The sequence below is a fragment of the Lutispora saccharofermentans genome, from assembly GCF_024363565.1.
Classification (GTDB): domain Bacteria; phylum Bacillota; class Clostridia; order Lutisporales; family Lutisporaceae; genus Lutispora; species Lutispora saccharofermentans.
Map to the genome: position 1 here is coordinate 57,672 of NZ_JAJEKE010000007.1, position 57,671 is coordinate 115,342.

At 37.2% G+C, this 57,671-nt stretch carries 63 protein-coding genes and 2 pseudogenes (2 of these 65 cut by a window edge); 63 read left to right on the forward strand and 2 right to left on the reverse strand.

Going from position 1 to position 57,671, the window contains the following annotated elements:
- From alaS to LJD61_RS09540, 5 genes are all read left to right on the forward strand, one after another.
- On the forward strand, positions 1–695 hold the 3' portion of the coding sequence (alaS, locus tag LJD61_RS09520; protein ID WP_255227300.1) for an alanine--tRNA ligase. Its footprint begins 1,936 nt before the window's first position; the window shows 695 of its 2,631 coding nt (coding positions 1,937–2,631); its start codon lies beyond the left edge, outside the window; the stop codon is at positions 693–695.
- Positions 696–765: 70 nt separating this feature from the next.
- Entirely contained in the window at positions 766–1,023 is a 258-nt protein-coding gene (locus tag LJD61_RS09525; protein ID WP_255227301.1) for an IreB family regulatory phosphoprotein, read from the forward strand.
- Between the two features lie 99 nt (positions 1,024–1,122).
- Positions 1,123–2,070, forward strand: a complete 948-nt coding sequence (locus LJD61_RS09530; RefSeq protein WP_255227302.1) for an aldo/keto reductase — start codon at positions 1,123–1,125, stop codon at positions 2,068–2,070.
- 16 nt (positions 2,071–2,086) lie between these two features.
- Positions 2,087–2,506, forward strand: a complete 420-nt coding sequence (ruvX, locus tag LJD61_RS09535) for a Holliday junction resolvase RuvX (protein ID WP_255227303.1) — start codon at positions 2,087–2,089, stop codon at positions 2,504–2,506.
- A gap of 87 nt (positions 2,507–2,593) precedes the next feature.
- Positions 2,594–2,875 (forward strand): DUF1292 domain-containing protein, encoded by a 282-nt coding sequence (locus LJD61_RS09540; RefSeq protein WP_255227304.1) that lies wholly within the window; start codon positions 2,594–2,596, stop codon positions 2,873–2,875.
- A gap of 31 nt (positions 2,876–2,906) precedes the next feature.
- On the opposite strand, the gene LJD61_RS09545 is transcribed toward LJD61_RS09540, so the two are convergent.
- Positions 2,907–4,097, reverse strand: a complete 1,191-nt coding sequence (locus LJD61_RS09545) for a pyridoxal phosphate-dependent aminotransferase (protein WP_255227413.1) — start codon at positions 4,095–4,097, stop codon at positions 2,907–2,909.
- Between the two features lie 172 nt (positions 4,098–4,269).
- Between LJD61_RS09545 and LJD61_RS09550 the strand changes: the two genes are divergently transcribed.
- From LJD61_RS09550 to spo0A, 58 genes and pseudogenes are all read left to right on the forward strand, one after another.
- Positions 4,270–4,704: a Fur family transcriptional regulator gene (locus tag LJD61_RS09550; RefSeq protein ID WP_333783092.1), complete on the forward strand. Its 435-nt coding sequence runs from the start codon at positions 4,270–4,272 to the stop codon at positions 4,702–4,704.
- A gap of 196 nt (positions 4,705–4,900) precedes the next feature.
- Positions 4,901–6,568, forward strand: a complete 1,668-nt coding sequence (locus LJD61_RS09555) for a ribonuclease J (RefSeq protein WP_255227306.1) — start codon at positions 4,901–4,903, stop codon at positions 6,566–6,568.
- Between the two features lie 190 nt (positions 6,569–6,758).
- On the forward strand, positions 6,759–7,682 hold the full coding sequence (locus LJD61_RS09560) for a diacylglycerol/lipid kinase family protein (protein WP_255227307.1): 924 nt from the start codon (positions 6,759–6,761) through the stop codon (positions 7,680–7,682).
- Between the two features lie 97 nt (positions 7,683–7,779).
- A complete protein-coding gene (typA, locus tag LJD61_RS09565; protein WP_255227308.1) occupies positions 7,780–9,600 on the forward strand; it encodes a translational GTPase TypA in 1,821 nt (606 codons plus the stop codon).
- A gap of 223 nt (positions 9,601–9,823) precedes the next feature.
- A complete protein-coding gene (gene mltG / locus LJD61_RS09570; protein WP_255227309.1) occupies positions 9,824–10,831 on the forward strand; it encodes an endolytic transglycosylase MltG in 1,008 nt (335 codons plus the stop codon).
- A gap of 100 nt (positions 10,832–10,931) precedes the next feature.
- A complete protein-coding gene (locus tag LJD61_RS09575) occupies positions 10,932–11,627 on the forward strand; it encodes an O-methyltransferase (protein ID WP_255227310.1) in 696 nt (231 codons plus the stop codon).
- Positions 11,620–12,855, forward strand: a complete 1,236-nt coding sequence (locus LJD61_RS09580; RefSeq protein WP_255227311.1) for a peptidase U32 family protein — start codon at positions 11,620–11,622, stop codon at positions 12,853–12,855. The genes LJD61_RS09575 and LJD61_RS09580 overlap by 8 nt, the downstream gene beginning before the upstream one ends.
- Positions 12,848–13,486 carry a uridine kinase gene (gene udk, locus LJD61_RS09585; RefSeq protein ID WP_255227312.1) on the forward strand — a complete coding sequence of 213 codons (639 nt, stop codon included), beginning with the start codon at positions 12,848–12,850 and terminating at the stop codon, positions 13,484–13,486. Before LJD61_RS09580 ends, udk begins: the two co-directional genes overlap by 8 nt.
- Positions 13,487–13,695: 209 nt before the next feature.
- A complete protein-coding gene (locus LJD61_RS09590; protein WP_255227313.1) occupies positions 13,696–15,369 on the forward strand; it encodes a peptidoglycan D,D-transpeptidase FtsI family protein in 1,674 nt (557 codons plus the stop codon).
- 66 nt (positions 15,370–15,435) lie between these two features.
- Positions 15,436–15,783 (forward strand): annotated as a pseudogene (locus tag LJD61_RS09595) (sigma factor); the annotation flags it as partial.
- 68 nt (positions 15,784–15,851) lie between these two features.
- Entirely contained in the window at positions 15,852–16,058 is a 207-nt protein-coding gene (locus LJD61_RS09600; RefSeq protein WP_255227315.1) for a hypothetical protein, read from the forward strand.
- Positions 16,055–17,404, forward strand: a complete 1,350-nt coding sequence (locus LJD61_RS09605) for a recombinase family protein (protein ID WP_255227316.1) — start codon at positions 16,055–16,057, stop codon at positions 17,402–17,404. Before LJD61_RS09600 ends, LJD61_RS09605 begins: the two co-directional genes overlap by 4 nt.
- Before the next feature lie 7 nt (positions 17,405–17,411).
- Positions 17,412–17,783 (forward strand): annotated as a pseudogene (locus tag LJD61_RS09610) (sigma-70 family RNA polymerase sigma factor); the annotation flags it as partial.
- A gap of 8 nt (positions 17,784–17,791) precedes the next feature.
- Entirely contained in the window at positions 17,792–18,283 is a 492-nt protein-coding gene (locus LJD61_RS09615; protein WP_255227318.1) for a YqeG family HAD IIIA-type phosphatase, read from the forward strand.
- 270 nt (positions 18,284–18,553) lie between these two features.
- The gene (locus LJD61_RS09620) at positions 18,554–20,236 is read left to right on the forward strand and encodes a GspE/PulE family protein (RefSeq protein WP_333783093.1); all 1,683 of its coding nucleotides are present in this window, start codon (positions 18,554–18,556) and stop codon (positions 20,234–20,236) included.
- Positions 20,237–20,246: 10 nt separating this feature from the next.
- Positions 20,247–21,299, forward strand: coding sequence for a type IV pilus twitching motility protein PilT (locus LJD61_RS09625; protein ID WP_255227319.1), 1,053 nt, complete (start codon positions 20,247–20,249; stop codon positions 21,297–21,299).
- 16 nt (positions 21,300–21,315) lie between these two features.
- Positions 21,316–22,515: a type II secretion system F family protein gene (locus tag LJD61_RS09630; RefSeq protein WP_255227320.1), complete on the forward strand. Its 1,200-nt coding sequence runs from the start codon at positions 21,316–21,318 to the stop codon at positions 22,513–22,515.
- Between the two features lie 108 nt (positions 22,516–22,623).
- Positions 22,624–23,013: a type II secretion system protein gene (locus LJD61_RS20310; protein WP_303740728.1), complete on the forward strand. Its 390-nt coding sequence runs from the start codon at positions 22,624–22,626 to the stop codon at positions 23,011–23,013.
- A gap of 78 nt (positions 23,014–23,091) precedes the next feature.
- Positions 23,092–23,859 carry a prepilin peptidase gene (locus LJD61_RS09640; RefSeq protein WP_255227321.1) on the forward strand — a complete coding sequence of 256 codons (768 nt, stop codon included), beginning with the start codon at positions 23,092–23,094 and terminating at the stop codon, positions 23,857–23,859.
- 138 nt (positions 23,860–23,997) lie between these two features.
- Positions 23,998–25,422 carry a type IV pilus modification PilV family protein gene (locus LJD61_RS09645; RefSeq protein ID WP_255227322.1) on the forward strand — a complete coding sequence of 475 codons (1,425 nt, stop codon included), beginning with the start codon at positions 23,998–24,000 and terminating at the stop codon, positions 25,420–25,422.
- A 2-nt stretch (positions 25,423–25,424) separates the two neighbouring features.
- On the forward strand, positions 25,425–26,036 hold the full coding sequence (locus LJD61_RS09650) for a PulJ/GspJ family protein (protein WP_255227323.1): 612 nt from the start codon (positions 25,425–25,427) through the stop codon (positions 26,034–26,036).
- 15 nt (positions 26,037–26,051) lie between these two features.
- Positions 26,052–27,644 carry a hypothetical protein gene (locus tag LJD61_RS09655; protein WP_255227324.1) on the forward strand — a complete coding sequence of 531 codons (1,593 nt, stop codon included), beginning with the start codon at positions 26,052–26,054 and terminating at the stop codon, positions 27,642–27,644.
- 24 nt (positions 27,645–27,668) lie between these two features.
- Positions 27,669–28,730, forward strand: a complete 1,062-nt coding sequence (gene pilM, locus LJD61_RS09660; protein ID WP_255227325.1) for a pilus assembly protein PilM — start codon at positions 27,669–27,671, stop codon at positions 28,728–28,730.
- A 5-nt stretch (positions 28,731–28,735) separates the two neighbouring features.
- Complete coding sequence (locus tag LJD61_RS09665) at positions 28,736–29,311, forward strand: PilN domain-containing protein (RefSeq protein ID WP_255227326.1); 576 nt, start codon at positions 28,736–28,738, stop codon at positions 29,309–29,311.
- Positions 29,289–30,662 carry a LysM peptidoglycan-binding domain-containing protein gene (locus tag LJD61_RS09670; protein WP_255227327.1) on the forward strand — a complete coding sequence of 458 codons (1,374 nt, stop codon included), beginning with the start codon at positions 29,289–29,291 and terminating at the stop codon, positions 30,660–30,662. Before LJD61_RS09665 ends, LJD61_RS09670 begins: the two co-directional genes overlap by 23 nt.
- Before the next feature lie 18 nt (positions 30,663–30,680).
- Complete coding sequence (locus LJD61_RS20530; protein ID WP_255227328.1) at positions 30,681–32,687, forward strand: S-layer homology domain-containing protein; 2,007 nt, start codon at positions 30,681–30,683, stop codon at positions 32,685–32,687.
- A gap of 180 nt (positions 32,688–32,867) precedes the next feature.
- The gene (locus LJD61_RS09680; protein WP_255227329.1) at positions 32,868–33,224 is read left to right on the forward strand and encodes a type IV pilus modification PilV family protein; all 357 of its coding nucleotides are present in this window, start codon (positions 32,868–32,870) and stop codon (positions 33,222–33,224) included.
- 15 nt (positions 33,225–33,239) lie between these two features.
- Entirely contained in the window at positions 33,240–33,788 is a 549-nt protein-coding gene (locus LJD61_RS09685; RefSeq protein WP_255227330.1) for a hypothetical protein, read from the forward strand.
- Between the two features lie 9 nt (positions 33,789–33,797).
- Complete coding sequence (locus tag LJD61_RS09690; RefSeq protein WP_255227331.1) at positions 33,798–34,367, forward strand: PulJ/GspJ family protein; 570 nt, start codon at positions 33,798–33,800, stop codon at positions 34,365–34,367.
- 2 nt (positions 34,368–34,369) lie between these two features.
- Positions 34,370–34,825 carry a pilus assembly FimT family protein gene (locus tag LJD61_RS09695; RefSeq protein ID WP_255227332.1) on the forward strand — a complete coding sequence of 152 codons (456 nt, stop codon included), beginning with the start codon at positions 34,370–34,372 and terminating at the stop codon, positions 34,823–34,825.
- A gap of 19 nt (positions 34,826–34,844) precedes the next feature.
- The gene (locus LJD61_RS09700) at positions 34,845–35,123 is read left to right on the forward strand and encodes a late competence development ComFB family protein (RefSeq protein WP_255227333.1); all 279 of its coding nucleotides are present in this window, start codon (positions 34,845–34,847) and stop codon (positions 35,121–35,123) included.
- Between the two features lie 82 nt (positions 35,124–35,205).
- A complete protein-coding gene (locus LJD61_RS09705; RefSeq protein WP_255227334.1) occupies positions 35,206–36,273 on the forward strand; it encodes an aminopeptidase P family protein in 1,068 nt (355 codons plus the stop codon).
- Between the two features lie 59 nt (positions 36,274–36,332).
- Positions 36,333–36,890, forward strand: a complete 558-nt coding sequence (gene efp / locus LJD61_RS09710) for an elongation factor P (protein ID WP_255227335.1) — start codon at positions 36,333–36,335, stop codon at positions 36,888–36,890.
- A gap of 132 nt (positions 36,891–37,022) precedes the next feature.
- Entirely contained in the window at positions 37,023–37,433 is a 411-nt protein-coding gene (locus tag LJD61_RS09715) for a CD1247 N-terminal domain-containing protein (protein ID WP_255227336.1), read from the forward strand.
- Between the two features lie 127 nt (positions 37,434–37,560).
- A complete protein-coding gene (gene spoIIIAA, locus LJD61_RS09720) occupies positions 37,561–38,553 on the forward strand; it encodes a stage III sporulation protein AA (RefSeq protein WP_255227337.1) in 993 nt (330 codons plus the stop codon).
- The gene (gene spoIIIAB, locus LJD61_RS09725; protein ID WP_255227338.1) at positions 38,550–39,068 is read left to right on the forward strand and encodes a stage III sporulation protein SpoIIIAB; all 519 of its coding nucleotides are present in this window, start codon (positions 38,550–38,552) and stop codon (positions 39,066–39,068) included. Before spoIIIAA ends, spoIIIAB begins: the two co-directional genes overlap by 4 nt.
- Positions 39,069–39,081: 13 nt before the next feature.
- Positions 39,082–39,276, forward strand: coding sequence for a stage III sporulation protein AC (gene spoIIIAC, locus LJD61_RS09730; RefSeq protein ID WP_255227339.1), 195 nt, complete (start codon positions 39,082–39,084; stop codon positions 39,274–39,276).
- An 8-nt stretch (positions 39,277–39,284) separates the two neighbouring features.
- Positions 39,285–39,671 carry a stage III sporulation protein AD gene (gene spoIIIAD, locus LJD61_RS09735; protein WP_255227340.1) on the forward strand — a complete coding sequence of 129 codons (387 nt, stop codon included), beginning with the start codon at positions 39,285–39,287 and terminating at the stop codon, positions 39,669–39,671.
- A 12-nt stretch (positions 39,672–39,683) separates the two neighbouring features.
- Positions 39,684–40,844, forward strand: coding sequence for a stage III sporulation protein AE (spoIIIAE, locus tag LJD61_RS09740; RefSeq protein ID WP_255227341.1), 1,161 nt, complete (start codon positions 39,684–39,686; stop codon positions 40,842–40,844).
- A gap of 10 nt (positions 40,845–40,854) precedes the next feature.
- Positions 40,855–41,487 (forward strand): stage III sporulation protein AF, encoded by a 633-nt coding sequence (spoIIIAF, locus tag LJD61_RS09745; RefSeq protein ID WP_255227342.1) that lies wholly within the window; start codon positions 40,855–40,857, stop codon positions 41,485–41,487.
- Positions 41,488–41,498: 11 nt separating this feature from the next.
- A complete protein-coding gene (spoIIIAG, locus tag LJD61_RS09750; protein ID WP_255227343.1) occupies positions 41,499–42,110 on the forward strand; it encodes a stage III sporulation protein AG in 612 nt (203 codons plus the stop codon).
- 12 nt (positions 42,111–42,122) lie between these two features.
- On the forward strand, positions 42,123–42,710 hold the full coding sequence (locus LJD61_RS09755; RefSeq protein ID WP_255227344.1) for a SpoIIIAH-like family protein: 588 nt from the start codon (positions 42,123–42,125) through the stop codon (positions 42,708–42,710).
- 76 nt (positions 42,711–42,786) lie between these two features.
- Entirely contained in the window at positions 42,787–43,179 is a 393-nt protein-coding gene (locus tag LJD61_RS09760) for an Asp23/Gls24 family envelope stress response protein (RefSeq protein ID WP_255227345.1), read from the forward strand.
- Positions 43,180–43,246: 67 nt separating this feature from the next.
- The gene (gene amaP / locus LJD61_RS09765) at positions 43,247–43,783 is read left to right on the forward strand and encodes an alkaline shock response membrane anchor protein AmaP (RefSeq protein WP_255227346.1); all 537 of its coding nucleotides are present in this window, start codon (positions 43,247–43,249) and stop codon (positions 43,781–43,783) included.
- A 2-nt stretch (positions 43,784–43,785) separates the two neighbouring features.
- Complete coding sequence (locus tag LJD61_RS09770; RefSeq protein ID WP_255227347.1) at positions 43,786–44,013, forward strand: DUF2273 domain-containing protein; 228 nt, start codon at positions 43,786–43,788, stop codon at positions 44,011–44,013.
- A gap of 18 nt (positions 44,014–44,031) precedes the next feature.
- Complete coding sequence (nusB, locus tag LJD61_RS09775; RefSeq protein ID WP_255227348.1) at positions 44,032–44,490, forward strand: transcription antitermination factor NusB; 459 nt, start codon at positions 44,032–44,034, stop codon at positions 44,488–44,490.
- Positions 44,491–44,501: 11 nt separating this feature from the next.
- Positions 44,502–45,470, forward strand: coding sequence for a tRNA (adenosine(37)-N6)-threonylcarbamoyltransferase complex transferase subunit TsaD (locus LJD61_RS09780; RefSeq protein ID WP_255227415.1), 969 nt, complete (start codon positions 44,502–44,504; stop codon positions 45,468–45,470).
- Positions 45,457–46,671, forward strand: coding sequence for an exodeoxyribonuclease VII large subunit (gene xseA, locus LJD61_RS09785; RefSeq protein WP_255227349.1), 1,215 nt, complete (start codon positions 45,457–45,459; stop codon positions 46,669–46,671). The genes LJD61_RS09780 and xseA overlap by 14 nt, the downstream gene beginning before the upstream one ends.
- A 2-nt stretch (positions 46,672–46,673) precedes the next feature.
- The gene (gene xseB / locus LJD61_RS09790; protein WP_255227350.1) at positions 46,674–46,907 is read left to right on the forward strand and encodes an exodeoxyribonuclease VII small subunit; all 234 of its coding nucleotides are present in this window, start codon (positions 46,674–46,676) and stop codon (positions 46,905–46,907) included.
- A gap of 3 nt (positions 46,908–46,910) precedes the next feature.
- Positions 46,911–47,792 carry a polyprenyl synthetase family protein gene (locus tag LJD61_RS09795; protein WP_255227351.1) on the forward strand — a complete coding sequence of 294 codons (882 nt, stop codon included), beginning with the start codon at positions 46,911–46,913 and terminating at the stop codon, positions 47,790–47,792.
- Between the two features lie 16 nt (positions 47,793–47,808).
- Positions 47,809–48,252 (forward strand): divergent PAP2 family protein, encoded by a 444-nt coding sequence (locus tag LJD61_RS09800; protein WP_255227352.1) that lies wholly within the window; start codon positions 47,809–47,811, stop codon positions 48,250–48,252.
- Between the two features lie 22 nt (positions 48,253–48,274).
- Positions 48,275–50,161 (forward strand): 1-deoxy-D-xylulose-5-phosphate synthase, encoded by a 1,887-nt coding sequence (gene dxs / locus LJD61_RS09805; RefSeq protein WP_255227353.1) that lies wholly within the window; start codon positions 48,275–48,277, stop codon positions 50,159–50,161.
- Positions 50,148–50,966: a TlyA family RNA methyltransferase gene (locus LJD61_RS09810; RefSeq protein ID WP_255227354.1), complete on the forward strand. Its 819-nt coding sequence runs from the start codon at positions 50,148–50,150 to the stop codon at positions 50,964–50,966. The genes dxs and LJD61_RS09810 overlap by 14 nt, the downstream gene beginning before the upstream one ends.
- 107 nt (positions 50,967–51,073) lie before the next feature.
- A complete protein-coding gene (locus LJD61_RS09815) occupies positions 51,074–51,946 on the forward strand; it encodes an NAD(+)/NADH kinase (RefSeq protein WP_255227355.1) in 873 nt (290 codons plus the stop codon).
- Positions 51,947–51,963: 17 nt separating this feature from the next.
- Positions 51,964–52,413 carry an arginine repressor gene (locus LJD61_RS09820; RefSeq protein WP_255227356.1) on the forward strand — a complete coding sequence of 150 codons (450 nt, stop codon included), beginning with the start codon at positions 51,964–51,966 and terminating at the stop codon, positions 52,411–52,413.
- Between the two features lie 9 nt (positions 52,414–52,422).
- On the forward strand, positions 52,423–54,114 hold the full coding sequence (gene recN / locus LJD61_RS09825; protein WP_255227357.1) for a DNA repair protein RecN: 1,692 nt from the start codon (positions 52,423–52,425) through the stop codon (positions 54,112–54,114).
- 186 nt (positions 54,115–54,300) lie between these two features.
- Positions 54,301–55,506 carry a SpoIVB peptidase gene (gene spoIVB, locus LJD61_RS09830; RefSeq protein ID WP_255227358.1) on the forward strand — a complete coding sequence of 402 codons (1,206 nt, stop codon included), beginning with the start codon at positions 54,301–54,303 and terminating at the stop codon, positions 55,504–55,506.
- A 193-nt stretch (positions 55,507–55,699) separates the two neighbouring features.
- Positions 55,700–56,506 carry a sporulation transcription factor Spo0A gene (gene spo0A / locus LJD61_RS09835; protein ID WP_255227359.1) on the forward strand — a complete coding sequence of 269 codons (807 nt, stop codon included), beginning with the start codon at positions 55,700–55,702 and terminating at the stop codon, positions 56,504–56,506.
- Positions 56,507–56,597: 91 nt separating this feature from the next.
- On the opposite strand, the gene cls is transcribed toward spo0A, so the two are convergent.
- On the reverse strand, positions 56,598–57,671 hold the 3' portion of the coding sequence (gene cls, locus LJD61_RS09840) for a cardiolipin synthase (RefSeq protein ID WP_255227360.1). Its footprint extends 363 nt past the window's final position; only the last 1,074 of its 1,437 coding nucleotides appear in the window; its start codon lies off the right edge, out of view; its stop codon occupies positions 56,598–56,600.

The window sequence follows — 57,671 nt, forward strand, 5'->3', positions numbered from 1 at the left end:
GAGAGAAGTATGGCGATATTGTAAGGGTTGTGAAAATGGGGGATTACAGCATAGAGCTATGCGGAGGAACCCATATGAACAATACAAGCCAAATAGGAATGTTTAAAATAGTAAGTGAAGGCGGAATCGCGGCCGGCGTAAGAAGGATTGAAGCGATTACAGGAGAAGCCTTATATGAGTATCTTTTAGATAAAGAAAACCTTATAATCAATGCATGTTCAAAATTAAAAACAAATGAAGATGAGCTGCTGAGAAAAATAGAACATACAATTAAAGATGCGAAAAGCATGGAAAAAGAAATACAGTCATTAAAGGGCAAAATTGCAGAAGCGGTTTTAGATGAGTATTTAGCCCAAGCAAGTGAAGTTAAAAATGTAAGATATGTTGTGATTGATGCGCATTCATCCAGCCTTGAAGACATGAGGGCTCTTGGAGATAAGATTAAGGAAAAACTGGATAATGGCCTGGTAATTCTCTATTCAAAAAGCACTGATAAAACAACTGTTTTGGCTATGGCATCAAAATCTGCAGTATCAAAGGGCATACATGCAGGAAATATAATAAAGGAAATAACTAAAATAGGCAATGGCAGCGGCGGCGGAAGGCCTGATATGGCTCAAGGCGGTATAAAGGATAACGGCAAGATTGGCGAAATAAAGGACGCCCTGCCTGTAATAATTGCAAAGCAAATATAATAAAAAACATTGAAATGTGCTCGTTACTATATTATCATTAAGATAGTAAATTACGGAAGGTGGTGTCATAATGTACTCTAACATTGAAGAAACGATGAAATTTAAAGTAGACAAGGAAAAAGAATATGTGCCTTCTGAAATACTCATAAGCGTTTATAAAGCTTTGCTTGAAAAAGGGTACAATCCAATAAATCAGATTGTTGGATATATACTTTCCGGAGACCCCACATATATAACGAGTCATAATAATGCTAGAAGTCTTATAAGGAAAATGGAAAGAGATGAGCTTTTAGAAGAGCTGGTAAGGGCATACGTTAAAGACAAATAAAACGTAATCAATAGTATTCAATATGGGCTGGAGGAGCAGCATTGTGACTTCTTCCAGTCTTTTTGTTGATGGATGGATTATGAAATAGGTGAGGAAAGTATGGAATATGTAAATTTAGGCAATACGGACATTATAGTATCTAAACTATGTTTTGGAAGCTTAACAATAAGCCCTCTTCAATCAAACCTAAGCCTTGCAGACGGAGTGAGGGTTATAGAAGAAGCCTATGACCGCGGAGTCAATTTTCTGGATACAGCGGAATTATATGAAAATTATTCTTATATAAAGGAAGCAATAAAAGGCAAAAGAGATAAGTTTATTCTTTCAACCAAATCCTATGCTTACTCTTACGAGGGCGGAGAAAAAAGCCTTACGATGGCATTAACAGAATTAAACACAGATTACATAGATATTTTTTCGCTTCACGAACAGGAAAGCGAACATACATTGAGAGGTCATAGTGAGGCTATAGAATACTTGTTAAGGGCAAAAGAAAAAGGTTATATACGAGCGCTGGGCATATCAACTCATCATGTTGCAGGAGTGAGAGCTGCATTGAAATATGATGATATACAAATAATACATCCCATCTATAATAAAGCCGGCCTTGGTATTATTGACGGCAGTGTATCAGATATGAAAAATGCTATTGCAAAAGCTAATTCTATGGGCAAAGGGATATATTCGATGAAGCCTTTGGGCGGCGGCAATTTGCTTAACATGGTAGAGGAATCTATAGGTTTTGTGCTTGAAAATCCGGATATACATTCAGTAGCGGTAGGGATGCAGAGCATTGAAGAAGTGATATTTAATACTATGCTATTTGAAGGGAAGACTATCCCAAGCCATATTAGAGCGTCTATAGGCAAAAAAGAGAGAAAGCTGCTGATAGATTTCTGGTGTGAGGGATGTGGTTCCTGCGTATCTGCATGCAAACAAGGCGCATTAAGCTTAAATGGAAAACGGGCTGTAGTAAATCCGGAAAAATGCATTCTATGCGGCTATTGCAGCAGGTATTGCAAAGAATTCTGCATAAAGATAATATAGGCTTGGGGTGATAGATATGCGACTCATGGGATTGGATGTTGGCGATGCTACCATAGGCGTAGCAGTAAGCGATGAATTAGGATGGATAGCTCATGGCATTTGCACAATCCGTCGAAAATCTCTCAATGAAGATATGAAACAGCTAAAAGATATAATAGAGGAAAAAGATATCGACAAAATTATAATAGGATTGCCAAAAAACATGAATAATACTATTGGAGAAAGAGGCAGAAAGTCCATAGAGTTTGGTGAGATAATTAAAGATTTTTTCCCGGGAATTGAAATAATACTATGGGATGAGAGACTTACGACTGCAGCGGCTCAAAGAACCTTGCTTGAAGCCGATGTCAGCAGAAAAAACAGAAAAAAGGTTATAGATAAAATTGCTGCAATATTTATACTGCAAGGCTATATGGATGCTCAAAAAAACTCGTAAATGCTTGAAAGACAATATTTTGTTCCTGTTGACATAGAATAGACTGTAGTATAGAATAACAATAAGTTTATGAAAGAAGGTGACACAATGAGCGATGATATGGATTTCATTGTTCTTTATGATGAGGATGGCAACGAAACTGAGTTTGAAGTAATTGCCACATTAGAATTGGATGAAAATGAGTATGCTATTCTACTGCCTTCAGATGCAGATATTGATCCTGAATCCGATGAAGTAGACGAAGTATATGTGCTTAGAATGGAACAAGATGAAAACGGAGAGGATATTCTCGTTGGTATAGAAGATGAGGATGAATTGAACGAAGTAATAAAAGCATATGAAGAACTTATAAAAGACGAATCAAACTAAAAGAAGTCGGGATTTCCCGACTTCTTAAACTTTATCTCTTATTGTATGCTTCAATACCCTTAGCCAGAATGCCCATTGCAGCTTTTAAATCTTCTTCCTTTAAAATATATGCTAATCTGACCTCGTCTTTTCCAAGTCCTGGGGTAGCATAGAAGCCTTCAGCAGGAGCAACCATTGTAGTAGCATTGTTAACATTAAAATCAGTAAGCATCCATTTAGCAAAATCTTCTGCATTATCTATCGGAAGCTTAGCTACCACATAGAAAGCACCCATAGGTTTTTCACATACAACTCCGGGTATGTTTTTTAATGCATCGTAAACTATGTTCCTTCTCTTCTGATATTCAAGATTAACTTCTGCAAAATATTCCTTTGCTGTATCAACTAAAGCTGTTGCGCCTATCATTTCAATGGTCGGAGCACATAATCTGGCTTGGGCAAACTTCATTATGGTTTTCATGAAGGTCTTATTCTTTGAACATACGCAGCCGATTCTTGCACCGCAAGCACTATACCTTTTGGATATGCTATCGCAGATTATCACTCTGTCTTCGATCCCTGCTATATCCATTAAGCTTGTAAATTTTAGGCCATCATAAATAAATTCCCTATAGACCTCATCACCGATCAAGAAAATGCCATGCTCTAAGGCAATTTCACCAAGCATAACCAATTCTTCTTTAGTATAAACAGCTCCTGTGGGGTTGCCTGGGTTTGAGATCATGATAGCTCTCGTATTAGGTTTAATAAGGCTCTTTATATAGGCTTTGCTTGGCAGATGAAAACCTTCCTCTGCCTTAGTTGTAATGGGTTTGATCTCCATACCTGCTTCGCAGGCAAATCCATTGTAGTTTGCATAGAACGGCTCCGGAACCAATACTTCATCCCCTGGATCTCCGATGGCCATCATTGACATTATTATAGCTTCACTGCCGCCATTAGTGATTATAATTTCATCTTGTGCAAAATCAATATTCCATTTTTTATAATATTCTCTGAATGAATCAATGAGTTCAAGATTTCCCTGGGATAGAGCATATTCTAATACAGGTGCATCAAAATTTTTAATAGCTTGGAAGAATAATTCAGGGGTTTTGATATCAGGCTGCCCAATGTTGAGATGGTAAACTTTAACTCCTCTTTTTTTTGCTTCTTGAGCGAAAGGCACCAGTTTTCTTATTGGTGACGCAGGCATCATATCAGCTCTTTTTGAAAGATTCAACAATAAAATCCCTCCTAAATCATGATAGTGTACAATTAGATGATAACATAACTTTCTAAAAAATCAAACTATGATTAGAAATTATTTAGATGCCCAAGAGCCGATTAACCATTGACAATATTTTCAATTGATAATAGAATAAAACTATATGATGTGAAGGAAGATGTTGATTTTGGGCTGCGAATATGAAATACTTAAGAAAAAAATAAAAGAAAAAGGTTTTAAGTTTACCCCTCAAAGAAAATCTATTTTGGATGTCATTATAGCTAATGAAGGCAAACACCTGAGTGCTGAAGAGATATATGAGATGGTAAAAAATAATTGCCCTGACATAGGGCTTGCAACAGTATATAGAACTATGCAGATATTAGATGAAGCAGGGATGGTATATAAGCATAATTTTGATGACGGAAGAAGCAGATATGAATTATACCATGACGAAGATCATCAGCATCATCATCTGATATGCATCAATTGCGGAAAAGTTGTAGAAGTGGAAGAAGACCTGCTCGAGCAGCTTGAGCATGAGGTAGAAAGCAAGTACGACTTTTCAATAATAAATCATAACTTAAAGTTTTTCGGATACTGCCGTGAATGCAGGGATTAGAGTATTGTAAGTTATTGCAATACTTTTTTCATTGATGGTCAAAAAGGCTTTAATAAAGATTTTAGCAGCGGGCTAAGTCTTTGAAAATACATTTAAGGTTAAGTCAGACTAAGGAGATCTATGCTTTCTTATGCCTTATAAAAAAGTATAATAAGCAAATAATATTAATGCGAATAAAAGAAAGGAAGTATGTTTTTTGGCTAACACGAAAGCAAAACTAAAATTAATACCATTGGGCGGCTTGCAGGAAATTGGGAAGAATATGCTTGTTGTAGAGTACAAGGATACAATAATAGTTATAGACTGCGGCCTTATGTTTCCAGATGAGGGGATGCTCGGAATAGATTTGGTGATCCCCGACATAAGCTATTTATTAAAGAATAAAGATAAAGTGAAAGGCATAATGCTAACGCACGGACATGAAGACCACATAGGCGCACTGCCATATGTACTGCGTCAGATAAACGTTCCTTTGTACGGTACAAAGCTCACTTTAGGTCTTGTTGAGAACAAGCTTAAAGAGCACACTACTTTATCTGATGTGAGTATGAATATAATAAAGCCAAGGGATGTAGTAAAGCTCGGGGATTTGGAAGTTGAGTTTATCAAGACAAACCACAGCATAGCAGATTCGGTTGGGCTGGCAGTACACACCCCTGTAGGCACTATAGTTCATACAGGTGATTTCAAGATAGATTATCAACCCGTAGACGGAGAGTTGATAGATCTTCACCGATTTGCAGAGTTGGGCAAAAAAGGTGTATTGGTAATGCTGGCCGATAGTACTAATGTTGAGAGGGAAGGCTACTCTATGTCAGAGAGCACTGTGGGTCACAACTTTACTGAATTGTTCAGCAATGCTAAGCAAAGGATACTTGTGGCAACATTTGCATCCAATATACACCGAATACAGCAGGTGGTCAATGCATCCATTCAATCGGGCAGAAAGGTTGCAATATCGGGAAGAAGCATGGTGAATGTAATAAATGTTGCTACAGAATTAGGATACTTGGATATTCCTGAAAATGTTCTTTTAGATATAGATCATATAGATAAGTATCCGGCTAATAGAATAACCATAATCACTACGGGAAGTCAGGGTGAAGCTATGTCTGCATTGACAAGAATGGCTTCGTCGGATCATAGAAAGGTTGATATTGTTCCTGGTGATACTGTAATAATATCTGCAACGCCTATTCCCGGCAATGAGAAATTGGTTTCCAGAGTGATCAATCAATTGTTTAAAAAAGGTGCGGATGTTATTTATGAAGCCCTGGCAGATGTCCATGTGTCAGGACACGCATACCAGGAAGAATTGAAGCTGCTTCAGGCGCTTATAAAGCCTAAGTTTTTCGTACCTGTACACGGGGAATACAGGCATCTTATTCAGCATGCCCAGATAGCAGAAAAAATGGGAGTTGCTAAAGAAAACATATTTATAGCTGATAACGGCACGGTGATGGAATTTACTAAAGATACAGGCAAAATTACCGGAACAGTAATGGCTGGAAGGGTGCTGGTAGACGGTCTTGGTGTAGGGGATGTGGGGAATATAGTCCTTCGTGACAGAAAGCATCTATCCCAGGACGGCCTTATAGTGGTTGTAGTGACATTGAGCAAAGAATCCGGCTTAGTGGTTGCAGGGCCTGACATAATATCAAGAGGCTTTGTATATGTGAGAGAATCGGAGGATTTGATGGAGCAAGCCAGGTCTGTAATCAAAGAAGCGCTGGTATCATGCGAAGAAAAGAAGATAACCGAGTGGGGAACAATAAAGACCTATATTAAAGATAATCTTAAAGAATATATATATCAAAAAACCAAGAGAAACCCGATGATCCTTCCTATCATAATGGAGATATAAGGAAATTTTCCTACAATCGAAAAAATTCCTTATATCAGAGGATTATAACAGCCTTGAAGCATCAAGGCTTTTCTTAATGTATCATTAACAGAATTCTTAGTTCCTATGGATTTTGCCCGATGGCTTGGCGTCGCTATGTAAATTAGCGACGGTTTGCTATCAGATATAATAGCATTTTGGGGGTAATCTGATGAAGAAAATATTTGCTATAGTAAATCCTGTATCCGCAAACGGATCTACAGGCAGACAATGGCCAAATTTGGAAAAAATCTTAAGGATTTCCGGAATAGATCTGGATTATGTGCTCACGGAATATCCGATGCATGCCGTAGAGCTGACGCGAAACGCTCTAAAAGGGGGCTGCGAGATTATAGTATCTGTAGGCGGAGATGGAACTATGAATGAAGTCGTCAATGGCTTCTTTGAAGGCGGAAGGCTGATAAATGAAAATGCAGCCTTAGCTGTATTCTCAAGAGGGACAGGCTGTGACGCAATAAAAACCATGGGCATAAAAAATGATGTAGACTCAATAATAGCGGTTCTAAAGGATATGAAAAGCGAAGCATATGATGTAGGAAAGGTGGATTTCATAGAGTATGGCGGAAAGAAAAGTCAAAGATATTTTCTCAATGTATCAGATGTAGGCATAGGTGGAGAAACTACATTCAGGGTAAACAGAAATTCAAAAGCGCTAAAAGGCTTTTTATCCTTTATGTTGGGAGCGCTGACTACGATAATAGTATATAAGAATAAATGCTTTGAAATATCTATCGATGATATGAATATAAAAGAAAAGCTAAACAGTGTAATAATAGCAAACGGCAAATATTTTGGCGGAGGAATGAAGATTGCTCCAATGGCGGATATGACAGATGGATTTTTCGACATCATAATTCTTGGCAATCTAAACAAATTTGAGCTGTTATATAATTTCTCAAAAATATATAACGGCACACACTTGAGCCATCCCAAGGTAAGCCATTACAAAGGGAAGCATATAAAAGTAAATTCAAAGCAGAAGGCATTGATTGAGATAGACGGTGAACAGCCGGGAATAATAGAAGCAGAATTTCACATTCTGCCTAAAAAATTAAAAGTGCTTGTCGGGAGATGAATAAATATCAAAGAATGATGCTGATATTGTAATTATTAAGCTGTAAATGTATAATGTTTTATTGTTGAAACAATTCGTAATATAAAGGAAGTGTACCATGAATAATTTTGTAAGAGAGGACATAAGGAATATAGCCATAATTGCCCACGTTGACCATGGAAAGACAACTTTGGTTGACGGATTGTTGCGGCAAAGCGGCACCTTCAGGAGCAATGAAAATGTTGCGGAGAGGGTAATGGATTCAAATGATCTGGAGAGGGAGAGAGGTATAACCATACTGGCAAAAAATACTGCCATTAATTATAAGAGTATTAAAATAAATGTGGTAGATACCCCTGGACACGCAGATTTCGGCGGTGAAGTCGAGAGGGTTTTAAAGATGGTTGACAGTGTTCTTCTGATAGTGGATGCATCCGAAGGACCGATGCCTCAAACCAGGTTTGTGCTGAAAAAGGCATTGGCTTTAGCTCTAAAGCCAATTGTTGTAATAAACAAGATTGATAGACCGGATTCAAGAATACCTGAGGTTATTGACGAAATAATAGATTTGTTTATTGATTTAGGAGCTGATGACGACCAGCTTGATTTTCCGATCATCTATGCTTCTGCAAAAGCTGGATTTGCTAAATACAATATGGATGATGAGGGGAAGGATCTGACGCCATTATTTGAAACTATAATAAACAAAGTTGAACCGCCATCCGGCAGTTTAGACGGACCATTGCAATTTCTCATAACTACCATTGAATATGACGAATATATCGGCAGAGTTGCAGTGGGAAAGATTTTTAGGGGCAGCATAAGATACGGCCAGAGTGCTGTTCTGTGCAAGAGAGACGGAAGCGTCCAAAACGTGAAAATAGGAAGATTTTACGGCTTTATCGGATTGAAAAGGATAGAGATCAACGAAGCATCTATAGGAGACATAATAGCCATTCCGGGAATAGATGATATAAATATAGGCGAGACCCTGTGCGATGTTCAAAATCCTGATCCACTTCCATTAATAGAAGTTGAGGAGCCTACTATATCCATGACCTTCATGGTGAACAACAGCCCCTTTGCAGGAAGGGAAGGGGATTATGTCACTTCAAGGCATCTAAGAGCAAGGCTTATGAAGGAGCTTGAAACCAATGTGGCTTTAAGGGTGTTGGAAACAGACTCCCCGGATGCTTTTGAAGTCTATGGAAGAGGAGAACTCCACCTTTCAATTTTGATAGAGACAATGAGAAGAGAAGGGTATGAATTTCAGGTATCCAAACCTACTGTAATATTGAAAGAGATAAACGGAGAAATATGCGAACCCATCGAGAATTTATTTGTAGAGGTGCCTCAGGATTACTTGGGTGTAGTAATGGAAAAGCTGGGCGCAAGAAGAGCAGAAATGTTGAATATGCATACCACAAACGACAGCTATCTAAAGGTTGAATTTAAAATACCCACAAGAGGCCTTATAGGTTATAGATCCCAGTTTTTGACCGACACAAAAGGCAACGGTATAATGCACCATCTTTTCATGGGCTTCGAACCCCATAAAGGAGAAGTGCCTGAAAGAAATAGGGGAGCCCTTGTAGCCTTTGAGGCAGGAGAAACCACAACCTATGGACTCTATAATGTTCAAGACAGAGGAGAGCTTTTTGTAGGAGCAGGCATTGAAGTATATGAAGGTATGATAGTCGGAGAAAGTGCCAAAAGTGATGATCTGGATGTAAATGTATGCAAAAAAAAGCATGTCAGCAATATGAGGGCATCAGGCTCTGATGAAGCATTAAAGCTAAGCCCGCATATAGAAATGAGCCTCGAGGAATGCCTGGAGTTCATTGCGGGAGACGAATTGGTAGAAATTACGCCAAAATCAATCAGACTTAGAAAAAAAGTATTGGATGGAAGCCTGAGGGCGAAAATGAGAAAGGGTTAGAGTCTTGTCAAAAAATGTGGCACGTTATATAATGAAAAAGAATTAGAGCCTGTTTGGCGTCTGCGGGTGCTTGAGATTTTGAGCAGATTTTTCGTCAGACAAGGCAAATTTTCGCAGGAATACTGGTGGTATTACAAGAGAATTTAACGCAGTATGGCGGAAAATCTGCCAAAAGATCAAGTGCAAGTAGATGCTAAACAGGCTCTAGAAAGGTGGCGACTTCATGCATAAGAAGCTAACTATATTCTTTTCATTTATATTGATTGTTATTGTTGCAGGTTCTATGTACTACTATAACCTTTCGCTGAAACCCGTCAAGGCTGAAGAGGGTAACATAATAACAGTAACTATACCGAGTGGAGCTAATTCAAATAAAATTGGTGCCATATTAGAAGAAAAGCATCTGATCAGAAATAAGACCATGTTTAAATTGTACAGCAAAATAAATGGCCTGGACAGTAAGTATAAAGCTGGAACCTATGATATCAGCAGCTCTATGGATGTAAAAGCTATATCTGAAATACTCCGCAATGGAAAAGGCTTTGCAGAAACAGTTAAATTCACAATACCTGAAGGCTATGAAGTAAGAATGATAATCGACAGGTTGGTTGAATTGGGATTAGGTGAACGTGAAAAGTATGAAGATTTGATGAAGAAAGCTGACTTTGATTATAGCTTTATAAAGCCGATAAAAAGGGAAGAGGGGAAGCTGGAAGGTTATCTTTTCCCCGACACATATGAAGTATACAAAGGCTCCGATGAGAAAGAAATAATTAAAAAAATGCTAAGCCGCTTTGATACGATATTTAATGATGAATATAAAAAAAGAGCTGAAGAGCTCAAGATGTCCATTGATGAGGTCATAACCCTTGCTTCTATCATAGAAAGAGAAGCAAAGTTAGAAAAGGATAGAAAAATAATATCCTCAGTGTTCCATAATCGATTGAAAAATAAAATGCTTCTGCAATCCTGTGCAACAATACAATATATTCTGAAAGAGAGAAAGGAAGTATTGCTATACAAGGATTTGGAAGTAAAATCACCATACAATACCTATAAGAATCCAGGCTTGCCTCCAGGACCCATTGCATCGCCGGGCTTAAAATCTATAGAGGCTGCTTTATACCCCGATGATACGGATTACTTGTACTTTTTTGCGCTGAATGATGGTTCTCATGTTTTCTCCAAAACCTTTAAGGAGCATATTCAAGCTCAGAATAAATATAAGTAAGGCTTTCATGGAATACTAATGATGGAAGGAAGCAGATATGTTATCTCGGCTGCGGGATAAAAAAATAAGCTTGATAGGCAATACACAGGGGTGCTGTGTATTGCCTATTAAAATGAGGAAAGGCGATTCAATGAGCAATATAAACCATGATTACATTCAAAACTACATAAATAGCCTACTGCCTAAAAACCAAGGGATACTTGAGGAATTGGAGAAATATGCAGAGGAAAACCATGTTCCGATCATCACTACCGATGTTGCTTCTCTTTTATCTATATTGATAAAGTCTGCAAATGCAAAAAATATACTTGAGATCGGTACTGCAATAGGTTATTCTTCAATTCTGATGGGAAATGCTATGGGGGAAAACTTTAAAATTACTACACTTGAAAAAAAAGAAGACTTGTCTGAACTGGCAAGGGAGAATATAAAGAAATCGGGCTATGAAAAAAATATCACTGTAATATCAGGTGATGCGTCAGAAATACTGGAATCCTTGGAAGGAATATATGATATTATATTTGTAGATGCGGCAAAAGGTCAATATATGGATTTTTTAAAGCTTTCTTTTGATAAACTAAAAGTCGGGGGACTATTTATTTGCGATAATGTGCTTTTTAGGGGAATGGTAGCAGAAAGAAGCCTGCTGATAAGAAGGAAAATAACCATAGTTAAGAGACTCAAAAAATTTTTAAGCTTTATATCGGATAACGAAGCGCTTCAGACGGTAGTTATTCCCATAGGTGATGGAGTTTCAATCAGCATTAAGCAAAAGGAGGCAATAATTGATGATTAAACCCGAATTGCTTGCGCCCGCAGGAAATCTGGAGAAACTAAAAATGGCGCTTATTTATGGTGCCGACGCAGTGTACTTAGGAGGAGAGAGATTTGGCCTAAGAGCACAAGCAGGCAACTTTACCCTGGAGGATATCAAAGAAGGAATAGAAATCGCACACGAACTGGGGAAGAAAGTATATATAACAGTCAATATAATACCTCATAATGAAGACCTGGAAGGGCTGAGCGATTATATAAAAGAGCTGGAAAAGCTTAGCGTGGATGCTTTGATATTATCAGATCCCGGTGTATTTTTGACGATTAAGGAAGTGGCACCGGGCATGGAAATACATTTAAGCACCCAAGCCAACAATACCAACTATAAAAGCGCGGAGTTCTGGTATAAGCAAGGTGTTAAAAGAATAGTCCTTGCCAGGGAATTGAGCTTTAATGAAATCAAGGACATTGTGGAGAAAGCCCCTAAAGGCCTGGAATTTGAGGCTTTTGTCCATGGGGCTATGTGCATATCTTACTCTGGCAGATGCCTTCTTAGCAATTATATGGTAGGCAGAGATGCAAATAGAGGGGAATGTGCCCATCCTTGCCGTTATAAATACTACTTGATGGAAGAAAAAAGGCCTGGACAATATATGCCCATAGAAGAAGATGAAAAAGGCACTTATATATTCAATTCCAGAGATTTATGCATGATAGATCATATACCCGAGCTGGTGAACTCAGGCATAAAAAGCTTTAAGATCGAAGGCAGGATGAAGAGTTCCTATTATGTGGCGACAGTGGTAAGGGCTTATAGAAAAGCTATAGATGAATATTTTGAAAAACCGGAAAATTATATAGTGGATAAAGAATGGCTGGATGAGGTTCATAAAGCAAGTCATAGAGAATTCTCAACAGGCTTTTACTTCGGAAAGCCCGACAGCAAAGGACAAATATATGAAACCAGTTCATATGTCAGAGATTATGCCTTTGTCGGAATAGTGCAGGATTATGATGCTGCTTCCGGTATTGCTACCATAGAGCAAAGAAACAAAATGTCATTGGGTGAAGAAATTGAAATTATCGGACCTCATAAAAAGATGTTCACTCAAAAAATTGAAGCCATGTGGGATACGGATGGACAGGAGATTTCATCAGTTCCTCACCCTCAACAGATATTTAAAATGAGAATGAAAAAAGCAGTGGAAAAGTATGATATTATCAGAAGGGAGAGAGGAGCAGATGAGTAAACCCTTATTAATCGGCATAACAGGAGGCACCGGTTCAGGTAAAAGCACGGTTGCCAGGGCCATATATGAAAGCCTCCCGAAGAGCAATATTTCCATCATTGAGCAGGACAGCTATTATAAGGATCAAAGTCACTTATCAAGCGAGGAAAGAATAAAGACCAACTACGATCATCCCTTTGCTTTTGATACAGATCTGCTGGTTTCACATTTAAAGGATCTTCTTAATAATAAGCCTATCGAAAAACCTTTGTATGATTTTACTGTTCACAATAGGAAAAAAGAGACTGTAAGGATAGAGGCCAGGGAAATAATAATTCTTGAAGGCATACTGATACTGGATTCACCTGAGATACGCGAATTACTGGATATAAAAATATTTGTAGATACTGATGCCGATGTGAGAATTATAAGAAGGATACTGAGGGATATGGAGGAAAGAGGAAGGTCCTTGGATTCTATAATAAAGCAATACATGGAAGTCGTAAAGCCTATGCATTATGAGTTTATAGAGCCTACTAAACGGTATGCAGATATAATAATTCCCGAGGGAGGCTACAATAGAGTAGCCATAGATATAATCGTAGCCAAGATCAACAGCATTCTAAATACAAAAGGGGATTTTATACGATAATTAACCGCCCTTATGCCTCCGGATAACGCTTTCTAAAATCTATATGAAATTATAATAATTTGTACAATAGCTAAATACCGCTATACTATTTGATAGTGTAGCGGTATTTAGCTATTCATAGCATCAAGCATAATGGTATAATCTGCAAAATAACCTGCCATAATAATAAAAGCGGAGTTTCTCAATTCACTGGCCTGGAGGTTATATTTATGCCGGATCATGAAATATCGCTTGGGAGCAAAAAAAGAATCCTGCTCATAGGGATATTGTTTATTATTCTATGCATAGCGCTGCTTGCAAGACTGTTTTTCATTCAAATAATTAAAAATAAAGAATATAGCAAGAAGGCTGTACAGCAAAGAATGATGAGCATATCCTTAGGTGCGGACAGAGGAAATATTTATGACAGAAATCTTATTCCTTTTACCGGCCGGGAAATACATAAGTATATAATAGTGTATCCTGCTTATATCCAAGATAGAGATACAGCCGTATCAATAATTTCTAAATTGAGCGGTTTATCCCGTGATGCCGTTGCGAAAAAAATAAATTCAAATGCCGATGCTTTGGAGTTTTTATATGAAAACAGGGATGATGAATTGCTCAGTTTTATTGAGTCAGGCAAGCTTAAAGGTGTAATTGCCATAGAAAAAAATCAAAGGTACTCTGTAGAATCTATCGGCAGGCATGTTATAGGCTATATAAGCAAATCTGATAAAAAGGGCGAAATGGGAATAGAAAAAAGTATGGATAACTATCTGTCTGCAGTGACGGGCAAAAGCATTATAGCAGTGGTTGACAGCAGTAAAAATATAATACCGGGATTGGGCTTTAGAAAGGTTGAAGCTAGCAGCCAAGGCATAAACTATGGGATAAAGCTTACTCTGGACTATCATATTCAGAATATAGTTGAAGAGATCATGGATAAAAACGATATCAATGGAGCTATTGTGGTAATGGATATTAAAACAGGAGATATATTGGCTATGGCAAGCCACCCTGATTATGAGCAGGATAATATACAAAAATATATAAACAGCAATGGAGAGGAGCTCATAAATAAAGCGATATGGCCATACGATCTGGGATCTGTATTTAAGATAGTCGTTGCAGCAGCAGCTATCGAAAGCGGAAAAATAAATCTTGATCAGAAATATATTTGCGAAGGAAGCATAGCAGTAGGAAACAGTGTAATAAACTGTTCTACTCATAAAAGCCATGAAAATAGAGAAATTACAATTGATGAAGCCTTCGCTTTGTCCTGCAATACTACCTTTGTGAAAATAGGGATGGAGCTGGGAGCAGAGACTATATTAAATATGGCAAGAAAACTTGGCCTTGGAGAGAAGCAATGCTATGAAATCCTTGAAGAAAAGGCAGGATATATTCCGAATTCTCAGGAAGAGGGAATAGGCAACATATCTATAGGTCAGGGGAAGATTCAGGTAACCCCTCTTCAAGTCACTGCTATGATGGCTTCTATAGCCAATAACGGGATAAAATATGATGCAAGATTGATAGATGAGCTTATAAACGAAGATGGAGGAACAGTAAAAAAAATAGATAAAGGCAGCCCCAGAATAGTTCTTTCTCCCACAACGGCATATAGGCTAAAAAGGATGCTGAGAGATGTAGCGGTCTATGGAACAGGAAAGCAAGCAAATATTGAAAAATTCGGCGGAAGCAGCGGCAAGACCGGCACAGCAGAAACAGGTATGAAAAATGGAAATATTATCCACGGATGGTTTACCGGCTTTATACCATCCAATGATCCTCAATATGCAATAACGGTATTTATAAACAACGGCCGTTCAGGCGGAGGTTCGGCAGCACCTATTTTTAAACAGGTAGGAGAAAATATTCTTACAAATATTAAAAGATAGGACAGTCACAATAGTATTCTAAAAATCATATAATTAAAAGTGACACTAAAATAGGAGGTTTTAATAATGCTGCTATTGATATGCTCCTTGATTGCAGAGACTTTTAAGGATGTTATTTTGCTTTTTGGCTATGTTCAAAGCGCTAACTCCTTCCCGCAGCCTTTAACTCCGGAAGAAGAGCAGTACTATCTTGATCTGTATCAAAAAGGTGATGAAGATGCAAAAAATATATTGATTGAAAGGAATCTCAGACTGGTTGCCCATATAGTCAAAAAATTTGGAAGCGGCAAGGAAAGCGACGACCTCATATCTATCGGAACAATAGGCCTCATAAAAGCCATTGTTACTTTCAAAGGCGAAAAGGGCACAAGGCTTGCTACTTATGCTGCCAGGTGTATTGAAAATGAAATATTAGCATAAGGTCTACATAATCCCTCTCGCCTTACATATATATTAAATATGAGGAAGAGGGGGTTTTTTTTATGTCAAGAAAAGTAAAAATGTATGAAGTCAGTATTTGTTTTCCAGAAACCGAAGCAGAAAAACAAAACTTAAGAAAAAGAATCGAAGATGCCTATAATAACTTATCCAGGGAAAACCTTGATTCCTTACAGGAGCATGAAAAAGGGAAGAGGAAATTGAATACGAAGCTGAATATTGCTGCACATAAGGAGAAGGATATGCTATGAAGGCCGCAATTTATTCCAGGAAGAGCAAGTTCACGGGAAAGGGAGAAAGCGTTGAAAATCAAATACAGCTTTGCAAGGAGTACGGTATAAAGAACCTTGATATAGATGTAAAGGACTTTGTTATATACGAGGATGAAGGCTTTTCCGGCAGCAATACCAACAGGCCTCAATTCCAGAAGATGCTGAGGGATGTAAAGAAAAAAAATATAGATATAATAATATGCTATAGGCTTGATAGAATAAGCAGAAATGTATTGGATTTCTTAAATCTAATAGAGGTGCTAAATAAAGATAATATAGGCTTTGTTTCAATAAGAGAGCAATTTGATACAACAACTCCTATAGGAAGGGCTATGATGTATATCGCTTCTGTATTTTCACAACTTGAGAGAGAGACTATAGCAGAAAGAATAAAGGATAATATGCTGCAGCTTGCAAAATCTGGTCGGTGGCTCGGGGGTAACCCACCTACCGGCTTCAGGTCAGAAGCAGTGATCAACAAGGGCTCAGACGGGAAAGAAAAGAAGGAGTATAAACTGGCATCAATAGATAATGAAATTGTATCAGTAAAAAAAATTTACAATAAATTTCTTGAGCTTAAATCATTGACAGGAGTAGAGCAGTTCCTGATGGAAAATGATATCAAAACAAAGAATGGGATTGAATTTAATCGGCACTCTATCAAGTTGATCTTGAAAAATCCTGTATATGCAAGGAGTGATAAAGAACTATTCGAGTACTTTCAAAGTGAAGGATACTGTCTATGCTCAGATCTTCATGAATTTAACGGTATCAATGGCATAATAGGATATAATAAAACACGGCAAAAAGGAGAAGGTACAAACCCAAAATATCGAGATATCAGCAAATGGATAATTGCTGTAGGCAAACATGATGGAGTCATATCAGGCAAGGATTGGATAGAGGCTCAAAGGTTATTGAATCAGAATAAATCTAAAGCATACAGAAAGGTGAAAAGCTCTCAATCCATTCTTTCCGGTGTTCTGCAGTGCAAAAACTGCGGGAGCTTCATGCGCCCAAAAACCATGAAGCGCTGGAATTCAAATGCTGAGCAGATCTTCTATTATATTTGTGAAAAGAAAGAGAAGAGCAAAAAAGCTCAATGTCAAAGCTGTAATCTTAACGGCAATAGAGCTGATCTCAAAGTTATTGAAGCATTAAAAAAGCTTATGGATAAATTAGATGTTAATTTTATGAGAGACGATCGATGGAATTGTATGGGAGCCGCTGATAAGAGAAGCTTCATCAAGGCAATCATAGACAAAATATTGTGGGATGGTGAAAAACTTGATATAATCCTATTTAGCAGCCATATGTTTCCATAGGGTCAGGGTAGCAAATGAAATATTGATGACAATACGCGCATCTAAGAAGATAAAATCCGAAGTATCAATAAATGAACCTATAGGCATAGATAAAGAAGGCAATGAAATTTCTCTCATAGACATATTAGGCAGCGATTCTGATCTGATACTGGATGAAGTGGAGCTAAAGATTCAAATAAAAAAGCTTTATCAGAAAATGGAATCTATACTGAAGCAAAGAGAAAAGCAAATATTAGAACTTCGGTACGGGTTGATAAACGGAGTGTGCAAGACTCAGAGGGAAATAGCGGATATGCTTGGTATATCAAGGTCTTACGTATCAAGAATAGAGAAAAGAGCTATAAAAAAGCTATATAAAGAACTGTACATTGAGAGTTGAGGGATATTATGAAAAAACTACTGATTCCTGATATGCATTATGAATCTGTCTTTTCGATAGATATTGGAATATTAAAGCAAAATGGTATTGAAGGTATAATAATTGATATTGATAACACATTGGTGGCTTGGGATACAAAAGAAGCAGATGAAAAAGCACTGAATTTTATTAAAAGCCTGCAAGAGGAAAACTTAAAAATATGTATGATTTCCAATAACACTAGAAAAAGGGTGGAAAAATTCAATGAAATACTGGCACTTCCGGCTATACATAAAGCGGGCAAACCGAAAACCTCTCCATTCTTAAAGGCTATGAAGCTTCTTCAAACCGATAAGAAAAATACAGCAGTAATAGGTGATCAGCTATTTACCGATATACTTGGGGGTAACCGCATCGGTTTATTTACTATACTTGTTACTCCTATAAGCCCCAAGGAATTCATATGGACAAGGTTCATGCGAAAAATAGAAAGATTTGTATTAAAGAAAATAATAAAATGAAGAATTTAAAGCTATGAGCATGGAAAATCATGTATAATTATTGATTAAATTTTCTATATGTGAAGGATTTTGCAAAATTTTATAGAATATAATTATCTAAAATAAGTAGTACAATTTAATCACCGAATTAGGACGTTTGAACTATGGATACATTTGGGCGCCTATGCCATAGAGACGTTGTGGCGCAACCGGCTAGTAATATATTAGTTGGTTTTTTTATATATAAAAACAATTGCAATAGAAATATTAAACTGTAAGAAGGTGAGCAGCGTGAAGAAAAATCTGCGTTTAGGAGATATGTTGATAATCACAGGTAAGCTCAACCAGGGACAATTGGAAGAAGCGATGAAAAAGCAAAAAAGCATAAAAAACAAGAAACTTGGCGAAGTCCTGGTAGAGCTCGGATATGTAAAGGAAGAAGATATTTTGGAAGTCTTGGAAGAGCAGCTGAAGGTTCCTGTTATTGACCTGGCTTATCGTATGCTCGACCCAAAGATTATAGCCCTGGTGCCTGAGAACATTGCTCGAAAATATGACCTGATCCCCATAGATATTGTTGATGGTGAACTGCTGGTGGCAATGAATGATCCACTTAATATATTCGCTATAGATGATATCAAGCTGCTGACGGGTATGAAGGTGAAGATAGCCCTATCCGCTAAGTCTGTAATAACAAGGACCATAAATAAATATTATACTCAGGAGGGCACAAAGAAAGTAATCGAAGAATTCGAAGAAAAATTTGTACCCAGCAGCCTGGATGATTTAGATGAAAGTGAATTATCAGATGTTAACAGCGCACCTGTTGTGAAGCTTGTAAATACTATTATGGAGCAGGCTGTCAGGATGAAGGCCAGTGATATACATATTGAACCCTATGAAAACAATATAAGGATCAGGCTCAGACTGGATGGTGACCTGCAGGAGATAATGAGCTTTTCTAAGAAAAGCCACATGGCAATAGCTACAAGGATAAAGATAATGGGCAGGATGGATATTGCAGAAAGGAGAATCCCCCAAGACGGCAGGATAGAGATGGAATTGGAAGGCAAAAGCATTGACATGAGAATATCATCTTTGCCTACGGTGTATGGTGAAAAAATAGTAATAAGGCTCCTGGATAGAGACGGATTCAATTTTTCCAAAGAGGACTTGGGTTTTTCTGAAAGCGATCTTAAGATATTTAACAGGATTATACGCCAGCCCTATGGAATAATCCTGGTCACCGGTCCTACCGGCAGCGGTAAAACCACTACCCTATATACAATATTAAAGGATTTAAATAGAGAAGAGCAAAACATAATAACTGTAGAGGATCCTGTGGAATATAAGCTTGATGGAATAAATCAAGTACAGGTAAACAATAAGGCAGGTTTAACCTTTGCCGGCGGGCTGCGTTCAATACTCAGGCAAGATCCCGATATCATAATGGTGGGAGAGATAAGAGACTCAGAAACGGCAGAAATAGCAGTGAGAGCTTCTATCACCGGCCACCTGGTCCTTTCTACGCTACACACCAATGACACTGCATCAACGATTGCCAGGCTGGTAGATATGGGGATTGAACCCTACCTTGTATCCACATCAATAATAGGCATAATATCGCAACGATTGGTAAAGCGGCTATGCAACGGCTGCAAAATCCCATATTCTGCATCTGATAAAGAAAGAAAAATGCTCAATGCAGAATCTGGCAAGGAATTGACTTTGTATAAGCCCCATGGCTGCAATAAGTGCATCAAGGGATATAGAGGAAGAATACCGGTTCATGAGGTGATGTACCTGGATCACGAGATACGAAAATTAATAGATAATCGTGCTACTACTGATGAGATAAAAGATGAGGCTATAAAAAATGGTATGACTACCCTTCTCCACAGCGCGACAAGCTTGGCATTACAAGGTATTACTTCCGTAGAGGAAGTGCTTAGAGTAGGATATACGACGGATTAGGAGTGAGATAATGGATTTTTTAAAACTGGTTCAATCAGGAATAGAAAAGAAAGCCTCGGATATACATATCACAGTTGGCTTGCCCATAATCTTCAGAATCAATGGGGAATTGGTAAAAATGGGCGATGCAGATATGACGCCTAAGGATACGGAAGAGATCGCCAGGCTCATGCTCAATGAAAGACAGTTCAGTGAGCTTAAACAAAAAGGAGAAATTGATACATCCTATTCTTCGCCGGGTGTAGGACGGTTTAGAATAAACATATACAGGCAGAGGGGAAGCTATGGGATTGCTATAAGGATAATACCACTAAAAATACCTACTCTTGAAGAATTGGGGCTTCCTGTTATAGTACAGGATCTGGCAAGGCTGCCCAGGGGCCTCATACTCGTTACCGGCCCCACAGGCAGCGGCAAATCTACTACTCTTGCCTATATGATTGACCAGATAAACCGGGAAAAAAAGTACCATATTATAACCCTGGAGGACCCTATAGAATATCTCCACAAGCACAATAAGAGCATAATAAACCAAAGAGAGATTGGAAATGATTCACTAAGCTTTGCAAATGCACTGAGAGCAGCTCTGCGTCAGGACCCGGATGTGATTTTAGTGGGCGAGATGAGGGACCTAGAGACCATAAGCATTGCTTTGACTGCAGCTGAAACAGGCCATCTGGTGCTGTCTACTCTGCACACGCTGGGGGCAGCCAAAACAATTGATAGAATAATAGATGTATTTCCGCCGCATCAGCAGCAGCAAATAAGGATACAACTATCCACTGTGATAGAAGCCATAATATCCCAGCAGCTTTTGCCAACCGCAGACGGCAAATCAAGGGCAGCGGCTTTTGAGGTGATGGTAGCCACAAGTGCCATAAGCAACCTTATAAGAGAAGAAAAGACCCACCAGATCGATACGGTAATACAAACAGGCTCCAAAATAGGAATGCAGACCCTGGATAATTCTTTATTGAACCTTTATAGGAGAGGGCTCATAAGCCAAGAGGCATTGATGATTCAGACAAGCAATCCTGAAATAATGAAAAGATACTTGTTATAGGGCAGGTGATTCTCACATGCAATTTAAATATAGGGCAGTGACGGAAACAGGTCAGATCATTGAGGGGATCCATGATGCCCAGGATGAGGAAGAAGTTATATCCATGCTCAAGGGCAGCGATTATATGCCCATATCTATTGAGCAGACCATAAACAGCGGCGCAAGCACCTCTATAACTTTAAAAAAAGTAAAAAAGAAGGATCTGGCTGTATTCTGCAGGCAATTCTATACCATGTTGAATGCAGGAGTAAGCATAGTAAAATGCTTAGATGTATTGGAAAAGCAGACAGAAAACAAACAAATGAAAAATGCTATAGCCGATGTGTTTGACAATGTACAAAAGGGTATGACTCTTTCTGAAGCTATGAAGAATAATCCAAAAATATACCCTCCCATTCTGATAAACATGGTGGAAGCGGGAGAAGCAAGCGGCAGCCTGGATACTATAATGGAAAGAATGGCAGTGCACTATGAAAAGGAATTCAAGATTGAAAACAAGGTAAAGGGAGCTATGGTCTATCCAATGGTATTGGCTGTAGTAGCTACTGCTGTAGTGGTATTTTTAATGGTTGCCGTAATGCCTACCTTTGTAGGCATGTTCGAAAGCAGCGGCGTGGAGCTTCCCGGCCCTACAAAGGCATTGCTGGCCATAAGCCACTCCTTAAGAAACCTCTGGTATATGTATATGATTGGGATCATTGCTTTGGTATCCGCTGTAAAATACTATGACGGCACTGAAAACGGAAGCCTGGTATTTGACACAATCAAGCTTCGGGTGCCCATATTTAAAAATGTAAATATCAAGCTGGCCACCTCACGGTTTACCCGCACCCTGTCCACCTTATTATCCAGCGGTATACCTCTTATGCAGGGCATAGACATAGTAGCCAGAGTGGTAGGCAATAAATATATATCGAATAGATTAGACGAGGCAAAAGAAGATATCAGAAAGGGCGTACCATTATCCAGAACCATAAAGGATGCCGGAATCTTCCCGCCCATGGTGGACTCTATGATAAAAATAGGGGAGGAATCCGGAGACTTAGACGGCATACTGAATAAAAGCGCAGACTTTTACGATGAAGAGGTAGAAGCAGCTCTCCAGAAGATGACGGAAATGATGCAGCCCTTGATGGTAGTCATCATGGCCCTTATCGTAGGTTTCATAGTCATATCCATAGCCTTGCCTATGTTTGATATGGTAAACACGATTTGATATTTAAAACAGCCTATATCAATATTATTCGGGGGTGATGCAAAATAGGGGGACAAGCTCATTAATTTTATTGGTATTATATTAAAAATTTAGAGAGGAGATTTTATAATGTTTAAGTGGTTTTTAAAAAAGATCAACAATAGAAAGGGCTTTACGCTTGTAGAGCTGGTAGTAGTTATTGCTATTCTAGGTATATTGTCTGCTATAGCTGTACCAAAATTTTCAGCTTCAAGAGAAAATGCTGCTAAGACTGCTCATAACGCCAATGTTAGGACTCTAGAAAGCGCAGCAAATATGTATATTGCAGAAAATGGTGTTCCTTCGGCAAATATGGATGCTGCTTCTACAAAAACTGCTTTAGACGGCAAATATGTACAAAAATGGCCATCACCAGCAAAAGGTACAGGTGATACAAATATTGATAATAAAGAATATGAAGTTACTATAGGAGCTGATGGTTCAGTAAATGTAACACCAATGGCTGTAAATTTACCATAATAATTATAAAAGCAAAAAAAAGAAGCATTGGGTACGGCTACTACTGCTTAAATCTAATAATGCTAAAGGAGGCTGCAAATGTACATACTAATTTTTACATTAGGCATCATTATAGGTTCCTTTCTCAATGTATGCATATATAGAATACCACGGGAAGAGTCCATAGTTTTCCCTTCTTCCCATTGCACCTATTGCAGTCATCCATTGGCATGGTATGATTTAATACCCATACTAAGTTTTTTATTCCTTCGTGGGAAATGCAGATATTGCGGGGGGGCCATCTCCCCACGGTATCCCATTGTGGAATTATTGAACGGAATCATATACTTATTAATCTTTTATCATTTTGGATTGTCCATTGATTTTATTTTCTTTGGCTTTATTATAAGCATTTTGATAGTAATAAGCTTTATAGACTATTATCATCAGATAATACCGGACAGCCTTATTTTAATGATATTAGCACTCTCTATCATACATAAAGCTCTTATATATTTTATTTATAAAGCCCCCATATCTTTTTTTGATAGTATTTCCGGCTTTGCCGGAGCAGGAGCCTTGTTTATTATAATTGCCTTGGTTTCCAACGGAGGTATGGGCGGCGGAGATATAAAGCTCATAGCAGTGATGGGCTTTATACTGGGATTGAAAAAAACGCTTTTAAATATATTATTATCCTTCCTTATAGGAGCTGTATTTTCTATATTTTTGCTCTTATCGGGAAAGAAGGGAAGAAAGGACGCCATACCCTTCGGGCCTTTTATATGTATATCCTTTTTCATCACTCTATTGTATGGCGAGAACATTATAGATTGGTATATTTTAAAATTGATTTTACAGAAATAATTTGTTGTTTTAACTGATATAAGAGTGCATTGTGAAGGAGCTTACAAAGCCTTGGTTCCGAAGCTCCGCAATCGTTATCAGTTAGTGCAACAGGTACATTGCAGGTGAATGAAGATTTCTTATCTAGGAGGAGCTTCTATGATAAAACGGCATAATAAAGGCTTTACTCTTATTGAGATTGTGGTTTCAATAACCTTATTGGCATTAATAGCCTTATTTATGCTGCCAATGTCCATCTATGGGGTACAATTTGCTAAATGGAATAATATAAAGCTTACTGCAATGAATCTTGCCTATTCACAGACAGAATGGCTTAAAACTTTAGAATACAAAGACGTAGGTCTGGACTCTTCTGGTTATTCTCCTAAAGGCATAGTCAAGGAAAATCTATACCTTAATGAAACCGGTTCTAATCCTAAAACAATCGAGGGCATAGATTATAGCTTCATAACGAGTATCTATTGGGAGAGTGCCAGATCCTCCACTGGTGATTTTATAGCAAATGCTTTAAAGAAAGCAGATGTGATTGTAAAAGCAAGAGATCCTATAACTGGATCAGAAAGGACATATTCCGTTATGGGCACTCTTATTGCTTTTGAGGGTGAGAGAACTCCTTCAAGCAATATACCTCTCAAGGTAAGGGTTATAACCGGCGAGGACTTTACAGAGCCTGCAAAGGGCGTAAAAATAATAGTAAATAATTTAAGCAATACTCTTGCTGCTTGGGGTAGGACTGACGACGAAGGGAAGGTGTACTTCACAGAGCTAAGCAATACAAAGTATAATGTGTTTCCTGAACAATGGGAGGCTGGCGATATGACTGCAAGGCCAACAGGGATTATTGGTGTTGCAAATGATGAGAATTGGAAGTATGAAGCTCAATTGGAGATAAAAGCTACCCCAGAAGATTTTATTAAGCAGGATTTTCATGTTGACTATCCCGGGTATATAGTTTTACCTGAATATCCTAAAGAACTTATGGATAATGCTTTAGTCAAGCTGAATCCTATCTATAACCCTCCGGAAGGTGCAGTAACCGGCTTTGATCTTGATACTAATCTCACAAAGCTCATTACAAAAAAAATATGGAGATCTTGGATATATGATTCGACCAAAGCAATAGTAAAAGGAACAGACTTATATTATTTTGTAGAAAATGATGACGGAAATCTTTGGGATGGTAAGTTTCAATATATAAAGGGAAGCGTAACAGAAAAAAAATTAAAGCTAGGCTTTGGCATAAAGGACGGCAGCTTTAAGCAGGAAACCGATGAAAGCATAACACTCAAAATAGAGTTTACTTCAGATATCAACAATATAGATACAATGATGTTTTCTATTTATGAGAGTGATACAGCTATCAATTACACAGACAAGAATATTGTTCAGGCTGTCAGCGGTAAAAACAATAAATTCCTAATAAATATCAAAACAACTGATAGAGTGACTGGGAATAGATTAAAATTTCAAATAGATAACAAGGAAGCAGGCACATTGATAAACTCTTATGGCATGAAACTTATTCAAGACAAAAATTACTGTATTTTAGATAGGGAGTCCTGAGTATGATTGAATATGATAAAAAGACCATTTGCAAAACGAAGGGCTTTACTTTAGTAGAACTGGTAATAGTAGTTCCTTTTATTGCTTTAATTTTCATATTGGCTTATAACATGTTCTTTCTTACTCAAAGAAGTTTTAGAAGCGTTGCTCAAAGCTATGATGCGGCAGAAGAACTAAGGATATTCCAGACAAATATTCAAAAGGAGGCAAATCAGGCAAAAAAAGGAGAAGAGGCTAAAGATGTGCTACATAGGATAAGTCAGGAAGAGTTATATATCTATACTGATGTTGATGACGATAATATACCTGAAATTGTAAGATATCGGTTGGTAAATAAAAAAATCTTAAGAGATGTAAAAAAGGCTATGGGTAATGAATATCCTTATAGCTATTCCGCCAGCTCATTTGGAGCAGCAAAACCTGTTCTGTCAAAAGTTGTTAATACAGATATTTTTTCTGCTCAGGAGGTTGTAAAGGAACCAAAATCTAATCAGGAAGCTAAAGACCATAGAAAAAAGTTAAAGCTAAAACTCGTGCTTTCAAAGGAAGGATACACTGAAAACATTGAGATACAGACTTATTTGGTTTCAAAAAGCAGGACGGAGGCAGAATAGAAAGGAGGGGGCTTTATGAATAAAATAGGCAATAACAAAGGTATATCAATCCCCTTAGTATTGATTGTAGCGCTTGTAACTATTATATTTGGTTTTACATCATTGAGAATGATAAATTCCGAGGCCAGATTTAATATAATCGATGATTCCAATAAAAAGGCAATAGAGTACGCAGAAGCGGGTTACAACAAATATTTATGGCATTTAAATGATGATGTGAACTATTATAGCACTCAAGCCAGCATTGATATACAAAACGTTCCCATCCCCTTTCAAGACGGATATTACGAGCTTGAGGTCACTAAGCCCAGTGATACTGACAGATTTATAACGATTAGATCAACAGGCTGGACAAAAACCAATCCTGATATAAAGAGAACTATAGAAGCTAAGATCAGGAAAAAACAATTTGTACATCATGTTTATGTCAGCGATGATGAAGGGAATAATATTTGGTGGACTACAGGTGATGAAAGCCATGGTCCCTATCATACAAATGGAGATCTAAGAATTCAGAAGAAACCTGTGTTTTATGATACGGTAACCTATAGCAAGACCTTATATAAAGGTACTGGATATAATCCTGACTTTAAAGTAAAAAGCCCAGCCCAGCCTGCGAAAGTGGATACTCTGGATTTTCCTCTTACAAATGCCGATTTGAAGAACTGGGCTGCTAAAGACAATATGGTATTTGAAGGCAGGACCTGCATATATTTAGATGGGGAAAATATAAAAATAAGGAATGGTAGAGATAAAGTTTCGGATATAAAGAATATCAATATAAGCAGCATTAAGAATAAAGTAATATATGTAGATAAAGCAGCTGGAGGCGGTACAGATAAATTCGATTTAAGATCCGGCAATGTATTTATCTCAGGAGAATTAAAGGGAGTTTTAACCATAGCTGCTAGCAATAACATATATATTACTTATGCAGATCCGACAAACTGGTATGATTATGATATAAGCAATATGACAGATAAAAATAATAAGCCGAATCAACCTCCCAAATCCTTTAGATGGAATAATAATACTTTTTATAATTATCCGGAAAATGGTGGTATAAAATATAAAACCACTACATTTACAGCTTCTTATAAACCAGCTGGGAAAGATCATTGGATAAGGGAAGCCAACGGTAAGGATATGTTAGGTTTAGTCGCAAACAATGATATTCTAATACTTCATTACGGATGGCCTAAAATGCCAATATCCAGTGATGGTGGTTATGCCTATTGGAGCTTTGAATGGAAATGGAAATCATCGGGGAGTCCAAAAAATTTATGGGTGCCTTCATCGACTGACAATGGTATGTATGATGTAGCACCAAAAGATGTAACTATCCATTCTGCATTATTTGCAGTTAATGGGGGCTTCGGTTATGAGCTTTATGAAGATAACTATTCAACTAGCGATACCCGAAAAGGTGATATAACATTATGGGGCAATATTACACAAAAAGTAAGAAAAGCAGTTGGTTTAATTGACACCACCGGCTATAACAAGAAATACTCACATGATCCGCGTATGTTCTATGACTATCCTCCCCATATATTGGAGCCTACAAACGTTGGCTGGGAGATACATGAATGGAAGGAAATAGATTAAAGAATTAAGAAGGGAGGTTTATATTTGAAATTATTTTCACTATTAAACAAAAATATCATCTCTATTGATTTAGGTTCTTATGAAACAAAGATTGTTCAAGGAAGCAGAAGCAAAGAAGAGATACAAATAAACAAATCATTTTCCTTTAATACTCCGCCTTCTTCATACGAAAACGGTAATATTAAAAACGAGCTTGTACTGCTGAATTCATTGAAGGAAGAGTTGAGAAAGAATAAGGTTCCACCAGGAACTTGTTATCTTAACATCAAGAGCAGTGCTATCATAACCAGAGAGATACCTTTCCCCGTTCTGGAGGATAAAGAAATAGAAGGCTTGCTGAAGTATCAGCTGCCTGAATATCTGCCTATGGATTACGGGAAATATGTTATTCAGCATAAGCCTATAGGCAGGATTACAAATCAGGAAACAGAAAAGCTGAATGTGCTGGTAGTAGCTATACCCAAGGATATGGTGGACATGCATTATAATCTTGTGAAGGAATTGGGGCTGAAGCCTGCCGTATTGGATTATCAATCCAACGGTATCTGGAAGCTTCTCAAATTTACTGATAATATCAATGGAAGCATAGCCCCTTCGGAAAAAACTATTGCCGCCATTGACCTAGGTTATGGCAGCACCAATATAACCATAATTGATAAAGGAACCATACAAACAAGTAGAGTTATAGATCTGGGCGGGCAGAGCCTGGACAATAATGCAGCAAGCCTTATAGCCGGCGATGAACTGACGCTAAAGAAGTCTGAAATTGAAGATGTGAGCACGGTAGAGGAAGGGTTTTCCGACTATAATAGGTATGTAAACATTGTTAAAACCAGCATTGAAGGAATAATGGACAGAATTGACAGGATATTCAAGTACTATATATCTAAAGAAGCGGACAATGAAATAGGAAGATTGCTTTTATATGGGGGACTGTCAAATATTAAAGGGGTAGACAAGCTGTTCTCAAATTATTTCGGAATTTCTGCTGCGGTACTGAATACTGCAAGCAAAATAAGATCAATCGATGATATTAATAAATACATTAATTGTGCGGGTGCATTGATCAGAGATGATGAGGTGTAATTGCTATGAAGGATTTAAACTTTTTTTCATCCTACAGCAAGAAAAACAATAAAAAAAGCTTTGATAAATCAATTATTCTATATAGTTTTGTAATACTGATATTAATTGGAGTTTTGTCATATGGTTTGTACAATTTTATATCTATTAAAAAGCTAAATCATGATATTGAAGCCTTAAAGATTGAAGCGGAGGCTAAAAATCAAGGCGCTAAGATAAAAGTTACCTTAAAAAAGCAGCAGGAGATAAATGCATATAAAGAGAGCATTTCAAAGCTTAGTGTTTTGGATAAATATGTTCGTGATCGAGATGTTGTCAATGAAATCCTTTTAGGAGATATAGGGGTAAATATACCTGCTGATTTATTTTTGGATTCAATGGTAATATCTCAAGACAATATAAGGATCGAAGGTAAGTCAAAGGACAAGGAGTCCATAGCTCAATTTCAGCATAATCTCAAAGGCATTGAAAGATTCGAACAGGTTTTCGTACCTCAGATGTTGGATATTGATGGCAATTATAGCTTTTATTTAGATATTAAGTTTAAGGAGGAGAAGCCTGATGGATCTGAGGCAAGCAAATAAAAGACCAATAAGAATGTTAAATATCAGCAAAAAGGAAAAAAATCTTCTCCTGCTATTATTCACAGCAATTCTTTTATGGGTTTCCTATAAGTATGTATTAACTCCGCAGAGCGAAACCTTAAACAGATTGAAAAATGAAAAGAATGTTTATGAAAGTCAATTATTCAAAACAGAAGAGTTTATAGCCGGAGAGAATACATTGAATAGGGAATGGGAAAACCTCAGTGCGGAGTATAAAATAATTTCTCAAAAATACTATCCAAATATAGATCAGCCTGAGGTTATGCATATGCTAAACAGTATAATAGATAATGGAAAGCTTGAGATACCAAGCATGAGTTTTAGTGAGCCTGAAGCTTTGGAGATGGAAGGCATAGAGGCAAATCACCTTGATATATCCCTTCCTTTTAGAGGCAACTTTATTGATTTGGAGCTGTTTTTATCCGAGTTAAGAAATAGTCCAAAAAAATTTTTAATAAACCAATTATCATTAACAAAGGAAAACGGCGATATGATTAGTGGGCAGATTTCAATGAGCGCTTTTGCCTATGGAGGAGAAAAGGCAACAGAAGACGGCTATTTTTATGTCAATGCCTATAATAGCCCAAACAAACCCAACCCCTTCACTGCCTTTGAAGGCTACGTGGAAGTGCCTGTTTATTCCGGAGATTCATCAGACGGTGAAACAGGAGAAAAAAGAGCATTGCTGGCTGATCTGGAAGATGATCATATTTATTATATGAGCACAGATTCAGGAGTTACAGGCAATGTCAGCAGGTTCGGCACAGCAAAGTATGGCAAGACTTCAATAAGGGCAGAGTATTTTATATCGACAGGCTATCAGCCTGAACGAGCTTATGTGGTCTTGGACGATCAAAATATCAATATCAAATATCCACCACCATCTATAGGAATATGGGCATTTTCTTATGGCTACTCTCCGGTAACAGTGGGCTTACGGTTTCAAGACATGGATGGAAGGAAGATCGACATAGAGCTGGAAAGGGGAGTAAACTGGACCGGATGGAAGTATATTTCCGCTTCTCCGCCTCAGGATATAAATATATATCCGTTGAAATTGGATAGAGTATATATGGAATTAGGGCCCAACAGAGATGACTATGGAGTTTTATTGTTTGATAGAATCGAGGCCAGTTATCCGTCGGAGGATAACAAAAAAGAAGGAATGCCCAGCTATGTTTTTTATGTGGTAAAACCCGGAGATACCTTGATGAGCATAAGCGAAAGCTTTTACGGCTCCAAGTCTCAGTATAAAAAACTGATGAAGGATAACGGGCTGGCTGAGGATTCAAAGCTTGAGGCTGGAAAGATATTGGTAATACAAAAATAAAGGGAAGAGGTGATGATGGTGGAAAGAAATATCAGATTGATTTCAATGATAACTTGCTTATTTTATGGGCTCATGCTTTTCCCTGCATTATTTGTAAATGCCGCCAATGATAATGACGCTTATAAAGCCGGCTACAGCAGTGGGCTGTGGGAAGGCATAGACGCTGCTTACAGCGATCTGGAAGATGTGAAGTCAAAGAATTATTATAAAGCTATGCCAAAGGACGCGGATATTATAGCAAATTATGATTTGGATAAAGAAACCTCAACCTATAGGATAAATTTTGTCAGAGGCTTTAAGGATGGTTTTAGAGAAGGCTACAATACGACTTATGATAACCCAAAGGTTGAGGCTAAGCCTACAAACTATGATGAGGCTCTTGGCTATCAGATGGGAGAAGTCAGCGGTTATAATGATTATTATGCAGGCAAAAGCAACAAGTGGACAAATGCAGTTCCCAGCACGACAAAATTGATAGAAATGTTCCAGCTTACTAATGAGCCTAATGCTTATAAGAATAGTTTTGTCACCAATTTTAAAGCTAAGTTTCAAGAGGGCTATGAAACTGCATATAGAAAAGCCAAATACGAACCTTTTAAAGCTGCCATAGAAAGAGGTGCAGCGGATGGGGCTAAATTTGGAGAAATACTGGGTGCTAATTGGGGCAGGACAGATTACTATAGCAGCAGCATTAACCAATGGGATAGAGATTTGCCCTCTGATGATGAGATTAAATCAGTTTTCTTATTGGACAATGATCTGGATGATTATTCCAAGGCTTTCTTATCTGCCTTCAAGGAAAGCTATAGAATCAAATATGAGGAAGCCTATAGAACCGCAAATGTGAATTACAATCTTCTTGTTTTTGAGAAGGGTTATTCTCATGGAAAGAACATTGGCCTTGTAAAAGGTGAGAGCTTGGCCAGAATTGATCTTCTTATGGGCAAGAGCAACGATGAGAACAGGCATAATTTCAGCGATAATAATATAATCAATGAATATAAGCTGTTTAATGAATATGAAAAGTATAGAGAGGGATTCATAAGCGGCTTCAGAGAAGGAACCAAAACTGGATATATGGCTGTATATCAGAGTTCAAACTTTGAAAATTTTATGAGCAAGGCAGAGACGCAGGTAGTATCTATAAACGGTGCTCAAGTATTATCCCGGGATAATAAGATGTCCCTCAATATTGACAAGGGCATATTCTATAATGATATTGCAGTTTCTATAGATAGGCTTATAGGAACGAATATGAATATAAAAATGCCTTCTAAGGATAGGTATGTTAAGTCATCAGAGCTTTATAACATCAGAGTGGCAAGCTCCTATGACGGTCTGAACCGTGATAAGCCCATAAAGTTGAGCTTTGATTATTACGGCCCCCAAAGCGGCGGCATCTATAAATATCTAAATGACAACTGGTATTATCTGACAAGTAAAATTGACGCTAATAGCATCACTGCGTTCATAAACCCTGAATCCATTACTAACAGCAGCGGAACCTATGCCGTATTTATAGATACTAAAGCATGGAATCCTGATGATCTAAGAGGACATTGGGCCAAGGATGAGATTGTAACCTATTTGAGGCGTGGAATTGCAGGAGCATTTGAAGATAACACCTTCAGGCCTGACATCCCTATAACGAAGGCCCAGCTGCTCTCTTCGATGAGCAAGGTTTTCAAATGGGATATTAAATCTGCTGAGAAAGAGGTTGCGGCACTTCAAAAAGTGGCTGATTATAAGGACGTGGAGCCATATAAGGAACTGGCAGCTTATTGTGTAAAGAAGGATTATCTTAAAGTAAGCCCGGAGAACACCATTAGAATAAATAGTCAAGTGAGCTACAAGGAAGCAGAAGCCATGATGAAATTGGCAATGGGGAATAAAAATTTCTCCTGGGCTGGAGTGGCAGAAAAAATTATGAAGAACAAGGATAAGCGATCTGCGAGTTACGATTCTATGGATGAACATATAACCCGGGCAGAGGCTGTTTATATGCTTTATTATATGACAGAATGATATTTTAAAAGGGATGCAGCATGTAAGCGATATTATCGCATATGCTGCATCCCTTATATTTTTTTGCCATAACCGATATAAATTTTTCATATTTGATGAAAAAATAGAGGAATTATGCAACTTGTAGTGAATATATTAAGAGAATTGCAGAAAATACTATAAATGGTGTGTAATATGAGCATGAAGACAAGACTTAATTTGGGTTTTACCATTATTGAAATAATATTTTCTCTCGCTGTATTTGCTGTTTTATTCATCGCTATTTCCTCTCTAATGCTTACAACATTAAAAGTCTCCCAGAGTGCAAAGTATCAATACCAGGCTACATCCTTGGCTCAAAAGCGCTTTGAAGAAATAAAAGCTTCAAAAACCGTAGAGACTGGGTTAAAGAATTATGAGTGCGATGAATATAAAATATCGGAGGAAATTCAGGCTGTGGAAGAATATAATGGCAGAGTATACAAGGTGATTATCAAAGTCTCGCGAGAGGAAGAGGTTCTTGATATCATAGAAGGACTAAAAATAATCGTACCGTAGAGGTGGAGTTGTGAATTGCCTAAGCAGAATAATAAAGGGTCAGTAATGGCATTAGTTTTGCTTATGAGTTCTGTAGTCATAGCTGCCAGCACGGCATTGCTATCTACATCTGTAATGAATTATAAGATGAAAAGATTGAACAGCAGAGTAAAGAGAACCTTTTACTCTGCAGAAGGGGTTTTGGATGAGGCATATGTCATTACATTCAATTTTATTGAGTCTGCACTGGAATATGCCTGTGATAAGGAAAATTTCAGAGATGCATATTTAAATTTTATAAAGGGAAATTGCGAAGAATCAGGATCAGATAATGGTTTGATCAAATCACTGAAAGATAAGAGCAATTATTTAATATATAAAGGAAGCAATACTGCAATAGATGCTGAGCTCCTTGATAAAAGTGACTATATGCAGCTGGAAGTGGTATCATGCTGTACTGATGACAAAATTGAGAAAAAATTGAAGCTTATTTGCCGAATGATGATACCAGGATATGAGGTCTCGCCTGATGAGATAAGTGCAGAAGATTTAATTTGCATTATTGAATGGAAATTAGAAAGGTAGAACTGCAATATGAGAAACAAAGGTTTTACAATAATGGAACTTCTTATTTCCTTGCCTTTGTTTGGAATGATAATCATACTAATTTTTTCTGTTACTTCTTCAAATATGCGTACGATAAACAATCTAGATAAAGATGTTGAACTTCAGCAGCAGGCTCAATTTATATTCGGTTTTATGGAAGAAAAGATAATTGAGTCAACGGGCGTTATTTATTTAGAGGATATGAAAGGGTTTCAAAAACATAATACAAAGGACAAGGTATATTTAAAAAAGATCATATTCAAGAATTTACCGGTAGGGAGGGATTATCCCCATAGGAAGGATAAGGGATATATTTTTTTATTAAGCAAGGATCCTGAATGTAATTATTTTAATCTGAAATATGGTGTTGGAGTGATGGGAGGGGCGTCGGATGAGGTCGGCAACTATATTGAAAGCATGGAGGCTGAGCCTATACCCGCAGATAAAAATTTCAATGAAGCAGATGGCATATTCTTGAGGATTAATTTTTTATTAGATGGGTATGCTTCATCCTTTGAGAGCTCATTTTATTATAGAAATGCCGGCGGGAGGGTCTGATATTGCGCCAGCTTCAAGGAGAAAAGGGACTTACCATAGTTGAATTGATTGTTGTAATAGGTATCTTATCCTTAGCTTTGTCTATTGCCTTACCCAGGTTGGATACCGGTACATATAGGCTTCTTGCTGCTTCAAAGATATTAAGAGATGATATAAGATATGTAAGGTACATGAAAATGACCGAAGGACAAAATTTGCGGATTCTCTTTCAAAGGAAGAAATATCATTTGCTTGAAGGCACTAAAGTTGTAAAGGAAGTAACGCTTGAAAGTGGGTTTTCATTATATCAGAATTTCAAAGACAGCCAAATAGCTTTTTCCTTCAATGGGGCGCCTTCAACCAGCGGAGGGACTGCTACATTGGTGAACGATAAGGATAAAAAGTATTGCAAGGTAACTGTTGTTCCTGGGACTGGAAGGATTATATTGAAAAATAAAGTTTATAACGGGTATAAATAAATAAACGAGGAGGATAATTATGTTTTATTTGAAGAATTATATGGAGGAAGTAGTAAGTTCGAAGATTGATGCCGTTATCAGCCCAATGAATGTTTGCAAGTGCGAAAAATGCAAGATGGACATAATGGCTATTGCTTTGAATCACCTGCCGCCTCGCTATATAGTTACGGAAAGAGGCGGCCTATATTCGAAGCTGAGGGAATTGGAATTTCAGTTCGAGGTGGATGTTCAAACTGAAATAGTCAAAGCCGCATTGATTGTCGGCAATAATAATAGGCATCAGGATAATGAAGTATAGCAAATTATCATATAAATATTTTCTGTTCTAATAGGAAAAATTATGATAATATTAAAAGAGAGTTTTTGAGGGGGTAATAAGCTTGTTAAAGAGAATAGATCGAATCAGAGAAATTTTAAAATCTATCAATGCAGACAGTATTATCGCATATTCACCTGAGAATAGAAGATACCTAAGCGGTTTTACCGGTTCTACCGGCTATGCAGTCATCAGTGATAAAAATGCGGGCTTTATCACTGATTTCAGGTATACCGAACAGGCAAAGAGCCAGTGCAAAGGCTTTGAAATAATTAAAAATGAAAGCCCTGTATCTGAATACATAGCTGATACGATAAAAAAATATGGCATAAGCAGACTCGCATATGAAGATTCTTATATGACTGTTGCTTTTTATGAGCAGTTGAGAGATAAGCTTAGCGGAGTAGAAATGGTTCCTCTTAAGGAAGCGGACGGAGAAATACGTATCATAAAAGATGAAGAGGAATTAAGCAATATTAAAAAAGCCGCTGAGATTGCCGACTCTGCTTTTACACACATTTTAGGCTTCATAAAGCCAGGTATTACTGAAAATGAAGTAGCTTTGGAGCTGGAGTATTTCATGAAGAAAAGCGGAGCTTCCGGTAATTCCTTTGAATCTATAGTTGCATCGGGACTTAGGTCTTCTATGCCTCACGGAGTTGCTTCAGATAAAGAAATAAATAATGGAGACTTATTGACCTTAGACTTCGGATGTGTATATAATGGATATTGTTCAGATATGACAAGGACGATTGTGGTTGGCAAAGCTAATGATGAACAAAAAAAGATCTATGATATAGTGTTGAGAGCGCAGATGGAAGCTTTGCTGCATATAAAAGCCGGGGTATTGGGCAAGGATGTTGACAAGATCGCCAGAAATATAATAGGCGATGCAGGTTATGGGGACAATTTCGGCCATGGCCTGGGCCATGGTGTCGGTCTGGCTGTACATGAAGAGCCAAGGCTATCGATATCAGGCAATAGAGTTCTTGAGAAAAACATGGTGGTTACAGACGAACCGGGCATATACATTCCTGGATTCGGAGGAGTTCGTATTGAGGACCTGGTTGTAGTAGGAGAAGATGGCCCCGTTGTTTACAGCATGTCGCCTAAAGGACTCATAGAGCTGTAATTTTTAAGCCCTTAGAGGTAATAATATATTTATATGGTTAATTAGGAGGGATACATTTTATGGTATCAGCAAGTGAATTTAGGAAAGGTTTGACTTTTGAAATGGATGGCCAGGTATATATGGTTATTGATTTTCAACATGTGAAGCCAGGCAAAGGAGCAGCCTTCGTCAGGACAAAAATCAAAAATATCATGAATGGCGGAGTTGTAGAAAAATCTTTTAACCCAACAGATAAATACCCTAAAGCTCATATTGAGAGAAAAGAAATGCAATATCTATATGAAGATGGCGGTTTATACTATTTCATGGATAATGAAACCTATGAACAAATGCCATTGAATAAAGAACAGGTTGAGGATGCAATAATGTATATAAAACCCAATGATATTGCCATTATAAAATTCTACAAAGGAGATGCTTTCTCAGTTGAAGCAGAGAATTTTGTAGAGTTGGAAGTCACACACACTGAACCTGGATTCAAAGGCGATACCGCAACAGGAGCTACCAAGCCTGCCACATTAGAAACCGGTATTGTAGTAAATGTTCCTTTGTTTATTAATACAGGGGATAGAGTAAGGGTAGATACAAGAACAGGGGAGTATATGGAAAGGCTTTAGTGGAATAATAAGAGAGGCTTCTATTAAAGTATTGAGAACCGTTTGAAGAAAACCATAACGGAAAGCTTATATTTAACAAAAATTAGACTTTCCTTTGGCTTATAAAAAAATGAAAAGAAGGAGATGAACTCGATGGAATACCTATATGAAAGAGTTGCTTACCTCAGAGGTTTAGTTGAAGGTTTAGGCATCGAAAACAGCACTAAGGAAGGAAAAGTAATCACAAACATCATTGATGTACTCAGTGATTTTGCCGATGCTATAAATGAATTGAATGAATCCCAGGAAGAATTGGATGAATATGTAGAAGCTATAGATGAAGATTTATCCAATGTTGAAGATGAGCTTTTTGATGAAGACGAAGATGATTATGAAGATGACGACTATGGCTTCATTGAAGTTGAATGTCCTCATTGCAATGAATATGTATATTTGGATGAAGAAGTTCTAGACAAGGGAGAAGAAGTTCTTTGCCCAAATTGCCATGAACCCATTGAAATAGATATGGACTGCTGCCATCACGATTGCTGCTGTGATGAATAATATATAATATTTAAAACTTCCGAGAATTGTTTTCTCGGAAGTTTTTTTATCTTTAAAGCGTAATTTTTTAAGAATACCTGTCATATTATTAGTACAAATCAAATAATAATTTGAGGAGAGGACAAACTTGCAGCATAAAAAACCCATGGATGAAGTTATGAATTTTCTGCCGCCTAAGATACAACAGATGATAAAAAAATGCACCTCTGAGCAAATGGCATATGCAGAGGAAATAAGATTGAGATTAAATAAGCCCCTGATAGTATCGGGAGGTTATTGGAGCCTATTTATGGATGGCTATGGTGAGTTAACAAATGAAGTCGGCAGAGCCTATGTAGTGACAATAGAGGATGTTAAAAAGGCATCAGAGATTATTCAAGGTTTTTCTGTCTATTCTTTTGGAGAAGAATTAAAAAACGGTTATATTACAATTCCAGGCGGCCATAGGGTAGGAATTTCCGGCAGGGCAGTGATAGAGAATGGAAATGTTAAAACTATCAAGGACATTTCCTTTATTAATTATAGGATAGCAAAGGAAATCCCGGGGGCAGGGAATGAGGTAATACCTCATATTGTTGCTTCTCCGTCAAGCGTATATAACACCTTGATCATGTCACCTCCCCAATGCGGTAAAACTACTTTGCTAAGGGATATAATCAGGCAGCTGAGCAATGGTGTTCATTCAATAAATGTGACCGGCTTCAAGGTCGGTTTGATAGATGAAAGATCGGAGATTGCGGCATGCTTTATGGGGGCACCGCGAAATGATGTAGGGATCAGAACAGATGTTTTGGATGCTTGCCCCAAATCCCAAGGCATAATCATGATGATAAGATCCATGTCGCCTGATATTATTGCAACCGATGAAATCGGCAAAAAAGAAGATGCTGATGCTCTTCTTGAAGGTGCTAATGCAGGGGTAAAGATTATTGCCACAATGCATGGAAATGACATAGAGGACCTTCAAAAAAAGATAGAACTGCAAAAAATACACTGCAACTTCTTCGAAAGGATAATAATTTTAGGGAGAAGTCAAGGAGTAGGGACTATTGAAAAAATTTATGACAGGGAGGGAAGAGTGCTTTATTTAAATACTAAGCAGGGGGTAGGCAGTCAATGATAAAAATAATAGGTTCCTTGCTGATAATCCTTTCAAGCGGTTTACTGGGAATTATTATGTCGAGAAAGTATAGCATAAGGCCCAAAGAGTTGAAAAAGCTAAGATTTTCTCTGCAAATGCTTGAAACAGAAATCGTATATGGTGCTACTCCTATTCCTTATGCTTGCTATAATGTGGGATGCAAAAGCGATACACCCTGGAATAATTTTTTTCTTGCTGTCTCTGAGAATCTTTTAAAAAGAAGGTTTTTCAGCATGGAGGAAGCGTGGAATCAAGCTATGCAGGACAGTTTATCCAATTCATATATAAGTGCAATTGATAGGGAGCTCTTAGAAAGCTTTGGCAGAGTTATTGGGAAATCGGACATTGATGATCAGAAAAAACTTTTCAAGCTTTTTTATACCCAATTGGAACATCATGAAAAAGCAGCTGAGGATGAGAGACGGAATAATGAGAAAATGTATAAAAGTATGGGTTTTTTACTTGGCGCAGCCATACTGATTATATTGGTTTAATGGAGGTCTACAAATGGATGTAAATTTAATTTTCAAAATTGCAGCTATTGGAATAGTGATTGCCGTATTAAATAATGTGCTTATCCGTTCTGGCAGGGAAGAAATGGCAATGATGACTACTCTAACAGGAATAGTGGTGGTTCTGATGATGGTGATAAGCCTTATCAGCCGCCTCTTTGATACTGTTAGAACCATGTTCCAGCTGTAGGTGATGGTATGAATATAATGCAAATTGTTGCCCTGGGTATTGTTGCTGCAATTTTAGCCATTGTTTTGAAAGAATACAGACCTGAACTGGCTATGCAAGTAAGCATTGCAGCAGGTTTGATCATATTCATTTCAATGCTGAGCAAGTTTACGCAGGTTTTAGAAGTGCTAAAAAGCTATGCGGTTAAGGCAGAAGTAGATATATTATATTTTTCAATAATATTAAAAGTGATCGGAATAGCTTACATTACTGAGTTCGGTGCTCAGGTATGCAGGGATTCAGGAGAAGGTTCCATTGCTTCAAAGATTGAATTCGCAGGGAAGGTTTTAATCATGGCAATTGCAGTACCAATATATGCTGCTTTGTTTGATATCATAATAAAGATTATGCCATGAAGGTGATAAGACATGAGAAGAAGATTATTTTTAATATGCCTTTTAATATTCTTAACTTTAGGCAGCGTACATGCAGATGGAATGGAAAACCTTCTGGATGAGCAGCTAAATCAACTGAATCTGGATGAAATACAGAGATTTGCTGATGATATTGTGCTCAACTCGGAAGGTATGATCACTGAAATAAGCATCAAAGAAATAATAAAATCTGTATATATAGATTCAGGTTCTTTAAGTCTTAAAGCAATATTCAGCAAGCTATGGCTGTTTTTATGGAGAGAGTTGGCACAGAACCTTGATCTCCTCGGAAAGATAATGATATTGTCCGTTTTTTGTGCAATCCTTCAAAATCTTCATGCCGGATTCGATGATGAATCTGTCGGCAAGATAGCATACAGCGTGTGTTATGTGCTCATCATCATTCTTGCTATAGGCAGCTTCAGCATAGTTAGCAAATTATGCATAAACACCATAGATAAGATGGTGAGCTTCATGCAATCTTTATTGCCTACATTGATAACATTGCTTTTGTCTGTGGGAGGCATAACTTCATCATCCTTGTTTCAACCTATCGTTTATACTTCTTTGACTTTAATTGCGACCATTATAAAAATAACAGTGATACCTATGGTTATGTTTTCTGCTGTCTTGTCCATTGTAAGCAATATTTCAGAGAAGATAAAAATATCAAAGCTTGCATCATTAGTAAGAGGTGTGGCTGTGGGCATGCTGGGCATAATGCTCACAATATTTACAGGAATTATTTCGGTGCAGGGATTAGCATCATCATCATTGGATGGTTTGGCTGCAAAGACAGCAAAATTTGCGGTTGACAGCTTCGTACCTATTATTGGAGATTTTTTATCGGAAGCATTTGACACGGTCATAAGCTGCTCCCTGATAATTAAAAACGGCATAAGCATTGCAGGACTTTTTATAATATTGATGATATGTCTTTTCCCATTGATAAAAATTTTCTCTATTTTTGCTATCTATAAGGTTTCAGGTGCATTAATACAGCCCATTGTGGATAATGAATTGGTACAATGCATTAATGATATCAGCACTTCCATATTTATTATGCTATGCTGTGTAGTTTCGGTAGGCATATTATTTTTTATTTCAATAACGGTGATTATGGGAATAGGAAATATGACTGTTATGATGAGGTAGGTGATCTTTATTGATTGAGCTTTTGAAGCCATGGGTTATAAACATTGTTGTAATTACAATATTTGTTATCATAGCTGATATAATCCTGCCGGAAGGGAGTATAAAGCGGTATGTAAGGGTCATCATAGGAATTTTTGTGCTGCTGGCCATCATACAACCCTTAATAAACATAAAAAATATCAGATTTGATTTCGAAAAAAGCTATTTGGAAACCAGCATAAAATTGGACAGCAAAAGTGACATAAAGGATAAAGAAGTTCTGAGCGCATATCAGAAGGATAAGGCTCTGGAGATTTATGAATCAAAGCTTATAGAGCAGATAATAACAGCGGTTTCATATAAAAAGTCCATTGATAAAAAAAATATAGAAGTGATATTAAATATAAATAAAGATAAGCAAAGCAGTGAATTTGGATTGCTGAACAATGTTAAAGTTATAATCTGTCCAGGTGAAGAAATGAGCCAAATTGAAAAAATAAAAAAAGTAAAGATAGGAAATGATGAAAAGGTAATTTATAAGGAAGAGAAGGAATATAATTTGAATGAAAAGACATCGTCAGATGAGATATGCGAAATGTTGAGCAAAATGCTCGGCATAGATAAAAATAAAATACAAGTAAAACTTGCCGTCGAAAAAGAGTAGGGGGTTCTTATATGAAAATACTTGAATGGCTTAAAGAAAAATTTATGATAGACAATAACAAGAAGCTATACACCAATATTATGATCTTGCTTTGCATGGGAGTTGCTTTAGTAATAGTTGCAAATTTCTATAATGATATGGCTAAAGACAGCAAGAGTTCTGAATTTGAGAGCTTTGACAGCAAGAATAAGGAGATGAATACTGATTACATGAATAGGGAAGATAACTATGGCTCAGAAATCGAAAAACAGCTTTCTTCCATACTCAGTAAAATATCAGGGGCAGGCAAGGTATCAGTTATGATAACCTATGAGAGCGGAAAAGAATTGGTAACACAAAAAGATAATTCACGCGTAGATAAAATAACCGATGAAAAAGATACAAATGGAGGCACAAGGGTTATAAATGAATCCAGCATTGATGATAAAACAGTAATGGTAAACCAACAGGGAGGCAGTTCTCAGCCTATAGTAGTAAAAGAAATAAATCCTGAAATCAAGGGGGTAATCGTAGTAGCGGAAGGTGCCAGGAATTCTAAAGTTAAGCTAAAAATCAGTGAAGCAGTTCAAACTGTTCTTGATGTTCCTGCTTACAGAGTAACTGTACTTGAAACAAATAAATAGGGGGTATAATGTATGAAATTTAAACTGAGCAGAAAAACAATTGCTATTTGTTCCCTTGTTTTAATGTTATTTGTAGTCGGATATGCATATAATGCGTTCATGAGCACAAAATATGAAACATTGGGATTTGATATCGATGAAAATGATTTATCCGAATTCCCTGCTGATATTGATGCTGCCGAAGTTGCAGGCAATAACAAGGCGGGCAGCGTGACAGTAGTAGAGAGCAAGGAAGAGGATGATCAGGAGGTTTCTTCATTTTTCACCGAATACAAGCTTGAAAGAGATAAGAACAGGACAAAGGAATATGATATGTGGCAGAATATTATAGACAGCGATAAAGCTGAGCCCACTTTTAAAACCCTTGCCCAAGAGGAAATTGTAAAGATTGTTGCTTTGACGGAAAAAGAGATGATAATTGAAAACTTGATTTTAGCCCGCGGCTTCAAGGATGCTTTGGTTTTTCTGACAGACGATAGCGCTACAGTAGTAGTGGAAGCCAAAGAGTTAACTCCGGCAAGCGTAGCAAAAATACAGGATATCGTTATGACAAACACAAAGATACCGGCGAGCAATATTAAAATTATGCTAAAGGATTAGTTATATTTGTAAATTAAATATTATTCTGCTATAATACATATTAGGAAAAAATCCGAATAAACTGGGGGTGCATAATTTGCAAGGTGATAACAATATAAATGATTTTGGAGCTGTCAGGATTGCGGATGATGTGGTTGCGATAATTGCAGAAATAGCCGCTAAAGAGATAAAAGGTATTGTTGGAATGAGCGGCGGGATAGCCGATAGTATAACAGAAATGCTTGGGAAAAAAAGCCCTTCAAAAGGAATTAAAGTAGAAGTTGGTGAGAAGGAAACCGCTATAGATTTATATGTTATAGTTGAATATGGGGTCAGGATACCTGATATTGCATGGCAGGTTCAGGAAAATGTCAAAAAGGCTGTTGAAACTATGACAGGTCTTAATGTTGTTGAAGTAAATATTCATATACAGGGTGTAAATATAGAAAAAGAAACTAAAGAAGAAGATGGAACAGTAAGAGTAAAATAGCATTAAAAACTAACCCTCTGAATTATTCAGGGGGTTAGTTTAAATATTTCCATGAAAGGAGATACATATGAATATACTAGACAGGCTTTTGCTATTAGTTTTATCCATGCTCGTTGCAATTTTCTCTTTTTTGTTCATATTTTTGCCTCTGCCATTTTTGTCTTCCCAATATAGCGAAATGTTGCGCCGTTTTATCTTTGAGAGCAACGGTATGATCCTCATATCATTGATTTTATTGTTGTTGTCTTTGAGATTTATCTTTAAAATTACTTCATCAAGCACCAATTCCTATGATTATGTTTCTAAGGAAACAGAAATGGGTGAAATAAGAATATCTTTTAATACTATTAAGACTATTGCACTTTCAAATATAAGAAATATTGGCAGCATTAAAGAAGCAAAGATCCAGGTAAGCAATGAAGGCGGCGAAGTATCGATCGTTGTCACTGCCAGTTTTGCGATAGGCGCCGTCATACCCGAGATTTCGAAAGAGATACAGAGGAATATTAAGGAAACCATTGAAAGAACTGCAGAGATAAATGTAAAAGAAGTGGTTGTATTTGTTGATGATACAAATAATTCCGGCAAGAGAAGGGTAGGCTAGATATGAATAAGGATAAATTGGCGGCTTTTATTATTTCTCATCAAGGAAAGATGATTGGCGCGCTCATGGGTTTCCTGGTAGGTATCTTTTTGCTGACCTTAGGCTTTTTTAAAACGCTTCTTTTATCAATTTGTATAGCTGTGGGTTATTATTTTGGCAAAAAAATAGATAATAAAGAAGATATAGTGCAATTTATTGAAAGATTGCTCAATTCATATGGTAAAAAATAAGGAGGATACAATGTGCTTATGAGCAGACGTTTACTAAGACAGAGTGCTTTTAAGATAATCTTCAGTTTCCATTTTAATGATGATGATATAGAAGAAATATTTAAAGAGATATCTGAAGAGCCTAATATTTTTCTGATTCAAGAAGAGGATGAACATATACCTTTTAATGAGCTGAACGAAAAGGAGAAAAAGTTTTTTTATGATTTAGTCAAGGGCACTCTTGAAAATGTAGAGAAAATAGATGATATGATTAAGAGCAATCTTAAATCTTGGACCATGGATAGAATTGCTAAGGTTGATCTTACTATTTTAAGGATGGCGATTTATGAACTGTTATATTCCGAAGATGTCCCTTATAGTGTTGCAATCAATGAAGCGATAGAGCTTGGTAAAGTGTTTGGAACCGATGATTCCGGCAGCTTCATTAATGGGGTATTGGGGAAAGTACAAAGAGAAATTGATAAGTCAGGTGAATGATTTTGTATTATATGGGTATTGACACCAGTTGTTATACTACTTCTGTTGCTTTGATAGATGACAAAGGGTATTTGATTATGGATAAGAGGATAATGATCAAGGTAAAAGCAGGGGAAAGAGGCATACGTCAATCGGACGCGATTTATCAGCACATTGAGAACTTGGACATACTATTGGAAGATGTATTCGGCAGTTTTGATGCATCTCATGTAAAAGCTATAGGGGTAAGCTCTAAGCCGAGAAATAATCCTGATTCCTATATGCCTGTTTTTAATAGCGGTTTACATATAGGTAAAGTTATGAGTCTATGCTTAAAAACACCATTGTTTTTATTGTCTCACCAGGAAAATCATATTCTCTCCGGTTTGTGGTCTCAACAGCTTGTTCCGGATAAGCCCTTTTTAGCATATCATATGTCCGGAGGAACCACAGAGCTGCTTTTAGTAGAAGGATATGAGAGAATGGCAATAAAGGTTATAGGAGGTTCTTCTGACCTAAAGGCAGGGCAATTTATAGACAGGGTAGGAGTAGCAATGGGTTTCAGCTTTCCCTGCGGAAAAGAGATGGACATGCTGTCCAAATCAGAAAAAGAAGTGGATACATCTATTCCATTTTCAGTTAAAGATAGCTATGCAAGTTTTTCAGGACCAGAAACTTTTGCGCAAAAAATCATTAAATCAAAGCAATATGATAAAGCTAGACTTTCAAAGGCTGTATTTTTATCTGTTGCAAAGTCGGTTGAAGAAACTCTCATTAATTCAAAGAGCTTAACAGAATGGAAGGATGTTCTTTTTATCGGAGGAGTTTCATCCAACAGCACAATCATTGAGTATTTATCGAATAGCCACAGACTAAAGGCATATGATATAAAACCTGTTTTTTCCCATAGAAGGTATGCTACCGATAATGCTCTGGGCTGTGCAGTTTATGCAAAAGAAAAATATGAGAGAGAAGCTGGAGGGCTAAATGGAGAATATTAAAGCTTTTACTGTCACCGAGGTAAACTTATACCTTAGACAGCTTTTGGAAAAAGACCTTTTGTTGTCTCATATTTATGTAAAGGGAGAGATATCAAACCTGAAAATACATTCTTCAGGGCATGTTTATTTTTCATTAAAGGATAGAGAATCCAGAATTAAATGTGTGATGTTCAAGAGCAGTTTCAGCAGGTTGAAATTTTTGCCTGAAGAAGGCATGCAGGTAATTGTTAGGGGATATTTATCAATATATGAGAGAGACGGTCAATATCAATTATATGCTGAGGGCATGATTGCAGAGGGTGCAGGAGAGTTATATAAAGCATATGAGCAGTTAAAGAATAGATTGGAGATTGAGGGCCTCTTCGATAAGGAGCACAAGAAGCCTCTTCCTTTGCTGCCTGGAAAGGTTGGTATAGTGACTTCTGCTACAGGCGCCGCACTAAGAGATATGATATCCATAGGCAGGAGAAGGAATCCCAATATAGATATTTACTTATATCCCACTTTGGTTCAAGGGGAGAAAGCATCGGAAGAAATATGTGAAGGAATAAATTACTTTAATAGATTTAATAAAGTAGATGTTATAATAGTAGGCAGGGGCGGAGGATCAATCGAAGAGCTATGGTGCTTTAATGAGGAAATTGTAGCGAGAACCATATATGAATCGGATATACCCGTAGTCTCGGCAGTCGGTCATGAGACTGATTTTACTATAGCAGATTTTGCTGCTGATGTAAGGGCTGCTACGCCTTCAGCGGCTGCAGAACTGGTTTTTCCCGATAAGCAGCAGTTATATTCTTATATCAATAAGCTGCAAAGCCATATTTATGCGTCTATGCTTTCCTATATCAGAGACAAGAAGATACTGTTGAATAAATTGACAAGTACGAGTTCTATTCGATACACGGAGACTAAGATCCTCAATTTGAGACAGTCTCTGCAAAACATGAAGGAAGGCCTTGACACAGCTATGAAGGACTTTCTTCAAATCCATCGGAATAATTTATATTTATATAATGAAAAGCTTAACATATTGAATCCGGCTTCTTATTTGAACAGGGGCTATGCCTATGTAAAAAAAGAAGAAACCGGGGAATTGGTAAAAACCATAAAAATGATACATAACGGTGATGTCTTAAATATTTATCTGAAGGATGGATATGCATCCGCCATAGTGAGAACAATTTGTGAAGGGGATTGAATATGAGTAATGAATTGAGTTTTGAAAAGGCTATGAAAAGGCTTGAGGAAATTGTTAATTGCCTTGAGAATGGGAATCTTACTTTGGATGAAGCCTTGGAAGCGTATAATGAAGGAATAAAGCTATCTTTTTATTGCAATAAAAAATTAGAAGAAGCTGAGGGTAAAATCGTTAAAATAATAAATGATAATGATGCTTATAAAGAAACTGATATATATAATGAATTGAAGGAGTAGCTTATGAATATTAGCCAATTTATAGAAAGATATTCAGGGGTTATAGAGAAGCATTTGAACTCGTTATATCCGGCAGATTCGAGTTTGCCGATAATAGAAGAGGCCATGAAGTACAGCCTGCTGGGAGGAGGCAAGAGATTGCGCCCGCTCCTGGCAATTATGTCATGCCAGTTATTCGACGGGCCAATCGATGAGGTTGTGCCATATGCTTGCTGCATAGAGCTTATACATACCTATTCATTGATACATGACGATCTGCCCTCCATGGATAATGACGATTACCGAAGGGGCAAACTATCGAATCACAAGGTTTATGGTGAAGGCTTTGCACTTTTAGCCGGGGATGGCTTGTTAAACAATGCCTACGAAATATTGCTTGATTGCGTAATCAGTAATCCGACAGAATCGAGGATTAGGGCTGCTTCTGTTATCAGCAAGGCAGCAGGGATTTCTGGCATGATCGGCGGACAGGCAATAGACCTTTACTATGAAGACAAGAAAATTGACATAGATAAGCTGAATGAAATGCACAGCAAGAAGACCGGAGCCTTAATAAAGGCTTCTCTGGAGGTAGGCGCTGTTATTTCTCAAGCAGCAGAAGAAGATATAGAAAGGATCAGATTATACGGAGAAAGCCTTGGAAGAGCTTACCAAATATCTGATGACATCCTGGATGTAGTAGGAACAAAGGAAAAGATGGGGAAGACTATAGGAAAAGATGCCAAAGAAAATAAAGCTACTTATGTGACTTATTATGGCCTCGAAAAGTCTGAGAAGCTGCTTACGGAAACCATTGATGATGCTAAGCAGGCGCTCCGGGCATATGGCAGCAAGGCTAAACTTCTAATGGAGTTTGCAGATTTTATAGCATGCAGGGATGCATGATAAAGGAGGATTGTTTTTGAACTTTTTTATAGAGATTTCCGAAAATAAAGTGTTATTATCGAGCTTTACGGCATGGTTTATAGCCCAATTCATGAAAATATGCCTTACTCTATATAAAGATAAGAAATTGGATTTGACACGATTTGTAGGCTCCGGCGGTATGCCCAGCTCACATACGTCTTTTGTAACTGCTTTAGCTACCTCTGTGGGCAAAATAAACGGTTGGGATTCCACCTCCTTTGCTATTACCCTCTGCTTTGCATTAGTGGTGATGTATGATGCTGCCGGTGTAAGAAGAGCAGCGGGCAATCAAGCAAAGGTCCTGAATATAATTATTGACGATTTGTCTCAGCATAAACCCTTGGGAGAAGAAAAGCTGAAAGAACTCATTGGACATACTCCGAAAGAAGTTCTTGCAGGAGCCATATTAGGAATAATAATTGCTAATTTACTGGCATAATACTAAAAAGGCAGGTTTAACAATGTATAAATTCTTAGAGAAAATAAACAATCCGGAAGATTTAAAAAACCTGAATCATGATGAGCTTGATTATCTCAGCCAGGATATCAGAGATTATATAATAGAAGTAGTTTCAAAGAATGGCGGACATCTTGCTTCCAATCTTGGTGTTGTTGAGTTGACCTTGGCTTTACACAGGGTTTTTAATTCGCCAAAGGATAAAATAATCTGGGATGTAGGTCATCAATCCTATGTTCACAAGATAATTACCGATCGCAAGGAGAGCTTTAAGACACTAAGAACCCTAGGTGGTATCAGCGGTTTTCCCAAAGCATCGGAAAGTCCTCATGATGTATTTGATACAGGGCATAGCAGCACTTCTATATCTGCTGCTTTAGGCATGGCAAAGGCAAGAGATTTAAAAGGTGAAGATTACTCTATAGTAGCTGTTATAGGAGACGGATCTTTAGGCGGAGGATTAGCATTGGAGGCTTTGAACAATGCTGCAAATCTAAATACCAATATAATATTGATTTTAAATGACAATGAGATGTCTATATCCAAGAACGTAGGCGGCTTGAGCACTTATCTAGGAAGGCTTAGAACAGGCAAGATATACTTTAAATTTAAAAGAGAGATGGAGTTTATTTTTAATAAAATACCGGTTGTAGGGAAAAGCCTTTATAAAGCAGCGTATAAATGCCGCGATTGGTTTAAATACTTGGTAGTAAAGGGTATCATGTTTGAAGAGCTGGGATTTAAATACCTGGGCCCCATAGATGGGCACAATATCAAGACCATGGAAAGAATATTATCTAATGCAAAGAGCTACAAGAAACATCCTGTACTGATCCATGTTGTCACAAAAAAAGGAAACGGTTATCGAATAGCTGAAGATAAACCCGAAAAGTATCATAGCGTTGGCCCTTTCCTTGTTGAAACCGGTGAATCATTGACTAAAAGCAACGGTAGATCCTATTCCTCGGTTTTCGGTGATAAAATAGCAGAACTTGCAAAGAAGGATGAAAAAATAGTAGCGATTACGGCTGCCATGCCGGAAGGCACAGGCTTAAACAAGTTCGCCGAGGAATTTAAGGATAGAGTTTTCGATGTAGGAATTGCAGAGCAGCATGCCGTAACTTTTTCTGCAGGCTTGGCCAAAGGCGGCTTTAAGCCGATCTTTGCCGTATATTCAACTTTTCTTCAAAGAGCTTATGATCAAGTGCTTCATGATATATGCCTGCAAAACCTTTCCGTTATATTTGCCATTGATAGAGCGGGCTTAGTAGGACAAGACGGTGAGACTCACCAGGGTATATTTGATATATCTTATCTTAGAAGCTTGCCCAATATAACACTGATGAGCCCTAAATCAGGCAAAGAACTGGAGAATATGCTGGAATATGCTTTGAAGCTTGAAGGCCCCGTTGCCATAAGATACCCCAGGGGTGAGGCGGCTGAATATAGCTTTGAAGAAAAGCCTGTTAACTATGGGAAAGGCGAAATATTGCTCAATGGTGATGATGGAATTATTATTGCTGAAGGAACCATGGTTAAGAGGGCAATCCAAGTATGTGAAGCTTTAAATAAGCAAAATATAAATATGACTCTGGTAAACATACGATTCATTAAGCCGCTGGATGAACATCTGCTGGATGAAATGGCATCAAAGGCTATTCCTATTTATACTCTTGAAGATAATATATTTGAGGGAGGCTTTGGCAGCAGTATATTAGAATATTATTCTTCAAAGGAGAAGGATGTAGCTTTGAAAATTTTTGCTCACAAAAACGGGATCATAACCCATGGTGAGACCAGCGAGCTGATGAAGCTTGAAAAGCTTGATAATGATAGCATATGTGAGGCAATAATATCGGATATTCGGGTGAGAAAAAATGGAGAAAGATAAAATCAGATTAGATGTCCTGCTGACAGAAAAAGGGCTGGCTGAAAGCAGAGAAAAAGCCCGGGCAATTATCATGTCCGGGATTGTTTATGTCGATGAAAACAAGGTGGATAAACCGGGTACTAAGATTTCGGCTGATTCCAATATTCAGATAAAAGGATCTACCTTGCCTTATGTCAGCAGAGGAGGCCTGAAGCTTGCCAAAGCCGTCGACTTTTTTCATATTAATTTAAAAGATGTTATTGCAGCTGACATAGGAGCCTCAACGGGAGGCTTTACAGATTGCATGCTTCAAAACGGAGCCGTAAAAGTATACGCTATTGATGTAGGATACGGGCAACTGGCATGGAAGCTGAGAAGCGATGAGCGTGTTGTTGTAATGGAGAGGACAAATATCAGATATGTCACACCTGACATGATGCAAGAGAAATTAGATTTTGCATCTATTGATGTATCCTTTATCTCTCTGAAAAAAGTTTTACCGGCTGTAATTTCTATATTAAAGGACGAAGCTTCTTTGGTTTGCCTCATAAAACCGCAATTTGAAGCCGGTAGAGAAAAAATAGGGAAAAAGGGTGTGGTCAGAGATAAGAATGTTCATATTGAGGTCATGGCGGAAATATGTAATTTTTGTCAGGCTTCTATGAATATCGAGATAAATGGCCTTACTTATTCTCCTATCAGAGGGCCTGAAGGCAACATAGAATATTTGATTTTTTTAAAAAAGACATTGAATCCTGAAAAAAATAAAGTATTTGATGATAAAATCATTGATATTGTTGATGAAGCCAATGAATATTTTAAATAGTTTGGCAAAACATATGGATATATTTTCATATTTAATGTAAAATTATATATGGATATTTGATGGACATAAAATAATCAATTATAATATATACTGGATGGTGTTAGTATTTGTCGAGAATAGGTATTATACCAAACTTAAGCAAGGACAACGATTTGCATTTGACTGAAAGCATTGCAAAATGGTTGCTAGACAATGAACAGGAAGTTTTATTAGGCAATAGCATTGCTTCCAGAATTGGAAAGCCTGAGTTGGGTTTAAAAAATGAAGATATTTTTATGAATAGTGATTTTTTAATAGTCTTAGGTGGAGATGGAACACTTTTAAATATTGCCAGACAATCAGCATATTATAACGTACCCCTTTTTGGAATAAATTTAGGCCATTTGGGTTTTCTCACTGAGGTTGAAGCTGAGGAAATGTTCCCCGCTCTGGAAAAATTAATTGCCGGAGAATATGAGATAGAAAAAAGGATGATGCTGGAAGCTACTGTTGAAACTGATAACATTCAGCTTGAAAAATCGGTGGCGCTGAATGATATAGGAATAACCAAGGGCCCCTTTGCAAGGATCATCAGATTGGGTATTTATATCAATGATGATTTCGTAGATTTATATTCCGCTGATGGAGTTGTTATATCAAGCCCAACGGGATCAACTGCCTATTCTTTATCTGCAGGCGGTCCCATAGTAAGCCCCGAGGTAAAGGTAATGATAATAACTCCTATATGTCCCCATATCCTTCATTCAAGATCTATCGTAGTTTCAAATGAAGATGTCGTTAAAATTGAGGTTTGCCAGAACAATACGGAGGTCATGCTTACTGTTGATGGACAACAGGGCTATAAGTTAAAGGCAGGAGATGTTGTTACTATAAGACAAGCTCAATGTCATACCAGTCTGGTTAAGCTAAAGGACAGAAGTTTTTTTCAAGTGCTTAGAAAAAAAATATCAGAGAAATGGGACTCAAACCGTAAATTTTAAAAAATGGAGGGAACAAAATGAAAATTTCCAGGCACGCCAAAATACTTGAGATTATTGAAGACTACATAATCGAAACCCAGGAAGAATTAGCTGAGATGTTGAAAAAGAATGGTATTAATGTTACTCAGGCCACCGTATCCAGGGATATTAAGGAATTAAGGTTGATCAAGGTCCTCACTGAGGATGGAAAATATAAATATGCGGCTATGAAAGAACAGGATAATATGCTGAATGAGCGTCTTTATAAAGTTTTTGCCGAAACGGTTTTGAGTTTAGACTATGCAGGCAATTTTATTGTAATCAAGACATTTTCTGGTGCGGCCAATGCGGCAGCAGAAGCTCTGGATGCCTTTGATTTAAAAGAGATAGTAGGTACAGTAGCAGGAGATAATACAATTTTTGTTTTGGTCAGAAATCAAGAGAATGTTATACCTGTTATTGAAAGGTTTAAAAAACTTATGAAATAGGTGAAATCTATGCTTCATGAATTATATATTAAAAACTTTATAATTTTTCATGAGGAAAGGGTAAGCTTTACTGATGGATTTAATGTGATAACCGGAGAAACCGGCTCGGGCAAATCGGTTATAATAGATGCGATTGGAGCTCTTTGCGGCGGAAAATTCAGCAAGGATGATATAAGGAGTGGAGCTGACAAGGCTTTTGTTCAGGGACTTTTTATTCTTTCGGACTCTCTGAAGGAGATTGAAGAGATACTGGAAAGCTATGGAATAAGCATGGAAGAAGATGGTTCCCTACTGATACAGAGGGAAGTCAGCATGGCAGGGAAAAGCTTATGCCGAATAAACGGACAGGCAGTCACACTGACTATGCTAAAAAATATCAGCCCTTATTTGATAGATATAGTAGCACAAAATGAACATCAGCTTTTATTTAAGCCTTCTATGCATATCAGATTTTTAGATGGCTTTGGTTCAGAAGAATTTTTTCAAATAATGAAGGAAATAGCTGCTTTGGTTGATAACATAAATTCCTTGACCGGAAAGCTTCAACAACTCTATGGAACGAGTCAAGAAAGGGAAAGAAAGCTTGACCTGCTGAAGTATCAGATTGACGAGATCGATAATGCTAATTTATCCTTAGGAGAATATGAGAAGCTAATAAACCGCAAAAAGCTATTGAATAATAGCGAAAAGCTCTTTAACGTGATTTCATCAATATATCGGGAATTATTTCAAGGCGATGAAAAAGGGAAAAGTGTCTTAGATAATATAGGAAGCTCTCTGGAGTCCATGGAGAATATAAATGAAATAGATGAAAATTTAAATGATTTTAAAGATACTATAGCAGACTGCTTTTATAAATTGGAGGATCTGAGAAACCCGATAAGGAAATATAGAGATAATATTGAATTTGACAGCGGAGAAATTGAAGTGATTGAAGAAAGGCTTGAAATTATCAATAAACTCGCGAGAAAATATGGGAATTCAATAGAAAATATACTGCAATACAGAGAAGAAGCTATTTCAGAGTACGAAAGCCTTAAGAACAGTCAAGCTGTAATAAGTGAATATGAGCAAGAGATTGATCGCCTGAAAGAAAAATATTTTGAAAAAGCTTTTTTATTGTCCAATATGCGAGAAAAGCTTTCGTCGACATTGGAAGATATGGTTGAAAAAGAACTAAGAGATTTAAATATGACCGGAGCAAGATTTATTGTCAATATAGAAAAACGAGAAGAGCATATTGATAAAGAGGGCATTGATAAGGTGGAGTTTATGCTGTCCGCAAATCCCGGAGAAGCTGAAAAACCATTGATAAAAGTCGCATCCGGAGGAGAAGTATCCAGAGTAATGCTAGGTATAAAATCTGTGCTGTCTCGTTTTAAAAAGCATGATTGTATGGTATTTGATGAAATTGATGCAGGGATTGGAGGACATACAGCTAATGTGGTTGGCCAAAAGCTTTACAATATTTCTAAGTTTATTCAGACTATATGTATAACTCACTTGCCCCAGATCGCTTGTTATTCTGATAATCATATTAATGTCAGCAAACATATTGAAAGCAATAAAACTTTTTCGGAAATTAAAAATTTAACGGAAGAGGAAAGGATTTCTGAAATCGCAAAAATGATAGCCCTTGGTAATGATTATGATTTTTCACTAAGTATGGCAAAAGAGTTATTAGAAAGTAAAAAGGCTTGATTAAAGCCTTTTTTAATTATTAAAAAGTATAAATTTCCTTAATCTTAGCTTTTCATAAAATTCATTTCAATAAAGCTTCATCGATTTAAAATACTTGGCAAAGCATTCTCATTTTAAAATTATGACAATTATTTAATAGAATAATGGGACTATGAAATAGGAAAATTAAATTATAGAGAAAGAAATTTGAAGGTTGAATTCTTCTGGGGAAACAGGAGAGTGAAGCTTTTGGCAGTATTTAATAAAAACAATGGTTGGAGGAGTATAATATCCTTTTTTATTTTATGCCTAGTTTTGACAGGATTATCACAGATATCTAATTTATCTGAAAAAAATTATCTGCCTCAAGGTGAAGTAAAGATCTTTAGTTTGCTATCTAAAAAAAATAATACGGTCAGTGTTGCGCCTGATATACAAGTAATACCATCAGGAGAATCTATTGGAGTTAAAATTGAATCAAAAGGGGTTTTAGTCGTTGGGTTATCGACAATAACAGATATAAGCGGGAAAAAAGTGTGTCCTGCTTCAGAAGGAGGCTTCGCTAGTGGCGATAAGATCCTGAAGATAAATGGTGAAAACATAGAAAATGAAAAAGATATAATTGAAATAATCAATGATGTAGAGAACAAAGGGAAAAAGGTAAAAGTATCCATTGAAAGAAAAGGAAAGCCTCTGGAATTGACAATAAGGCCTGTGCAAAGCAACGAAGATAAGCTTTTTAAGATGGGCTTGTGGGTCAGAGATAATATTGCAGGCGTTGGGACCATGACGTTTTATGAGCCTGACTCGGGTGAGTTCGGTGCGCTTGGGCACGGAATCACTGATATAGATTCGGGTGTTTTGATCGATATTGACAAAGGGAAAATAATGAAATCCAAGGTAATAAGTATTCAAAGAGCCAAGAAAGCTGCTCCAGGCGAAATTGTAGGTCTTTTTACAGATAATGGCGGAGTTTATGGTGTTATCAATAAAAATACTGCTTTTGGAATTTATGGAGTTTTAGAAAGAAACAGCATAAATAAAAGATCTGCTTCTATGCCTATAGCTTTGAGCAGCCAGGTAAAAGAAGGGCCGGCTAAGATATTGACTACTATTGAAGACAACAAAGTTGAAGAGTTTGACATTGAAATCCAAAAAATATTTAGACAAAACAATGCAGATTCAAAAAGTATGATCATAAGAATAACAGATGAAAGATTGATAGAAAAAACAGGCGGAATAGTGCAGGGCATGTCAGGCAGCCCCATTATACAAAACGGAAGGCTTGTGGGAGCTGTGACCCATGTTTTGATCAATGATCCGCTCAGAGGATATGGCATATTTGCTGAATGGATGATAAAAGAAACAAATATCAGCCCTGCCTCCAGCTATAAATCTGTAGTAGGTCAGTGAATAAAGTAGGTCAAACGCAGCTTTAACACCGTTTGGCCTACTGGCATTTAATTTTGCAAAATTTGTAGTTTTTTTTAAGTATTTTATTGTCTCAATTTGTTTGAATTTTATGAACGATACTTGGCATTATATAGCAGGAAATGAATTTACTGTGTCGAATTACTATTTAGACTACTAAAAAGGGGGAGATTTTATGGATTTGAGTAAAATTAAAATAGTTATTGCTGATGATAATAAGGATTTTTGTGGTATTTTAAGTGAATATCTAGAGATGCAAGATGACTTTGAGATTGTCGGTACTGCTAAGGATGGCCTTGAGACTCTAGACCTGATCGCATCCAAGCTGCCGGATATTGTAATATTAGATATTATAATGCCCCATCTTGATGGATTAGGTGTATTGGAAAAATTGAACAGCATGAAATTGGAGAAAATTCCTAAGGTTATAATTCTTTCTGCTGTCGGTCAAGACAAAATTACACAAAAAGCATTGGCATTAGGCGCTGAATATTATGTTGTAAAACCATTTGACATGGATATATTCGCAAAAAGGATCAGGGAATCAATGGGCATTATGTCAGCAGGCTCAGAAAAAAAGATATTGTTTCAATCGCCTTCTATCAGTGTGTCCGCTAATGTTCCCAGCCAAGATTTAGAGTCTGCGATAACAGGAATCATACATGAGATCGGTGTCCCTGCACATATAAAGGGGTACATATACTTGAGAGAAGCAATAACTATGGTGGTCAATAACATGGAGCTGCTCAGTGCGGTAACAAAAGAACTATATCCATCCATAGCAAGAAAATTCAATACTACGTCAAGCAGAGTAGAAAGAGCGATAAGACATGCTATAGAAGTTGCATGGGGTCGAGGAAGACTGGAAGTCATAAATAATTTGTTCGGTTATACAATACATAATGACAAAGGAAAGCCTACAAACTCAGAATTTATTGCTATGGTTGCAGATAAACTCAGACTGGAAATGAAGATAAGTTAATATGCATTAATAAATAATACTTAATAAGCTTTATATCGGGATCAAGTACATAATGCAGCGGTGGAAGTCCACCGCTGCATCGCTTTGTGTTCTAAAGAAGAGAAGAAAATGTTCTTGCCAAAGCGTCGATAAATTTCACTGCTCTTGGAAGCCCTTCATAATATTTTATAGTCATCTCTGTACTGTTGTTTAGATCATCACAAAACATGCTTTCCAACTCTTGACTTTTTTCTTCATCATAAATCATAGCATTTATTTCATAATTTAGCTCATAGCTTCTCATATCCATATTAGCAGTACCTACTGACGCTATTTTACCGTCGACAGTGATGGTTTTGGCATGCACAAAGCCTTCCTTATCGTAAAAGAATACTTTTGCACCACATTTTATGAGTTCAAAGAGAAAAGTTCTCGATGCATGATAGACCAAAAAATGATCATACTTGCCGGGAAACAGTATTTTTACTTCAATGCCTGACAGAGCTGCAATCTTTAATGCTTCCATTATGCTTTCACTGGGCACAAAATATGGTGTAGTGATATATATATGATGCTTCGCCATACTTATCATTTTTAATATTCCTTGCATTATTGCCGGATAACTTGAGTCTGGGCCGCTTTTTACTAATTGAAGCACCTTGCCCGAATATTTATTGGGAACCGGAAAATACGCTTCAAAGTCGTCATCATCGAAAGTATATTCTTTTAAAGCTTTTTTTATAGTGATATAGTCATCAAGGAAAACAGCCTGCAAACCGAGTACAAAATCTCCCCTTATCATAAGATGCGTATCTCGCCAATATCCTAATTTACTCTTGCCAAGGTATTCATCGCCTATATTTATTCCGCCTATAAAGCCTATTATGCCATCAATGATCGCTATTTTTCTATGATTTCTATAGTTGATTTGCGTGTTTATGCTTCTCAGGAGAGGAGCTAAGAAGTATGAATACTGAATTACCTCAACACCTGCATTTCTAAGCTCGGATATATATTTCTTTCCCAGCTTTATAGAACCGACACGGTCCAGGATGAGCTTTACTTTAACACCTTCATGTGACTTTTCAATCAAAATATTTTTGATTTTATTGCCTATCAAATCATTTTTTACTATGTAGTATTCCATATGTATGTGATTTCTGGCTTTCAATAATTCCTGCTTGAG

What these genes read in the sequence shown, in the direction of transcription:
- LJD61_RS09600 (WP_255227315.1), top strand. Translation starts at nt 15,852, where the DNA reads ATGTCAAGAAAAGTAAAAATGTATGAAGTCAGTATTTGTTTTCCAGAA.
- nusB (WP_255227348.1), top strand. Translation starts at nt 44,032, where the DNA reads ATGAGCAGACGTTTACTAAGACAGAGTGCTTTTAAGATAATCTTCAGT.
- LJD61_RS09525 (WP_255227301.1), top strand. Translation starts at nt 766, where the DNA reads ATGTACTCTAACATTGAAGAAACGATGAAATTTAAAGTAGACAAGGAA.
- LJD61_RS09680 (WP_255227329.1), top strand. Translation starts at nt 32,868, where the DNA reads ATGAAGACAAGACTTAATTTGGGTTTTACCATTATTGAAATAATATTT.
- LJD61_RS09590 (WP_255227313.1), top strand. Translation starts at nt 13,696, where the DNA reads ATGCCGGATCATGAAATATCGCTTGGGAGCAAAAAAAGAATCCTGCTC.
- LJD61_RS09665 (WP_255227326.1), top strand. Translation starts at nt 28,736, where the DNA reads ATGAAGGATTTAAACTTTTTTTCATCCTACAGCAAGAAAAACAATAAA.
- mltG (WP_255227309.1), top strand. Translation starts at nt 9,824, where the DNA reads ATGCATAAGAAGCTAACTATATTCTTTTCATTTATATTGATTGTTATT.
- LJD61_RS09770 (WP_255227347.1), top strand. Translation starts at nt 43,786, where the DNA reads ATGAATAAGGATAAATTGGCGGCTTTTATTATTTCTCATCAAGGAAAG.
- LJD61_RS09615 (WP_255227318.1), top strand. Translation starts at nt 17,792, where the DNA reads ATGAAAAAACTACTGATTCCTGATATGCATTATGAATCTGTCTTTTCG.
- LJD61_RS09530 (WP_255227302.1), top strand. Translation starts at nt 1,123, where the DNA reads ATGGAATATGTAAATTTAGGCAATACGGACATTATAGTATCTAAACTA.
- LJD61_RS09640 (WP_255227321.1), top strand. Translation starts at nt 23,092, where the DNA reads ATGTACATACTAATTTTTACATTAGGCATCATTATAGGTTCCTTTCTC.
- spoIIIAG (WP_255227343.1), top strand. Translation starts at nt 41,499, where the DNA reads ATGAAAATACTTGAATGGCTTAAAGAAAAATTTATGATAGACAATAAC.
- LJD61_RS09700 (WP_255227333.1), top strand. Translation starts at nt 34,845, where the DNA reads ATGTTTTATTTGAAGAATTATATGGAGGAAGTAGTAAGTTCGAAGATT.
- typA (WP_255227308.1), top strand. Translation starts at nt 7,780, where the DNA reads ATGAATAATTTTGTAAGAGAGGACATAAGGAATATAGCCATAATTGCC.
- LJD61_RS09715 (WP_255227336.1), top strand. Translation starts at nt 37,023, where the DNA reads ATGGAATACCTATATGAAAGAGTTGCTTACCTCAGAGGTTTAGTTGAA.
- spoIIIAC (WP_255227339.1), top strand. Translation starts at nt 39,082, where the DNA reads ATGGATGTAAATTTAATTTTCAAAATTGCAGCTATTGGAATAGTGATT.
- LJD61_RS09820 (WP_255227356.1), top strand. Translation starts at nt 51,964, where the DNA reads ATGAAAATTTCCAGGCACGCCAAAATACTTGAGATTATTGAAGACTAC.
- spoIIIAE (WP_255227341.1), top strand. Translation starts at nt 39,684, where the DNA reads ATGAGAAGAAGATTATTTTTAATATGCCTTTTAATATTCTTAACTTTA.
- LJD61_RS09670 (WP_255227327.1), top strand. Translation starts at nt 29,289, where the DNA reads ATGGATCTGAGGCAAGCAAATAAAAGACCAATAAGAATGTTAAATATC.
- LJD61_RS09580 (WP_255227311.1), top strand. Translation starts at nt 11,620, where the DNA reads ATGATTAAACCCGAATTGCTTGCGCCCGCAGGAAATCTGGAGAAACTA.
- LJD61_RS09560 (WP_255227307.1), top strand. Translation starts at nt 6,759, where the DNA reads ATGAAGAAAATATTTGCTATAGTAAATCCTGTATCCGCAAACGGATCT.
- LJD61_RS09780 (WP_255227415.1), top strand. Translation starts at nt 44,502, where the DNA reads ATGGGTATTGACACCAGTTGTTATACTACTTCTGTTGCTTTGATAGAT.
- LJD61_RS09755 (WP_255227344.1), top strand. Translation starts at nt 42,123, where the DNA reads ATGAAATTTAAACTGAGCAGAAAAACAATTGCTATTTGTTCCCTTGTT.
- spo0A (WP_255227359.1), top strand. Translation starts at nt 55,700, where the DNA reads ATGGATTTGAGTAAAATTAAAATAGTTATTGCTGATGATAATAAGGAT.
- LJD61_RS09625 (WP_255227319.1), top strand. Translation starts at nt 20,247, where the DNA reads ATGGATTTTTTAAAACTGGTTCAATCAGGAATAGAAAAGAAAGCCTCG.
- LJD61_RS09810 (WP_255227354.1), top strand. Translation starts at nt 50,148, where the DNA reads ATGGAGAAAGATAAAATCAGATTAGATGTCCTGCTGACAGAAAAAGGG.
- LJD61_RS09690 (WP_255227331.1), top strand. Translation starts at nt 33,798, where the DNA reads ATGAGAAACAAAGGTTTTACAATAATGGAACTTCTTATTTCCTTGCCT.
- LJD61_RS09645 (WP_255227322.1), top strand. Translation starts at nt 23,998, where the DNA reads ATGATAAAACGGCATAATAAAGGCTTTACTCTTATTGAGATTGTGGTT.
- efp (WP_255227335.1), top strand. Translation starts at nt 36,333, where the DNA reads ATGGTATCAGCAAGTGAATTTAGGAAAGGTTTGACTTTTGAAATGGAT.
- LJD61_RS09630 (WP_255227320.1), top strand. Translation starts at nt 21,316, where the DNA reads ATGCAATTTAAATATAGGGCAGTGACGGAAACAGGTCAGATCATTGAG.
- amaP (WP_255227346.1), top strand. Translation starts at nt 43,247, where the DNA reads ATGAATATACTAGACAGGCTTTTGCTATTAGTTTTATCCATGCTCGTT.
- LJD61_RS09655 (WP_255227324.1), top strand. Translation starts at nt 26,052, where the DNA reads ATGAATAAAATAGGCAATAACAAAGGTATATCAATCCCCTTAGTATTG.
- udk (WP_255227312.1), top strand. Translation starts at nt 12,848, where the DNA reads ATGAGTAAACCCTTATTAATCGGCATAACAGGAGGCACCGGTTCAGGT.
- spoIIIAD (WP_255227340.1), top strand. Translation starts at nt 39,285, where the DNA reads ATGAATATAATGCAAATTGTTGCCCTGGGTATTGTTGCTGCAATTTTA.
- ruvX (WP_255227303.1), top strand. Translation starts at nt 2,087, where the DNA reads ATGCGACTCATGGGATTGGATGTTGGCGATGCTACCATAGGCGTAGCA.
- LJD61_RS09605 (WP_255227316.1), top strand. Translation starts at nt 16,055, where the DNA reads ATGAAGGCCGCAATTTATTCCAGGAAGAGCAAGTTCACGGGAAAGGGA.
- LJD61_RS09650 (WP_255227323.1), top strand. Translation starts at nt 25,425, where the DNA reads ATGATTGAATATGATAAAAAGACCATTTGCAAAACGAAGGGCTTTACT.
- recN (WP_255227357.1), top strand. Translation starts at nt 52,423, where the DNA reads ATGCTTCATGAATTATATATTAAAAACTTTATAATTTTTCATGAGGAA.
- LJD61_RS09795 (WP_255227351.1), top strand. Translation starts at nt 46,911, where the DNA reads ATGAATATTAGCCAATTTATAGAAAGATATTCAGGGGTTATAGAGAAG.
- xseB (WP_255227350.1), top strand. Translation starts at nt 46,674, where the DNA reads ATGAGTAATGAATTGAGTTTTGAAAAGGCTATGAAAAGGCTTGAGGAA.
- LJD61_RS20310 (WP_303740728.1), top strand. Translation starts at nt 22,624, where the DNA reads ATGTTTAAGTGGTTTTTAAAAAAGATCAACAATAGAAAGGGCTTTACG.
- xseA (WP_255227349.1), top strand. Translation starts at nt 45,457, where the DNA reads ATGGAGAATATTAAAGCTTTTACTGTCACCGAGGTAAACTTATACCTT.
- LJD61_RS09540 (WP_255227304.1), top strand. Translation starts at nt 2,594, where the DNA reads ATGAGCGATGATATGGATTTCATTGTTCTTTATGATGAGGATGGCAAC.
- spoIIIAB (WP_255227338.1), top strand. Translation starts at nt 38,550, where the DNA reads ATGATAAAAATAATAGGTTCCTTGCTGATAATCCTTTCAAGCGGTTTA.
- dxs (WP_255227353.1), top strand. Translation starts at nt 48,275, where the DNA reads ATGTATAAATTCTTAGAGAAAATAAACAATCCGGAAGATTTAAAAAAC.